General features: G+C 46.7%; 45 protein-coding genes and 1 pseudogene (2 of these 46 cut by a window edge). 39 read left to right on the forward strand and 7 right to left on the reverse strand.

Annotated features, from left to right (window positions below; genetic code table 11):
- From tssJ to SPK40_RS15690, 8 genes are all read left to right on the forward strand, one after another.
- On the forward strand, window positions 1-119 hold the 3' end of the coding sequence (gene tssJ, locus SPK40_RS15655; protein WP_248142721.1) for a type VI secretion system lipoprotein TssJ. Its footprint begins 385 nt before the window's first position; the window shows 119 of its 504 coding nt (coding positions 386-504); the start codon falls outside the window, past its left edge; the stop codon is at window positions 117-119.
- A gap of 10 nt (window positions 120-129) precedes the next feature.
- Window positions 130-1,455 carry a type VI secretion system baseplate subunit TssK gene (gene tssK / locus SPK40_RS15660; RefSeq protein WP_330961088.1) on the forward strand — a complete coding sequence of 442 codons (1,326 nt, stop codon included), beginning with the start codon at window positions 130-132 and terminating at the stop codon, window positions 1,453-1,455.
- Window positions 1,452-2,234, forward strand: a complete 783-nt coding sequence (gene icmH, locus SPK40_RS15665; RefSeq protein WP_248142719.1) for a type IVB secretion system protein IcmH/DotU — start codon at window positions 1,452-1,454, stop codon at window positions 2,232-2,234. Before tssK ends, icmH begins: the two co-directional genes overlap by 4 nt.
- A 151-nt stretch (window positions 2,235-2,385) precedes the next feature.
- Window positions 2,386-3,780 carry an SPFH domain-containing protein gene (locus tag SPK40_RS15670; protein ID WP_248142718.1) on the forward strand — a complete coding sequence of 465 codons (1,395 nt, stop codon included), beginning with the start codon at window positions 2,386-2,388 and terminating at the stop codon, window positions 3,778-3,780.
- 479 nt (window positions 3,781-4,259) lie between these two features.
- Window positions 4,260-12,035, forward strand: coding sequence for a hypothetical protein (locus SPK40_RS15675; RefSeq protein ID WP_330961089.1), 7,776 nt, complete (start codon window positions 4,260-4,262; stop codon window positions 12,033-12,035).
- Window positions 12,036-12,269: 234 nt separating this feature from the next.
- Window positions 12,270-12,425, forward strand: coding sequence for a hypothetical protein (locus tag SPK40_RS15680; protein ID WP_330961090.1), 156 nt, complete (start codon window positions 12,270-12,272; stop codon window positions 12,423-12,425).
- Window positions 12,426-12,701: 276 nt separating this feature from the next.
- Window positions 12,702-12,926: a hypothetical protein gene (locus tag SPK40_RS15685; RefSeq protein ID WP_330961091.1), complete on the forward strand. Its 225-nt coding sequence runs from the start codon at window positions 12,702-12,704 to the stop codon at window positions 12,924-12,926.
- A 175-nt stretch (window positions 12,927-13,101) separates the two neighbouring features.
- On the forward strand, window positions 13,102-13,737 hold the full coding sequence (locus SPK40_RS15690; RefSeq protein ID WP_330961092.1) for a lytic polysaccharide monooxygenase auxiliary activity family 9 protein: 636 nt from the start codon (window positions 13,102-13,104) through the stop codon (window positions 13,735-13,737).
- A 143-nt stretch (window positions 13,738-13,880) separates the two neighbouring features.
- Here the strand turns inward: SPK40_RS15690 and SPK40_RS15695 are convergent, their stop codons facing one another.
- Both SPK40_RS15695 and tssH read right to left on the reverse strand, forming a co-directional pair.
- Window positions 13,881-15,482 (reverse strand): sigma 54-interacting transcriptional regulator, encoded by a 1,602-nt coding sequence (locus SPK40_RS15695; RefSeq protein WP_330961093.1) that lies wholly within the window; start codon window positions 15,480-15,482, stop codon window positions 13,881-13,883.
- On the reverse strand, window positions 15,469-18,132 hold the full coding sequence (gene tssH, locus SPK40_RS15700) for a type VI secretion system ATPase TssH (protein WP_330961094.1): 2,664 nt from the start codon (window positions 18,130-18,132) through the stop codon (window positions 15,469-15,471). Before tssH ends, SPK40_RS15695 begins: the two co-directional genes overlap by 14 nt.
- Before the next feature lie 528 nt (window positions 18,133-18,660).
- On the opposite strand from tssH, the gene SPK40_RS15705 reads away from it, so the two are divergent.
- From SPK40_RS15705 to SPK40_RS15720, 4 genes are all read left to right on the forward strand, one after another.
- Window positions 18,661-19,179: an Hcp family type VI secretion system effector gene (locus tag SPK40_RS15705; protein ID WP_036753264.1), complete on the forward strand. Its 519-nt coding sequence runs from the start codon at window positions 18,661-18,663 to the stop codon at window positions 19,177-19,179.
- Between the two features lie 77 nt (window positions 19,180-19,256).
- Window positions 19,257-21,539: a type VI secretion system Vgr family protein gene (locus SPK40_RS15710; RefSeq protein ID WP_330961095.1), complete on the forward strand. Its 2,283-nt coding sequence runs from the start codon at window positions 19,257-19,259 to the stop codon at window positions 21,537-21,539.
- Complete coding sequence (locus SPK40_RS15715) at window positions 21,521-22,117, forward strand: DUF4123 domain-containing protein (RefSeq protein WP_330961096.1); 597 nt, start codon at window positions 21,521-21,523, stop codon at window positions 22,115-22,117. Before SPK40_RS15710 ends, SPK40_RS15715 begins: the two co-directional genes overlap by 19 nt.
- Window positions 22,117-24,582: a LysM peptidoglycan-binding domain-containing protein gene (locus SPK40_RS15720; RefSeq protein WP_330961097.1), complete on the forward strand. Its 2,466-nt coding sequence runs from the start codon at window positions 22,117-22,119 to the stop codon at window positions 24,580-24,582. The genes SPK40_RS15715 and SPK40_RS15720 overlap by 1 nt, the downstream gene beginning before the upstream one ends.
- A 64-nt stretch (window positions 24,583-24,646) precedes the next feature.
- Here the strand turns inward: SPK40_RS15720 and SPK40_RS15725 are convergent, their stop codons facing one another.
- On the reverse strand, window positions 24,647-25,684 hold the full coding sequence (locus SPK40_RS15725; RefSeq protein WP_330961098.1) for a formylglycine-generating enzyme family protein: 1,038 nt from the start codon (window positions 25,682-25,684) through the stop codon (window positions 24,647-24,649).
- Window positions 25,685-26,227: 543 nt separating this feature from the next.
- Here SPK40_RS15725 and SPK40_RS15730 point away from each other — a divergent pair.
- The 19 genes and pseudogenes from SPK40_RS15730 to leuE all read left to right on the forward strand — a co-directional run bounded on the left by SPK40_RS15730 (window position 26,228) and on the right by leuE (window position 48,419).
- On the forward strand, window positions 26,228-27,298 hold the full coding sequence (locus tag SPK40_RS15730) for an HET-C-related protein (RefSeq protein WP_330961191.1): 1,071 nt from the start codon (window positions 26,228-26,230) through the stop codon (window positions 27,296-27,298).
- Window positions 27,295-28,032, forward strand: coding sequence for a hypothetical protein (locus SPK40_RS15735; RefSeq protein ID WP_330961099.1), 738 nt, complete (start codon window positions 27,295-27,297; stop codon window positions 28,030-28,032). Before SPK40_RS15730 ends, SPK40_RS15735 begins: the two co-directional genes overlap by 4 nt.
- 31 nt (window positions 28,033-28,063) lie before the next feature.
- Window positions 28,064-28,816, forward strand: a complete 753-nt coding sequence (locus SPK40_RS15740; protein WP_330961100.1) for a DUF7738 domain-containing protein — start codon at window positions 28,064-28,066, stop codon at window positions 28,814-28,816.
- A gap of 31 nt (window positions 28,817-28,847) precedes the next feature.
- Window positions 28,848-29,603 (forward strand): DUF7738 domain-containing protein, encoded by a 756-nt coding sequence (locus SPK40_RS15745; RefSeq protein ID WP_330961101.1) that lies wholly within the window; start codon window positions 28,848-28,850, stop codon window positions 29,601-29,603.
- 555 nt (window positions 29,604-30,158) lie between these two features.
- Window positions 30,159-30,677: an Hcp family type VI secretion system effector gene (locus SPK40_RS15750; protein WP_248142708.1), complete on the forward strand. Its 519-nt coding sequence runs from the start codon at window positions 30,159-30,161 to the stop codon at window positions 30,675-30,677.
- Window positions 30,678-30,741: 64 nt separating this feature from the next.
- The gene (locus SPK40_RS15755) at window positions 30,742-32,844 is read left to right on the forward strand and encodes a type VI secretion system Vgr family protein (protein ID WP_330961102.1); all 2,103 of its coding nucleotides are present in this window, start codon (window positions 30,742-30,744) and stop codon (window positions 32,842-32,844) included.
- On the forward strand, window positions 32,844-33,326 hold the full coding sequence (locus SPK40_RS15760) for a hypothetical protein (RefSeq protein ID WP_330961103.1): 483 nt from the start codon (window positions 32,844-32,846) through the stop codon (window positions 33,324-33,326). Before SPK40_RS15755 ends, SPK40_RS15760 begins: the two co-directional genes overlap by 1 nt.
- Window positions 33,327-33,338: 12 nt before the next feature.
- Window positions 33,339-34,679, forward strand: coding sequence for a hypothetical protein (locus SPK40_RS15765; protein ID WP_330961104.1), 1,341 nt, complete (start codon window positions 33,339-33,341; stop codon window positions 34,677-34,679).
- Window positions 34,660-35,649, forward strand: a complete 990-nt coding sequence (locus SPK40_RS15770) for a DUF2169 family type VI secretion system accessory protein (RefSeq protein ID WP_330961105.1) — start codon at window positions 34,660-34,662, stop codon at window positions 35,647-35,649. Before SPK40_RS15765 ends, SPK40_RS15770 begins: the two co-directional genes overlap by 20 nt.
- Window positions 35,646-36,620 carry a hypothetical protein gene (locus SPK40_RS15775; protein ID WP_330961106.1) on the forward strand — a complete coding sequence of 325 codons (975 nt, stop codon included), beginning with the start codon at window positions 35,646-35,648 and terminating at the stop codon, window positions 36,618-36,620. The genes SPK40_RS15770 and SPK40_RS15775 overlap by 4 nt, the downstream gene beginning before the upstream one ends.
- Before the next feature lie 485 nt (window positions 36,621-37,105).
- Window positions 37,106-38,524 carry a hypothetical protein gene (locus SPK40_RS15780; protein ID WP_330961107.1) on the forward strand — a complete coding sequence of 473 codons (1,419 nt, stop codon included), beginning with the start codon at window positions 37,106-37,108 and terminating at the stop codon, window positions 38,522-38,524.
- Window positions 38,525-38,550: 26 nt separating this feature from the next.
- Complete coding sequence (locus tag SPK40_RS15785; protein WP_330961108.1) at window positions 38,551-39,699, forward strand: Tricorn protease domain-containing protein; 1,149 nt, start codon at window positions 38,551-38,553, stop codon at window positions 39,697-39,699.
- Window positions 39,689-44,413, forward strand: coding sequence for an OmpA family protein (locus SPK40_RS15790; protein WP_330961109.1), 4,725 nt, complete (start codon window positions 39,689-39,691; stop codon window positions 44,411-44,413). Before SPK40_RS15785 ends, SPK40_RS15790 begins: the two co-directional genes overlap by 11 nt.
- 158 nt (window positions 44,414-44,571) lie before the next feature.
- Window positions 44,572-44,990: pseudogene (locus tag SPK40_RS15795) on the forward strand (transposase); the annotation flags it as partial.
- Between the two features lie 104 nt (window positions 44,991-45,094).
- On the forward strand, window positions 45,095-45,589 hold the full coding sequence (locus tag SPK40_RS15800; protein ID WP_248142697.1) for a GNAT family N-acetyltransferase: 495 nt from the start codon (window positions 45,095-45,097) through the stop codon (window positions 45,587-45,589).
- Window positions 45,590-45,679: 90 nt separating this feature from the next.
- Complete coding sequence (locus SPK40_RS15805; RefSeq protein WP_248142696.1) at window positions 45,680-46,027, forward strand: GFA family protein; 348 nt, start codon at window positions 45,680-45,682, stop codon at window positions 46,025-46,027.
- Between the two features lie 109 nt (window positions 46,028-46,136).
- Complete coding sequence (locus SPK40_RS15810) at window positions 46,137-46,958, forward strand: AraC family transcriptional regulator (protein ID WP_248142695.1); 822 nt, start codon at window positions 46,137-46,139, stop codon at window positions 46,956-46,958.
- A gap of 81 nt (window positions 46,959-47,039) precedes the next feature.
- Entirely contained in the window at window positions 47,040-47,669 is a 630-nt protein-coding gene (locus SPK40_RS15815) for a LysE family translocator (RefSeq protein ID WP_248142694.1), read from the forward strand.
- Window positions 47,670-47,780: 111 nt separating this feature from the next.
- Window positions 47,781-48,419, forward strand: a complete 639-nt coding sequence (leuE, locus tag SPK40_RS15820; RefSeq protein ID WP_330961110.1) for a leucine efflux protein LeuE — start codon at window positions 47,781-47,783, stop codon at window positions 48,417-48,419.
- 89 nt (window positions 48,420-48,508) lie between these two features.
- On the opposite strand, the gene SPK40_RS15825 is transcribed toward leuE, so the two are convergent.
- Window positions 48,509-49,474: a DMT family transporter gene (locus tag SPK40_RS15825; protein WP_330961111.1), complete on the reverse strand. Its 966-nt coding sequence runs from the start codon at window positions 49,472-49,474 to the stop codon at window positions 48,509-48,511.
- 107 nt (window positions 49,475-49,581) lie between these two features.
- Here SPK40_RS15825 and SPK40_RS15830 point away from each other — a divergent pair, with 107 nt between their 5' ends.
- The 7 genes from SPK40_RS15830 (at window position 49,582) to SPK40_RS15860 (ending at window position 54,716) form a co-directional block, all read left to right on the forward strand.
- Window positions 49,582-50,367, forward strand: a complete 786-nt coding sequence (locus tag SPK40_RS15830) for an AraC family transcriptional regulator (protein WP_330961112.1) — start codon at window positions 49,582-49,584, stop codon at window positions 50,365-50,367.
- Window positions 50,368-50,508: 141 nt separating this feature from the next.
- Window positions 50,509-51,276: a DeoR/GlpR family DNA-binding transcription regulator gene (locus SPK40_RS15835; RefSeq protein ID WP_330961113.1), complete on the forward strand. Its 768-nt coding sequence runs from the start codon at window positions 50,509-50,511 to the stop codon at window positions 51,274-51,276.
- 1 nt (window position 51,277) lies between these two features.
- On the forward strand, window positions 51,278-52,318 hold the full coding sequence (locus SPK40_RS15840; protein ID WP_330961114.1) for an oxidoreductase: 1,041 nt from the start codon (window positions 51,278-51,280) through the stop codon (window positions 52,316-52,318).
- Window positions 52,315-52,785, forward strand: coding sequence for a heme-degrading domain-containing protein (locus tag SPK40_RS15845; RefSeq protein WP_330961115.1), 471 nt, complete (start codon window positions 52,315-52,317; stop codon window positions 52,783-52,785). Before SPK40_RS15840 ends, SPK40_RS15845 begins: the two co-directional genes overlap by 4 nt.
- 163 nt (window positions 52,786-52,948) lie before the next feature.
- Window positions 52,949-53,320 (forward strand): zf-TFIIB domain-containing protein, encoded by a 372-nt coding sequence (locus SPK40_RS15850; RefSeq protein WP_330961116.1) that lies wholly within the window; start codon window positions 52,949-52,951, stop codon window positions 53,318-53,320.
- A gap of 65 nt (window positions 53,321-53,385) precedes the next feature.
- The gene (locus SPK40_RS15855; RefSeq protein WP_330961117.1) at window positions 53,386-54,204 is read left to right on the forward strand and encodes a PhzF family phenazine biosynthesis protein; all 819 of its coding nucleotides are present in this window, start codon (window positions 53,386-53,388) and stop codon (window positions 54,202-54,204) included.
- A 50-nt stretch (window positions 54,205-54,254) separates the two neighbouring features.
- Window positions 54,255-54,716: a methyltransferase family protein gene (locus SPK40_RS15860; RefSeq protein WP_248142685.1), complete on the forward strand. Its 462-nt coding sequence runs from the start codon at window positions 54,255-54,257 to the stop codon at window positions 54,714-54,716.
- A gap of 75 nt (window positions 54,717-54,791) precedes the next feature.
- On the opposite strand, the gene SPK40_RS15865 is transcribed toward SPK40_RS15860, so the two are convergent.
- Entirely contained in the window at window positions 54,792-55,109 is a 318-nt protein-coding gene (locus SPK40_RS15865) for a hypothetical protein (protein WP_330961118.1), read from the reverse strand.
- Window positions 55,110-55,447: 338 nt separating this feature from the next.
- Here SPK40_RS15865 and SPK40_RS15870 point away from each other — a divergent pair, with 338 nt between their 5' ends.
- The gene (locus SPK40_RS15870; RefSeq protein ID WP_330961119.1) at window positions 55,448-56,575 is read left to right on the forward strand and encodes a M23 family metallopeptidase; all 1,128 of its coding nucleotides are present in this window, start codon (window positions 55,448-55,450) and stop codon (window positions 56,573-56,575) included.
- 419 nt (window positions 56,576-56,994) lie between these two features.
- On the opposite strand, the gene SPK40_RS15875 is transcribed toward SPK40_RS15870, so the two are convergent.
- On the reverse strand, window positions 56,995-57,120 hold the full coding sequence (locus tag SPK40_RS15875; RefSeq protein WP_330961120.1) for a hypothetical protein: 126 nt from the start codon (window positions 57,118-57,120) through the stop codon (window positions 56,995-56,997).
- 190 nt (window positions 57,121-57,310) lie between these two features.
- On the reverse strand, window positions 57,311-57,671 hold the 3' end of the coding sequence (locus SPK40_RS15880; protein ID WP_330961121.1) for a DEAD/DEAH box helicase. Its footprint extends 932 nt past the window's final position; 361 of the gene's 1,293 nt are visible here — the last part of the coding sequence; the start codon falls outside the window, past its right edge — the gene reads right to left on this strand; it ends in the stop codon at window positions 57,311-57,313.

A 57,671-nucleotide genomic window follows, 5' to 3' on the forward strand; every position in this document is an offset into this window, starting at 1 on the left:
CCAGCTGGCGCACCATTCACACGATAGAAGAGCGTAAAAGCTATTTTCTGGACGTGAATCTGGTGAATAACGTGTTGTCGGTAGAACGCACGAAAGGTGTAGAACAGATTTATTTCTAAGGAAGTTATTATGTCATTGTATAACCCTGTGGTCTGGCAAGACGGCATGTTTATGAAACCGCAGCACTTCCAGCAACTGGACCGGTTTCATTCCCAGCAGATGAGTTTGTGTACGGCGTTGAGTTCACCGCTGAGCTGGGGCATCAGCCGGCTGGAGATCAACCACGAATTGCTGAAAATGGGCAAAATTGGTGTAACGGTTGCAGAGGGGATTCTGCAGGACCGTACGCCGTTTGCGTTACCGGCGGAAGCGCCTGCTCCGTCAATGCTTGAAGTGGACTCGTCGACTGTCGATAAAGTTGTGTATCTGTGCTGCCCGCTGCCTTCTGAACAGGGCGAACTCTATACCAATGCCGGGGATGGTGCACGTTATTGCCTTCAGGAACAGCAGGTCGTGGACTGCCTGTATGACAGTGAAGACACCACTACGATTCACGTCGGCAGTCTGAATTTCCGTCTGATGCTGGAGAGCGACGATCGCTCGGCATACACGTCAATTGCAATCCTGAAAATCTCTGAAGTGAAAAGTGACGGGACAGTCGTTCTGGATGATAAGTTTATCCCGACTTGTCTGGATATCCGCGCCTCAGCAGTACTGACTAAATTTGTGACTGAATTTGCATCACTGCTGAAGCACCGGGCTGAATCCATTGTGGCACGCCTGGGTGTGGTTGATCAGCAGGGCGTTTCTTCTGTTGCTGACTTTATGTTGCTGCAGGCGGTGAATAAATTAGAGCCGCTGTTCTGGCATATCGGCAGTCTGGAAGGTGTTCATCCTGAAGCGCTGTATCGTGTATTGCTGCAGGCAGAAGGTGATCTGGCAACACTGTGCTCATCCTCACGTCGTCCTGAAGCCTATCTGCCTTATAACCACGGTGATCTGAGCGAATGTATGTGGTCGCTGATCAGCCGGAACCGCAGCAGCCTGACCGTCATGTCTGAGCAGCGTGCCATTCCGCTGGTGCTGAAAGAGCAGGGCTATGGCGTTCGGGTGGCCAATATCGCCGATCGCGACATCATTGAAACCACCACCTTCATTCTGGCCGTGAAGGCAGACGTCACGCTGGATGTCCTGCATACACGCTTTGTTTCTCAGGTGAAAGTGGGCAGCCTGGAAAATATCCGTGATCTGGTGAACTTCCAGTTGCCGGGCATTGCAATTAAGCCAATGCCGGTTGTGCCGCGACAGTTGCCTTATCATGCCGGCTTTACTTACTTCGAACTGGACAAGGCATCTGAAGAATGGAAAGCGCTGTCTTCTTCTTCAGGTATTGCGATGCATGTTTCGGGAGATTTCCCGAACCTGGAACTGCAGTTGTGGGCGGTTAGATTATGAGTCCGGCAGACGATGATGTAACGGTCGTATTATTTCAGTCGGAGCCGGGCAAACCGATGGAGGTCATGCCCGCTCCGGAAGTTCCGCGAAATATTGCGGTGAAACAGCTGGAAATCAAGAAACTTGGTATTAACCAGCTGGTGGATGAATTCACTTGGGTGCTGGCTTGCCTGACCTGCATCCCATCGATTCCCTGGCTGGATGACCCGACAGCTTTGCGGGAGCAGATCAGCCGTGAAATTCAGGATGCGGAAAAACGCCTCCTGCTGGCAAATACGGATCGTGCTTCATTGCTGGTGATGCGCTACTGCGTATGCTCGGCTGTGGATGAGGCCGTATACAGCCAGGAGTGGGGCGAGAAAAGTAACTGGAGCACGCACAGCCTGCTGGCTGAATTTCATAATGAAACGTCGGGCGGCGATAAGTTTTACACCATCCTGGACAGACTGCGTCAGGATCCGAAACGTTACCGGCATCTGATAGAGTTTTTGTATTTTCTGCTGCAGGTTGGTTTTAAAGGCAAGTTTGGTCGTGTCGAACGAGGCAATGAAAAAATTGCTGATATTGCAGATACGGTATACCGGTTGATTAAAGAAGATCGACTGGTTGATCAGGAAAAGCTGCAGTTAGTGAATATGAAGGCGGCCTCCATCAGCCGACCGCTACGGCGAGTGATTCCCCCAAAACTGATTGTCGGGCTGACCGTCACTTTACTGGCAGCGATGTATGCCGCAACGTACTGGGTGATTGACTTTAAGTTTAATCAAATCCTGAGTTAAACCGATTCATTGATGTTCAGAAGATTGCTTGCTGAAGCGCGACTTGTTCGCGCTTTTTTATAAATAATTGATTTTGTTGATTTTATTTGAGTTTTGGTCGCATCTAACCATGGTCTGATCTTCTAAAGAATCTTGAAACATGGAAAGCAAAATGATCGAACATGTACACACGAAAAAGTCCGTCGCCAAAATCGTTGGGGGTGTTCTCTGTCTGGCTGTCATTGCGGGCATGGTTAATAGTTCCATTTTAATGACGGACGCGGGCTATACCTATGTTCATCAGAACAACCTGACGGGTGAGCTGGATGTTTTTACCACCCCGGGTATTCATTTCAGAACGCCGTTTCTTTCTAAAATCACCATGTATGATCAGGTCATTACGGTCTCATATGGTAATAATCTAGGTGAAGATTCCCGGCAGAGCTTACCTCCGGTACGTGCAAGTTTTGCGGACACCTATGTCGGAATGATTCCTGTGACATTCAGGTTCAAACTGTCGCAGAATCCGGAAGCGATCAAGAAAATGCACCGTGAATTCAGAAACAACACCAATCTGATTGATGCACTGCTGGTCAAAAACGCAAGAAATGTGACCGTGATTACGGCGACACAGTACACGGGCGAGGAATTTTTTCAGGGCGGTCTGAACCAGTTTAAAACGCAACTGGATGATCAGCTCAGAAACGGCATTTATATGACGGAACGACGTAAAGTCGAAGTTGAAGAGACTGATCTGGCACCGGTAGGTGCGAGTCAGAGTAATGCAAATCAGCTTCAGCGCACAAAACAACTGGTCTGGAAAACGATCCCGGTTCTGGATGAGAAAGGCGTTCCGCGTCGTCAGGAAAACCCGCTGCAGCAATATGGGATTGCGGTTACGCAAATCACGATTGGAGATCCGAAACCGGAAGAGCAGTTAGAGAAACTTCTGGCGGATAAAAAGCGTCTGGTGGCGGAGCGCATTCGTGCCATTCAGGAGCAGGAAACCTCCAAAGCGCTGTCTGATACAGAGCAGCTGAAAAAAGAGATTCAGCGGACACGCGCAGTTCAGGATGCAGTGCGTAACAAAGAGTTAGTGACAATTTCTCAGCAGAAAGAACTGGAAATTGCGAAGGGGGCCGCTGACCGGAAAATTCTGGATGTTCAGAAGAAAAAGGAATTAGCCGAAGTCGAAAAACAGAAAGAACTGGCGATCGCGAAAGCGAACCTGGAAATTCAAAAAGCCAATGCTCTTGCTGCAGAGTATGAAGCGAAAGCAATCCTTGCGAAAGGCCGTGCGGAAGCTGAAGTCTTGCAAGCGAAGTATGATGCACTGGGCGCCAATAAAGCTGTTTATCTGGCGGAATTGAACAGGGACGTATCGACCGCTCTGTATCAAAACCTGAAGAACTATAAAATTGAAATGCCAAAAAACTACTTTGGCGGAAATGACAGCGGTAAGCTGACGACCAATCTGGATATCATCACCGGACTGGGTGCGCTGGGTATTTTAGATAAATCTGAACAATATGCGGACGGTGAAAGGAAAGAGAAGAAAAAACCTTGATGGTTTGAATCACAACTTTAACTTTCGCTAAAATTCAGGGCACGACGAACAGGGTTCATTTCTGTTTAGTCGTGCTTTTTTATTTTCAGCCAAAGAACCATCCTTGTTTTTGTGAATCAATATCACACATGCATATCTGGCCGGAATGAAATCAGGCAAACTCAAACAGATTGATTTCGCTTAATGGACATTGCACTTTGCGTTGTAGTTTTACCTAAATTAGGGAGTATTACTGTCGCTTGGTTGCATGTCACAAAAATTAGATTTATACGTTACTTTTTCGTGAAATCCATTTGAGGAAAAGCGTCATTTTAGCCTTTTCAGGTTCAGGTCTGGCTGTTTTTATGAATGAAACACCTGTCATTGTGACGGTTGATCCAGTGAAAGTGAAAGTATAAATTGTTGTTTTTACTGGATTGTCTTGTTTTCTGGAGTGAATATAATGTCAGGTTATTGACCTATAATTCAGTGTGGCTATTGTGTTTAGACGAATCACTCTATTTCTGCTTATTGTATTTCTCTCTGCGTGTGGCGAAGAAAAAACCTATCCGGAATATCCGAAAGATCGCCAGCAGGGCATTATCAGTGGTGTGGTGTTTGATGCTGCGGTATCGAATGCCAAGGTGAGCGTCTATGAATTTAACAATGGCAAACTGGGCCGTTTATTAGCGGCCACGAATACCAATCCGGATGGTCGCTTTTCAATTGCTCTGACCTCCAGTTCAGCGCCTCTGTATATTGAAGCTGCAGGTGGCGGCTATTTAGATCCCCATTCAAAAAATGTGGTTGTTGTGAATGACCGGGGTCCGCTGAAATTTCGTGCGTATGTCAACTTTGTTGAAGGACAAAGCCGAAATGTCATGCTGACACCTTTAACGAACATTGCCGCAGGTCTGGCTGAATATAATATTCAGCGTTTAGGTCAGCAGACTGCAGCAGCAATTGATTCGGCAAACGCAGCGGTCAACAGCCAGTATGGATTTGATGTCTTTTCTGTGGAGCCTCTGGACATCTCGATGGGGAATTGGAGTGCGACGGCCACGCAAGGGCATCAGTATGGTGCTTTTTTGCTGGCTTACTCTTCTCTGGCTTATGAGATGCTGCAGAAATCGGGCGGCAGTGACAGTGAAAAGGTCATTTATACCTCCTTTAATCTGGCAGATTTACAGTATCGCGACATCAGAGCAACCGGTCAGTTGGATGGCTGGTCTTTAGATGAGATTTCTGCACTGCCGACGGCGCTGTCTTTCGGTCTGCAGCGACTGACCGTCGATTACTATACCAACACTTTGGCACAGCACTTACTCCGTGTTGTGAACAATACGGACCTGAACGTCTCGGGTACCCCTTCCAGTGATTACAGCCTGCTAGTCAACCGCCTGAACAATGCTTCGGGTGGTATTTATGCGCCGCGTGCGCCTGTCTCTATTGATGATGATGCACCGGAAGTGGCTCGCTTTGGCAATGAAGTGCTGTCCGGCGCTGGTCTGGTTTCTGTGAAGGTGACTGATTTCATCGGGATTGAGTATGCAGAAGTCTTCTTACAGACCAAAACGGCAGAAAACGGCTGGGGAGAGCCTGAGAATTGTAAGACGGGTGTGTCTGCATTGTGCAGTGTGGAATCGGAAGCGATCGAGAGCGGTGTTCGTGAAACGCTGGTAGTGACAAAAGTCAACACGCGGGAAATCGATAAATTGTCGGCGGAACCGGTTGAAGCCCGTCTGGTCCTGAAAGTGGCGGATGTTCTGGGAAATGCCGATGATGCACAGTACGTGCCATTCAAATGGGACAATATTGCTCCGGTGATTCATGTAACTTCACCGGCGACGTTTAACCCGGTCAACAAGGCATTCTATACCCTGACCGGAACCATCAAAGATGCAGGTTCAGTGATTTCAAGCGCGACGATCGCTGTGAATGCCGGAGCGCCGGAAGTGTTGAACTGCACGATGCAAAAAGATCCGGACACTCAGGAAGATGTTTGTGCATTTACGCAAAACTTCGATCGGGGGTTGTTCATTGGCGGACAGACCACTTTCTTCCTCACCGCAACGGATGGGAATGGGAATAAAAGTCAGGAACAGCACCTGATTTTGTCGGATACAACAGCACCCACGCAAAGCGTCGCGTTTCCTGAAGTCGCAATGAAGTTCTTCGACGCAGATACCGGCGAGTATCAGGACAACCTGACGCAAGAATATTTCCAGGATCTGTACGGAAAACAGTACCTGAACTTGAATTATGCTTATGCCCAGCAAGGGCTGAAAGGCGTCCATCCGGAAGTCGATTTTGCAGACTTTACGACGCTGGTCCTGGACCAGAATCAGATTCCCTATCTGACGCTGAGTGTTTCTGACGCAACGGGCAACTCAGAAGTGACCAGTTCTTCGGCTGAAGAACTGAATGTCATCGTGACTTATGAAGCCGGTAAGATTGGCGAATCGGCGAAAATCACCCGAACGGTGAAAAGTAGCCTGAACCAGATTCCGCATGAAGTTTACCCGGCACCAGACGCTGACGGGCGTATCAGTGAAGCTCACTATTTTATTCCGTTCGTCAAAGAAATTTTTGGGGCAGATTTTGCCCGGGTTGATGAAGGCTATGCGCAAACCATCACCATTGTGACAGAAGACGGGTCTGGCAATACCTCAGTCCCTTATAAATTCCAGTTTAAATCAACCTTCAATCTGCCTACGATCAAGGTGACGTCACCGTATATTAACGCAAATGCGGTCGTCGAACGTTTAAATGGTTCCGGTCAGTGGGCGTCCGTTGCGTCGTGCACCATGCTGGCTGAACCCGCGAAATCAGGCGGCGGTACACTGAAAGATACGGCCAGCTGCCAGATGCACTCACAGTTTTCAGGTGAAATTCACCGGGTCACGGTGACAGGCAAAGCTGATTTCTACAAATGGAACAAGAAGTCGCTGACTCAATTGGATCTGACAGTTGATCATGGTTTGCGCAGTTATGGCATTGTTGGCGGCGAGTCTGGTGACCGTGAATTTATCGTCACGGAGCTGTCGGTCTTTCAGTCCGGATTCTTTGATTACCTGTTTGATAAATCAAATAAAACACAAGGGACTGCTCAGGGTATTCTCTCGGATGTGAATGCCATGTTTGGTGAGCAGACCAGTCAGTTCTTTGGCTTCAACCCAACAACAACCTATTACGCGAATAATGATGAGTTGCTGACGATTCCAAACCCGCCGTCCAATAAATATCTGTACCGTTTCCTGCTGGAAGCCATGGGCGATATTGCCAACGCGAGTGCGGTTCAGAACAGCACGGATCTGGCAAAACTGTATTACACCGATATCGTCGGAGACGGGAAACCGGATGGGAAGAATGCTGCCGGTCAGCAGCTGTATTTTGCCAATGACCCATTGGGCGAAAGTTATTACCGCGAGAAACTGGGCGAGCATTTCTACGACTTTGTGAAAACAAACTTTACCGGCAAAGTCGATGATAAAGTGGCGATGTACTACGCCAACCGCTTCGCGAAAGCAGACCCGACGCTGCAAAGCCAGAAGGTCTTTAACTCGCCTGTGGAAGCGGTCGATCAGGAACCACCAGCGGTCAGTCTGGATCCGCTGGCCAGTAATGCCATTCAGTTATTCAATAAGTGGTATGTGAGTGGGGATCTGAGCGCGATTGTGAATGTGACCGATCCTTCCGGCCTGGATAAAAGTGCACAACCCACCAAGCTGGAATTGTTTTGGGGTTTGGACACGGAGACGAATGCGACCACGCCAACCGGGATCACGGTCAATAAAATTGATAACGATGCTTACACAGAGAAGCATCAGTTTGGTTTAGACACGGCCAACGATTATCCGGGCATTGCCCGTTTGGATCTGCTGCTGAGTGCGACCGACCGTGAAGGCAACAGCCATGGCTATAATGGCCAGGCGAAAAAAGCGACCATCTTTATCATCGATAACGATCCGCCGAAATATACCTTCATTCCGCCGTTTAAAGCCGACAATCTGCCGGACAACACCTATATCAACACCAACTTTAAACAGACACTCAAGTTTGAGGTGGATGAAAGAGTGGGTGAGGATCCGACCAAGCGTCGTTTCATTTTCCGTAACGGGACGAAAGAGCGTGTGGTGACGCAGGAAGAATCAAAATCTGAGAGTAACACCGTCACCATGTACCTGTGTCTGGATACGCAGTGTGCCGATGATCTGGAAATTCCGAAGCCGGTACATCTGGATGCTGGTTCGTGGACGCTGATCACCGAAGGTGCGGATAAACTGGGCAATTTCATTCCTGCCACCGATCCGAATGTCGGACGTTTCCGGGTGAATGTCGATTATCAGGCACCGGAAGTGCTGGATTCTGATGTGGAACTGCTGGGCGGTAACAGCGAGTGGTCGCCACTCGCAGTGCTGAATAATGGTATCGGTAATGTCAGTGCATTGGGGGATATTGAACTCAAACTGCATACCGGTGCGGGACTGATTGATCTGGCGCCTTGTGGCACGGATTGCTCAACGGTGCCGGCCTATTTGCTGGGTGAGAAAGCCAACACCAAAATGCAGCTGGTCGCAAAAAATCTCGAGCATGGTAAAACCTACACGCTGTATATCACAGCGAGAGATACTGCTTACCCGCCGAATCAGGGTGAGGGCACTTTTGCATTCAAGATTGACAAAATGGGGCCAGCGATCGCGACGCCTACGCTGAAAGACGGTACAGCACCTGAGTTGTCCGGCAATATCATGGGCACGAATTTCATCGCCAATATTGCCAGCATTACCGATGATTCCAGTGTGGAAAATATCAGCTTCTGGCAGGAACTGAGCGCTAGTGACGTCAAACTGGTGGAGCCGTTCAAGCCGGAAGGGCTGACCAATATTAATATTGATCTGCAAAAGGCGAATACGTCGCTGATCAATATCAGCGAAGGTCATCAGATCAAAGTCTTTGTCAAAGCAACGGATAAATATGGCTTCGAGAGCCGCTCAAATGCGGTCTCAACTTACTTCGATAATGAAGGCCCGGCAATCACACTGAACAATTTTGATGAAGTGAATGATTATGTTGAGCCAGGCTATGTGTTCGGTATTTCCGTTCAGGACGAGGGCACAGATCCGATCAAACCGGGTTCAGTCGTTTACTGGACTTACACCGGTACAACGCCACCGCCGGGTGTGGCTGGCACGCAGCCAACCAATCCAAATGAGATTGAAACCAATATGCAGCAGGATTTCACCCTGAAAATCAATGCTGAGGATATTCGTGGCAATCTGCAGGATAAAACAACCTTTGCCATTCAGGTTGATACCACACCGCCTGATGCTTCGCTGACCGCGCGCTATCAGAGCGATAATAAAGAAATTTCTCCGGCGCAGACCATTACTGAAGCCGGGACGATTGATCTGTACCTGGATGCGATCGATCCGGAAAGTGGCATTGATAAAGTAGAAGCAACGCTGTTCCGCGTGGGGACTGAACAGGGCGAAACGATTGTCTTCAGTCCGGTCGCAGGCAACGAAACACAGCGTAAAGCCAGCCTGAATACCCAGATTGCCAATGACGGTAAATATAATCTGGTGGTGGATGTGTACAACAAAACGAAGGTGAACAAAGGCAGACCACGTCAGAAAAGAACCGTAGTACGACCACTGACCGTTCAGCGTGAAGGTTACAGCCTGACTGTTCTGAAACCAGCGAACTTCGGTACGTCTACGTTTGGTCAGAGCCTGAAAGCTGAATTTGGCATTCAGAATGCAGAAGGTGCTGTCCTGAATAAATTGGAGTGCTGGCTGCGTGAAAATTACACCAGCGACAAAGCTCCGGAGAACGATACATCGGGTTACTACAAGGTATACACCAATACCGCTACGCCAGTGTGTCAGTTCGACAACATTGATCGCAATATGTCGAATAATCCGGTATTGATTACGCTCACCACAGCGAGTAATAACGCCAAAGTTGATCAAATCTTCTCGTTCAACATGGTGGATATTGATGCGCCAGTGATCGCGAATAAAGACAACTTTATGCTGAAGAAAGAAGCTGTGGATACGGTTGATGGTGTGAAAATGCTTTCTTTGAGTATTACGGTCACTGATACCTTATCTGGTATGGATGACACCGCATCTGTGAAGCTTTTGAAAGGCCTGAAAGAGTACGAGCCGACGGCTATTCAGCGGAGTAACGGTAATAAGACGATTACATACACATTTACCGGTAAATATGATGATTTAGTTCGTCAAGGGGATGAGGGCCACTTCGTGAAAGTGATGGGGCTGAAAGATCTGGCAGGTAATACAGTGCTGGATGTAGATTCAACCGTTCAGTTACATGTGCCGAATACGAAACCGACGATAGAAATCACAGATAAGAAATCAGGAGATTTCATTAACAGTAAAACGGTTGATCTTGCACTGAAAGTGAGCATTGGTAATGAAGCCAGCATGGATAATATTGTGGTTGATTTGGGTGATGGTAGCGAGAAGTTAGGCTTTTATACACACAAAGGCAATTTCATTGGTGGATACGTAGAGTGTCCAAATGATCCAGCTTATCGATGCACAACATTCATGGCGCAGATAGCTGCTGACTATATTGGTAAAGAGATCACTCCAACCATTGAGGTTATTGATAACTGGGGTAATCGGACTTTTGTGAGTGTGGAATTAGGTATCGATCAAGCGCCTCCTGTTATTTCAGATGTGTATAACATTGGCTCGGACGGAAATGGCAATGTACTGATGAAGTTCGATATCTCTGATGAAGCGAGTGGAATGAATCAAGTTGAATATCATGTGAAGGATTTGGGTGATACATTTATCATTAAGAAGACTTCCGATGATGACAACATCAAACAACTGACATTTGATTCGGCACTCTTGGGGAATGAAAGTAGTTTCCGAGTACTTGTGAAGGCGGAAGACAAAGTCGGGCAAGATATTCAGAAAGAATTCACCGTCAATATTGTTAAGCCGCAAGCGACGCTGGAACTGCTGGGTGCGCAGAAGAAAGATTCGAATATAGTGCTGGCGAACAATACGCAGACATTCAACATCAGCACAGTGACAGATCCAAATTCACGTGCAGAAGTGAAAGGCTACGTGGTGACACTGGATCCACAGGCTGCGGGCCTGAGCCCAATTACGCTGACCGGCACATTCAATGGTCTGACAACGGCGACTGAGATTGCGACCCTGACAGAAAGTATGCAGGGGCCGTATCACCTGAAACTGTCGATACTGGATAATCTGGGCCGTTCACTGCCGAGCTATACCCTGAAAGGGGAAAGTACGCCAGTAACCATGTCACCACTGATTATTGATATGGCGAGTCCGAATATTTTGAATGTTCAGGCAGTGCAAGCTGCTGTTATGCCGACTGTGGATGGTAAATATACCATTCGCTTAACGGCTAATATTCAGGATGCGAACCTGAACAGCACCAAGGTGGTGGCAACATTGGACGGTGGTACGAGCCCGTCCGATTACACCAAGCCGGCAGAAGCGAGTGGCGTGTACACCTTCGACTTTAAGGCAGCCGTGGGTACACATGATCTGATGATTAAGGCCACTGACTATGCAGGAAATGAATTCAGCTATCCGGTTCCAGATGTTGTTGTCGAGCCTTGGACAGTACCTGAAGTCAATATCTATCTTGATAATAGTAGTCAAAGCGAAGTGGGTGGAGATAAAGTAGTTTGGTTTTATCTTGATTTTACTGAGCCTGTGGAAGGACTAACGAAGGAAGATTTGATGATCACCTCCTCGGCTGGAGGAGACGTAGGATATATTGAGCAATTTAATCGAAAAAATAGCACGCATTGGGAAGTGAAATATATTTCGCCAACAGGTGTTAATGCAGATATCAACTTTAGCTTATCAGAAGGGAGCTACATTGCAGCGGATGATAAAATGGTTGGTAAATCTGGCAGTCTTGGAATAAAAGTTGTTGGCTCTCCATTGGTTGCACAAATTTCTTTCCCGGATGGTAGTTCTACGGTTACTAAAGGGCAGAAATTAAGAGTTAAATTTACTTTTAATCGTTCGATTCCGGGGAGTATTACGCCAACACCGAAAAATGGGAGCCTGCCGTGGGATCCAACATATTGGAGTAATTTAAACTTAAATCCAGAACGGACTGAGTTTGTTTACGAATTAGATTCAGACAAATTAAATCAAGGAGCTCAGAGCATCGGTGTTCAGGCTGGATATGAAGATAAATACGAGAATTACGGCCAAGGAAAAACAGCCAATATATACGTTAAGTAAGCACTAAAAATCACCGCCATCCGGCGGTGATTTTTTATCTCCCCCATCAACAGCACCCGAATCTCCCTTCACTTAACCCGTAAACTCACTGGACATTTTTTCGCCGGTCCCGTGCCTCATCAGCGATCTTCAGCCAATGAAAACAAAAGTTGCGTCTTGGTGTATTGAGTTCGTGTGACTATAATTATATGCGCCGTTACTCATATGGGTTTGACATATTCGAAGAGATCAAAAATGAATCAAAAAACGCTGCTTGCTTCACTCATCATTGCATTCTCTGGTCATGCATATGTGGATAATCATTATTATGAAGCGCCGATTGCATCCGGCAAAGGTAGTACGGCCTGGGGAATATTTGCCAAAGCGACCGGTGACTATTTGACAGCCTGAGGTTTTGAAGCGGCTGGCTTAAACAGAAGAAGCGCTATTGCGTCCGGCAATGGTTCAACCGCCTGGGGATTTGCTCAAGCTTCCGGAACCTTTGCCACAGCCTGAGGGTTTGGTGCACAGGCGAAAGGGGATCATGCAACTGCTTGGGGGGATGGCGCGCATGCCATCTGAATCAACTCAACGGCAATAGGTACTAATATGGTCGTCACCGGAGAGAACTCGGTCGGTATCAGTGTGGGTGATCCTGCTCGAGGCCATGATATTCATGGAGAATAAGTGGCGGAGAATAATACCTTTGCTGTTGTGGGGGGCAAAGTGAAGCTATGCAATGGTGCCGTTGTATTTCCGGATACATGTATTGATAATGTGCAACAGATGATGGTCGATAATGAAGATGCCGGTAAATATAATCGAAAATTGATCAATCAGCAGGCGGAGGAAATTAAACTCTTAAAAGCTCAGCTCCAAACCCTGACGCAACAAGTCCTGGCCCTGAAATAAAAAACTGCCGTCTTTGGTTTTGATGTGCAAAGACGGATAAGCGTAGGGTGAGTGTCGAGTTCTGAAGCGCTGCGAGTCACTTCACCCTTCCTCAAGAAATGTATGCACTTGTGTGCTTATTTTGTTCTGGCGTTCTATACCTATAGAGAAATCCACAAACAACGTCAGGTGACTTATGAATCAGCCCGTTTCGAATATTAATCAATTAAAACCGAAACATGGATATGTCATTAACCCGCCGTCTCGCGGTGCTTATGCGGTTGAGCAAGGCTGGTGGAATTTAGGGGAGTGGCATGTTGTTGAACTGGAAGGCGGTAAAAACTTTCCTGCGCAAGAAGGTGGTGCCGCATTTTATGAATCGACCGATGTCAATAGCTTTCAGCCTCCGGTTGATGGTCTGATTTTGAGTGGTGGTCATGAAGATGTTCGCCAGAAACTGAACTATACAGATCAGCAATTGCTCGCTGAAGGCAAAACGCCCTGGCCGCGCTTGACGGTTCCGGCTTCGAAAGTGATTGATATTGAGTGGCGTTATACCATGGCGCATAAAACCCGTGGCTATGTTGCTTTTATTACCAGAGACGGCTGGGATTCAGATCAGGTGATTACCCGCAACCAACTGGAGTCAAAGCCATTTTTTGAAGATATCTACCCTGAAGCACCTTATTGGGAGCATGATTTACCTGCGAAAATTCATCATCAACTGGTGTTACCTGATCATAAACAAGGTCACCATGTGGTGGTTCTGCTTTGGCTGGTTGCTGATACAGGCAATGCCTTTTACCAGACATTTGACTTTGATTTTGGCTGAGTCTGGAACCAGCTAAAGTCAACTATATTCAGGATGGTTTTATCCTGAAAAATCGAGGAGATGAATGTTCATCTCCTTTTTTTGTCAGTCTGGTATGAAGCAGAATCCCGGACTCTGCGGGACCACTCCCTTTCGGGAGCAGACTAAGGCATGATTTCATACTTTTTAATCTTATGGCTCAGGGTGCTGAGCGGCACCGCCAGAGATTCTGCAGCTTTACGGGTTTGCCAGTTGAAGCGTTCCAGCGTTTTCATGATCACCGTGCGCTCATACTGAGTGACGGAATCTTTCAGGGAAGCCATATCCACTTCAGGAAGCGTACTGTTGAACACACTGTCATCCGGGATGTCTGCCTGAACGTCCGGAATAAAAGTGTCTCCTTCACCGAGCTCAATGGCATCGACGGTTTCGAAATCAGATAACAGCACAGCCCGTTCAATGATATTTCTCAGTTCACGGACATTGCCCGGGAAAGGATAATCCATCAGGCTCTGTCGGGCTTTTTTGCTGATGACCGGTTCGCTGTCCAGTCCCAGTTTCTGGCTGGTGAGAGTAATAAAGTGTTCAGCCAGCGGCAGAATGTCAGCCGGACGCTCCCGCAGTGGTGGCAGAGTGATCGGAAAAACATTCAGACGATAAAACAGGTCAGCGCGGAACTCGTTCTTCTGAATTTTCTCCTTCAGATTACAGTGAGTTGCTGCCACAACACGAACATCGATGCTGCGTTCTTCACTGCTGCCGATAGGGCGAATTTTACGCTCCTGCAATACACGCAACAGTTTTGCCTGCAATAACAATGGCATATCACCAATTTCATCCAGAAACAGCGTGCCACCGTCGGCAGCTTCAAACAGACCTTTTTTGTCTTTATCAGCGCCAGTGAATGCTCCTTTTTTGTGACCGAAGAGTTCTGATTCCAGCAGCTGTTCCGGGATTGCCGCGCAGTTCTGCGCGATAAAAGGCTTCCCGGCCCGGTCCGAATTTTCGTGGATATAGCGGGCAATCACTTCTTTCCCCGCACCGGTTTCACCCCGCAGCAGGACATCAACCGGCAGGGCCAGAATACGCTGTAAACGTTCAAGCACCTGACGCATGGGATCGCTTTCGGCAATCGGACCATTGTAGTCGGCTTTCTTCCGGGCTTTCAGCTGCTTGTTTTCACGGTTCAGGGCTGCATTGTCTGCTTCCAGACTCCGCAGACTGGTGTGATAAGTATCCAGCAGCATCGCCTGACGAATACTGGTGCCGGCGAGTTTGGTAAAGACAGACAACGACTGTTCATCTTCAATCAGACACAAATCGAACAGTACCAGCAGACCGACCGTCAGATTCTGGTGATCTTTCAGTGGCCAGGCCAGGAGATTGGCGCTATGCAAATCCATTGCTGTTTCGTTCTGATAGATCGCATCGCAATTGTAGCCGGAGTAGGCATACAGATCGTTGATCAGAACAATTTCGCCTGTGGTGATGGCATAGCCAAACGGATCATTTTCTTTCAGCAGATCCAGCTGCAACGGTACCCAGGGGTGTTCCTGCAGTGGCTGTTCGTGCTTGTGCACGCTGAGGGGAACCAGTGCCTGTCCGGTCTGGTCCAGCACGTACATGATGCCGTGCCGGGCCTGTGTCAGTTGACGCGCCGCTGCCAGGATGGCGTCCATGGTGGACGCCAGCTGGGTACGATCGGCCAGAGTCTGACTGATGGCCAGTAACAGGTTACTGAGTTCTCCAGAATTAACTGAAGGCATACTCGATCATTCCTTGTTCATCGACGGAAATCGTCAGTGTGGTATGGGTGCTTTCCTCACCCTGATGCGACAGCAGCTCGGTCGACAGCTGAGGCAGTAACTGACGGTTAATGACCGCATCAATGTTACGGGCACCCGTTTCGCTCAGGCGGCAGTGGCCCAGTACGAAATCGACCAGATCCTGTTCAAAGGCCAGTGTGAGATCATGGTGTGTTTTCAGGCGCTCGCCCAGTTTGCCCAGTTTATGCTTGATGATGTCGGTCATCGCATCATCAGCCAGTGGCAGATAAGGGATCACATTCATTCGGGCCAGCAGAGCTGGTTTGAAGTAGCGATTCAGTGTCGGACGAATCGCTTCACCAATTTGCGACGCCGTGATGTCGTCACTCTGCTGAGACAGTGCTTCAATCTCCTGTGTCGCCAGGTTACTGGTCATCAGAATCAGGGTGTTCTTGAAGTCAATCGCACGGCCTTCACCGTCGTTCAGCACCCCTTTGTCAAAGACCTGATAGAACAGGTTCATGACTTCAGGATCGGCTTTTTCGACTTCGTCGAGCAGGACAACGGAGTAAGGTCGCTGGCGAACGGCTTCCGTCAGCATGCCACCTTCACCATAACCGACATAGCCCGGAGGTGAGCCGATCAGCCGGGAAACGGTATGTTTCTCCTGGAATTCCGACATATTGATGGTGGTCATAAAGCGCTCACCACCGAATAACTGATCGGCAACCACGCGTGCGGTTTCGGTTTTACCCACACCACTCGGGCCGACCAGCAGGAATACACCCATCGGTGCATCCGGGTTCATCAAGCCGGCTTTCGCTGCACGAATCCCTTCACTCAGGGAATCAATGGCGAAAGGCTGCCCTTTGATGGCGCCAGACAGAGAATCGCTCAGATTCAGTACAGAAGCGGATTCATCTTTCAGCACTTTCCCGACCGGGACGCCTGTCCAGTCTGCGATGACCTGACTGATTTCAGCCGGACCAACTTCAAAGTGAACCAGTGCTTCATCACCGCGGCATTCGTCGAGTGCCCGCTGACAGCGCAGAATGGCTTCGCGGATCGACGCTTCGTCCATGTCCACGGTTTCCTCTGCGGCTTCGGTTGCTTCAGAATCAGCGTCAGCCTCCGATTCACCGGTCGCGATATGCAGCTTTTCGCGCAGACTGATCATTTCGTCAATCAGCGCTTTTTCTTCTGCCCATTGTGCGGTCAGTTCGGCCAGTTCTTCTGTCAGTTCGACGATCTGGCTTTCGATGTGCGGGATCAGTGTGGCATTTTTCTTATCACCGGTTTGCTGAATTTCGTCACGTTTCAGACCGTCCAGCTCACGTTGCAGTGAGGCAATCTGTTGTTGCAGACTTTCAACCGGGGCAGGAGTTGAACGCAGGCTGATGTTGACGCGGGCACAGGCCGTATCCAGAACATCAATTGCTTTATCCGGGAGCTGACGACCTGAAATATATCGGGAAGACATTTCTGCCGCACAGGCAATTGCATCATCACGGACATAAATATTGTGCGCTTTTTCGTAAGCCGGACGCAGACCACGGATGATCAGTGCGGCTTCTTTCGGAGAGGGCTCATCCAGTTTGACCAGCTGGAAACGGCGGGCCAGAGCCGGGTCTTTCTCGAAATACTTCTTGTATTCCGACCAGGTCGTGGCAGCAATAGTTTTCACTTCGCCGCGGGCTAGTGCTGGTTTGAGCAGGTTGGCTGCGTCACTGCCGCCGGCCTGGTTTCCGCCGCCGACCAGCGTGTGTGCTTCATCAATAAACAGAATGATTGGCGTGGGTGAGTTCTTCACTTCTTCCAGCACACCGTTCAGGCGTTTTTCAAATTCACCTTTCACGCTCGCGCCAGCCTGCAGTAAACCCATATCCAGGCCAAACAGCTCGACGCCTTTCAGAATATCCGGTACATCGCCTTCAACAATCTTCAGGGCCAGACCTTCAACCACGGCAGTTTTACCAACGCCGGGCTCACCGACGGCAATCGGATTGTTTTTGCGGCGACGGGCCAGAATATCGATGATCTGGCGGATCTCACGGTCACGGCAGAACACAGGATCAATTTTGCCTTCGCGTGCTTTACCTGTGAAATCAATGGTGAACTTGCTCAGTGCCGAACCTTCCTGACGCGGCTCACTGCTTTCTGTGCTGGCAACCTGAGCCTCAATCGACTCCGCGGTAAACTGGTTGAAGTTGCGTTTCAGGGTTTCACTGTTAATCGGTTCGAACAGTTCCTGAATGTCATGCTGGCCGTAGCGGACCGGGTTTTTCACTAGTGTCAGCAGCAGAGCGCCGGTACGGATTTGCTGATGGCCCAGATCGATGGAAGACATCAGCCAGGTTTCCTGCAGCCATTCAATCAGCAGGGCAGAAAACACCGGTTTGCCGCCTGCGGCTTTTGCACTGCGCTGTAAAGAAGCATTCAGTGACTGGCGAATTAAATTTTCAGAGCAGTCAAAACTAGCCAGAATACAATCAAAGTCACTGTTCGGGCGTTCAAGCAGGCTCAATAAATAATGTTCAATCGATACTTCTGTTGAACGTTCAGACACAGCAAGTGCGGCTGCATCTTCCAGAGCAACTTTTGCAATGGGATGCAGACGCTGAATCAGAGAAGCTAAATTTACGTTAATCATAGGTCCATCAAATTCGAGTCGTGGAAAGCCTTGATTATAATCAGATTCAAAAATTGCTGACGGCGGAGACAAGGGCTCTAAGTGGCTGTATTAGTGACTATTTCATGGCTGAATGACATTCCGCATAGGGACATTCCAATCAGGCGTTTCGAAGTGAGCTTTCTTGTAGGAGAAATGAAAGTTTGTCCTGTGAAATTCACGGATATTCAAAAGTGTGGCAGGGGTTTCAGAATTTACTAAATAAGCGTGTTCTGTCGGGAATTTTTAAAAATGGATAGTAATAAAAAGAGAGGAAGAGTAAAGCAGAATATGATGTTCATATTTAAAAATGAATTTCTGAAAAATGAGAAAATATTCTAATAAGTTAGACGGATTTCTTGGGATTATCGTAATGATTAATCGTAAGTTGTTGATTTAAAATAACTAAAATAGTTGGCACAGTGCTTGCTTTGATATTAGCATCGCAATGATTAGCGATATGTTCAAACTAATCAAAACAATTGAATTTGAAACTGAAAGGAAAGCGATATGCCAACTCCAGCTTATATGTCGATTCACGGTGAAACTCAGGGCCACATTACAAAAGATGCGTACACTGCAGACTCTGTTGGTAATACCTGGCAGGAAGCTCACGTCAATGAATTCCTGGTACAGGAGCTGGATCATGTACTGACTGTACCACGTGACCCGCAAAGCGGTCAGCCAACGGGCCAGCGTGTTCACCGTCCGATTATCGTGACGAAGCAACAAGACCGTACTTCACCACTGCTGTTCAACGCACTGGTCAGCGGCGAGAAACTGCCAGAAGCTTACATTAACTTCTACCGTACTTCGACTCAGGGCAAACAAGAGCATTACTACACCATCAAACTGATTGATGCGCTGCTGGTTGACATGCAAACCCGCATGGCACATTGCCAGGATGCTGCGACTTCTGACCGTGTGGTTGAAGAAGTGCTGAAACTCACTTACCGCGCAATCGAAGTAACGCACGAAGTGTGTGGTACTGCGGGTAACGACGACTGGCGTACGCCGCGCGAAGCTTAATCACGCAGATTGGAACAGGGGCCTTGTCGGCCCCTTTTGTTTTAGGTTAACCGCCCAAGTTGCATCAGGTAAAAGTAATGAGTAATCAGGTTCAATTTTCGTTTTCAATCGAAGCTGCAGAACACGAATTCCGCGTAGAAAGTTTTGAAATTAAAGAGCGTCTGTTTCAACCTTTTGAAATGAAGGTCTCATTACTTTCACGTGATGCAGATATTTCACTCGATGATCTGGTCCGTAAAGCCGGCGTACTGAAACTTTTTGGGCAGGGACGCGATGTTTCCCGTTTGTTCCACGGAATTGTCAAAGAAGTGCGGTTTCTCGGAACCGGCCGCCAGTTCAGTCGTTACGAGCTGATTCTGGTGCCAGAATTGTGGTTCCTGACCCAGCGTCAAGATTGCAGGATCTTCCAGGACCAGACAATTAACGAGATCATCGAATCTGTGCTGACGGATGCGGGTGTGACGGCATTCCGGATGCTGGCTGATGTCGGTGAGAAGCAGGAATATATTCTGCAATACCGCGAGACCGATCTGGCATTTATTCATCGCCTGATGTCTCAGCATGGCCTGTGGTATTTCTTTGATCATACGGAAACCGGTCATGAGCTGGTGATCGTCGATAAAAATGAACTCCTGAGTGAGCTCCCCAGCACAGCAGACAATGCAACACTGGTTCCTGATGCCGGGGAACATACCATTCTGTTTCATGGCGACTCTGGCGGTGTGCCGGATCGCGAGCATATTTTTGATGCGGATTTTGGCAAACGTGTCCACACTGGCTCGGTGTCGCAGTCAGATTATAACTACCTGACGCCGAGAACGAATCTGATGACCAGTGTGGCACAACTGGATGAATCACAAACGTATACGGATCTGGCCATTTACAATTACCCGGGCCGGTACGATCAGCAACCACTCGGTAAATCGCAGTCGGATTATCGTTTGTCTGCCCATAAAATCTCCGGGACTGAACTGAAAGCCGCGGGCTGTGTGATGCGTTTTCTGCCCGGTTACAGTTTCCTGCTGGAAGGTCACCCGCGTCAGTCGCTGAACCGTGATTTCATCCTGCTCGAAGTGGAGCACATCGGCCATGATCCCCAGGTTCATGCCGAAGAAAACAGTGGCGAACCTACCACGTATTACAACCAAATCATCGCATTCCCGGCAGAAATGACATACCGGGCGCCTGTGCTGTCACCCCCTGTTGTGGATGGCCCGCAAACGGCTGTCGTTGTGGGTCCGGCGAACGAAGAAATTTACACCGATAATCTGGGACGGGTGAAAGTGCAGTTTCACTGGGATCGTCATGGTGTTTTGGATGAACATTCAACCTGTTGGGTTCGCGTCAGTCAGACCCTGGCGGGCCCTGACTGGGGCGCCGTGGTATTGCCGCGAATCGGCCATGAGGTCGTGGTGACATTTTTGGATGGTGATCCTGACCGACCGCTTGTCACCGGCACTGTATACAATGCGCTGCACCTGCCGCCGTACCCGTTGCCTGAACATAAAACAAAAACCGTTCTTCGTACACAGACTCATAAAGGCACCGGATTTAACGAAATCTCGTTTGAAGATGAAGCCAATCAAGAGGAAATGTTCTTTCATGCGCAGAAGAACATGCGTACCCAAGTGCTCAACGATCGGTTTGGCGAAATCGGGCAAGATGAAGAATTGATTGTTGGCCATCAACAAACCAATGAAATTCTGGGGAACCAGAAGGAAACTATCGGCGGGAATAAAACTTCGTTGATTGAGCAGACGTTTGTCGAGCAGGTCGAACAAGATGTGACGGTGAATTATCAAGCTAATGAAGTAGTCAGTGTTGCCGGCAACCAGCACTGCCAGTTAGATGAGCACCGTCGCGTTCAGATTGGTCAAAATGACACACTGGAAATCGACGCGGATCTGACCATGGTCATCCTCGCGTCCCTTGCCACCTCAGTCGGGGCGAACGATCAACTGACGGTCGGGGGCGGCTTCCATATAGAAACTAGGGGCGATACCTCAATTCGTGCGGAAGGGAAAACTGCGATTGTTTCTGCTGATGAAATCAGAGTGGAGGTCGGGGCTGCCGGACTGGTGCTTAAAAGCAGCGGAGTTATCGAATTCTATGGTACCGCTATTACGCTCGACGGCATGAGTGACGTGGCAGTGAAAGGCGGAAAGGTCAACATTAATCCCGGCGCCGCCGCAGGAAGTAATAAAGGTGTCAATTCTCTCAGCCCTATCGGATTATCGATAACACGATTGGAGCCACCCGTTATTTCTTCTGCGGTGTATCAGGGCATGATCGAGGAAGGAGTACTGATGATGGAACTTTGTCAATGCGGGAGAGGGAAAACATGTCAACTGCACAGTTAAATCAGGAATGGCAGATTCAGCAAGCCAACCCCACTTTGCCTGCTTCAGATCAAAACGCCTATTTGCTGTTTGAGCCGTTGTTATGGCCGGACTGGAAAACGTTGTTATCTGAAGACGAAGCTGTATCACTATTTTCCAATACGCGTTTTTCGCATTTAGATAATGGACCTCTATTGGTTCCTTTGACACAAAACCTGCAATTATGGCAGAGACTTATGGTTCAACTCGAGTCGACGCCTTGCGGTTGTTTGCTGGCGACGCCAGACACAGTTTCTTTTTCAGAACTGACGGAGTCATTGCGTGAAAGGTTGATAGTTTCACGTGGTCAGGCTGATGCGGTCATTCGGTTTTATGAGCCCCGCAAGTTGTTGATGTTGGTTGGTTCAATGTCTTCTGAACAACGAAAACAGTTTTTCCCCAAACTCCATCGAATTCACTGGTTTGATAAATATTGGCTTTTGGCAGATTGGCACAGCCATGCGGTGGATACTGCCTCAGGTGAGGTATGGCTTATGTCAGATGATCAAATAAACATCATGATGTCTATCGCGGAACAATGGCAAGGAGAAACAGCCTGATGAGTCGAAGTTACACCGTCAAACCGAATGACACCCTGCTGCAGATCGCCATTGATCACCAGGTTGAATATAGCACTCTGCTTGAGTTGAACCCTCAGTATCAGAGTAAACCGGATTTTATTCGGGTCGGCGAACAAGTTCGGTTACCTGACTATAACCAGATTGAGCCAGTTGAGCCTACATATTCTGTGGCACCAGTGTCTGACTTGCGCCCGGTAGAGGCGTCGGGTCCACTGATTTCTCCGCCTTTGTGCCAGCCAAGTGAGGTGCATGATGTGGTGTTTGTGACCGGAGATGGTCCGCTGGAATATTGGATTCTGGATGAAACTGCTTCGAAGTTGCTGGAAGAAGAAACCAAAATTACAGATCGCTTATTACAGGATTACAAAGCTTTAATTGAGCGCGCACCACAAGGTGAAGGTGTGACGCGTGAGCAGTTGGAACAGCATGCCCAGGCCAGAGAAGCTTGGCTGGAAGATGCGAGATACGCCGGAATATTTGCAACTGAGAACAAAGTGCCCAATCGTGCTACACGCAGAGCGGCACAGGTGAAGGCCCGTCGTCCGCTGCCCAATCCAAATCAGGAGCGGGTGAAGGCGATGCTGAAATCACTCGAAAATCGTCGCCGTTTTGTAGCGCAATATCGGGATGATTGGTTTGGTGAAAGCTCGATTGAAACACTCAGAGCGGAAATTCTGAGCCAGATTCAAACTGAGATCGATTATTACAAAACGCTCGAGATGAAAGCCGTCACACCTCAGTCGACCACAAAGTCGGGGGTGGAGATGGATAAAATGAATAAGACAAAGAAAAAATACACGACTCAGCATATTCGTGAACATATCGTGGAAGTTTATTCCATTAATCAAACACGTCATGTGTATATTCGTTCTCGGTTTCATGAGCGTGAAGTCAGGCGCTGGAAACGTGTGGCCCGAAATAGTCATGCGATGAATGCCTTGCACCAAAGAGATTACAGGGGCTTCGGCAGTGCGATTCGAGACGATATTAAGGCTGAACAAAAGAATTTAAAAGTTGAAGGTAAGCTTGCTGAGTGGAAAGCGGATGGCGATAAATTTAAAGAATGGAAAGCGACTCAGCCTTACCTGGATGAAGATGGAGATACGTTTTTTGCGGTCAGCGCTGAAGCTCAGTTGTTTCGTTGGGGAGCACAAGCCAGTGTTTCTACAACATTTGAACCCACGAAAGGAAAAATTGATTTAGGGATTGGTGGGGAAGCCAGCTTTTCACTGGCCGAAGCCAAAACAGAAGCGAGTTTATTCTTCCCTTCTGAAACTGGATTTCCAGTGAAGCTGCACTATAGGGACAGTAATGGGCGCGATGCCACCTATTCATTTGGTTGCTTCCGCTTTCAGGGGAAAGTTACATTAGGTTGCTTTGTTGGTGTGATGCTTGATGGCAGAGTTCAGATTGGACGGCCGGAAGAGAATGGCGCAAATGTCGGGGTGATGTTTACTCCCAGAGTTAATTTAGACAGGGCCCCGAAGGGGGATGTTGGCTTTAAAGCACAAGGGTTCGCTGGTGCACAGGCGAGTGGCCAAATCTCGGGTGGATTGGAGTGGCAACCCCCGAAAGATGAAAATACCTTCAATTTTCAGGTGCTCGCTGAAGTGAAACTCGAGGGCAATATTGCTGCTGGCGCGGGATTCAACGCCGATTTCCAGCTTGCTCTGATCGGGGGACGATTCTACCTCAAATGTTCCGGGCAATTGGTCTGGGGTATCGGTGGCGGTGGTGGTTTTGGCGCCATGATTAATATGGAGCAGTTGTGGGAGCTGGCGAAAATTATCTGGCAGGGTCTACAGTATGTAGATTATCGAGTATTGGCCAATATCGATAAAGCTACTTATGAATATCTGTTAAATTCCACAATTATTGCTTTTGCCAGTGATTTTATTGAAGATCCAAGGGATGCTTTGTTGGAAGCAACGAAAAGTGGATTTGAAAAAATTGACAACTGGTATACTACTTTTAAACAGAGTGGAAATCGTCAAAAAAAATCAGAATTACTCGCCAAACGAATTTTAAACAAAGACACGAGGTCTGGCATCCCATTTAACCAACTGCTCCCTGAAGCCATAGGAATTATGCTGGATCTATTAGTTGAAGAATTTTATTTGAGTTTTAATGAAGAGCAGGAATGGGCAATTCATAAGCTGCTGAAAGAAAGTACATATAGTTGGCATAAGTTTGAAGAAATATTGCAGCGTATGAATCCTGAGGGTCAAAAAATGAGCGGGGATCAAATTATGTTTGATAACCTTGCACGAATTAATGCCATTCTGGATGGTAGTCAACAATCTGCTTTTAATCTTTGGGTGGGGAAATTGGCTGAGCAAGAGAAAACCGACCAGGTTACCTTTGAGCCCTATACACCGTTGAGAGGTCAAGCATTGGCCAGGAAAAAGAATGAAGTCGATTCACAGTTAGTCAAACTTAATTAGAAAAAGAACGCTCGTACAGCATAAATAAAGCCCCTGCAGGGGCTTTATTTGTTGCTGGGACTGATTACTGAAGTGCACAACGGAAACTTGTGCTGTAAAAATATGCACTCTTGACTGGCACAGAATGAATCCTTGAAAAAGTCATAGTTGTTCCTCCCGCATCCCGAAGTACTTTTTCCGTCCCTTCCTTTGGTCCTTTTGGGTTTAGCTCAGGGGAGTATTCGTAGTAGTCAGGGGAGTACCAGTCCTCCACCCATTCACTGACTGGATTGGACATACCATAAATCCCCAAAGGATTCGGGGGATAGCGATCTACTTCTTTGGTATTTGTTGATGTATTTGCATCACTTTCAGTGTATTCGATGTAACGATCAGTCTCGGGATCGAAATAGGCATCTTCCAAAACCTGATTGTAACCATTATTGGTCGCATAATAGTATTTCTGGCCTCGACTTCGGGCAGCATATTCCCACTGTGCCTCGGTGGGTAAGTCGAAGGGCATTGCACTGACCTGACCTAACCATTGACAATAATCTTTCGCTTCCTGCCACGCTTTAGCACTGGCTGGATAATCCTTCATATCAGTTATCAGCCATTGATATGTTTCCGAATCACGTTGGATAATCGACTGATCTTTTGCATCATCTTTGGCCACAGGCAACCCGTTGATCTGACGCATCCACTCCATATCAATAAAGCGCGTTTCAAATTTAGCGATTGAGTAGGAATCGAGTGTGACTGTATGCAAATGATCGGCCCCAGTCATCTGACTCCCCGGTGAACTCAAACATTCAGCATCTGGAGACCAATCCATCCGGTTGACCGTACCGCTGGGAACTTCACAAGGTGCACCAAAATCCCCCATCTTAAAGCTGCCGCCTTCAACAAACACCAGATTCTCAATGGCACGTACCACCACTTCAGCGGCGTTTTGTTTTTGTTCCTGGGTCGCCTCGGGGTAACGCTTTTCGATATTGGCAACGATGGTATCAAGCTGCTGTTGAGAGACAGTTTCGCTGGTGATATTGATGGGGGAGTTGTTGGCATTGCAGGCCGCGAATAATGGCAGCGTACATGCAAGTCCTAGCCTGTAAATATTCATGCTGAAGTCCTTTGTTTTTAGTGCCTTAGTGTAACGAAATGTCTAAAACAAAAACACTGAAAAGCATGTTCAATCATAAATACAACCTGTATTTCTTGAACCAAGCGCACAGGATTTGAGTGCATAAAGCGGTAAATCGAATAGGATGAAAAATTATCTTAGCTGGCCTCCAGCAATCGGCGTTTAATAATGGGGTGATGACGTTGATTGAAACCAATACGGTCGCAGCGATGGACAAAGAGCCTTTCATCCATCAGTAAGGCCAGCCTTTTCACCAGAAGCGCTCAGAGGTCGAGTAACAAGTGACCATGCTTGAGCAGCACAGCCAATCAACTCAGTATGCATAACAATCATGCTCCGAAAGGGTCATTTATTAACGAATAATCGTTGTAACTTACTGTAAAGAACAGTGAGAGCTATTTAAAGCAGAGTAGGTTTCTTGTTCTGGAAAGTTCTTTACTTCGCCCAAAAGTCATTACAGCGCCGGAAAATCCTGAGTATGCGAATATTTTCAGAGGGGATTATCAAGCGATCGAAGGCGAGATTGACTCTGGGAAGTGGTATAAAAACTACTTTAAACAGTCAATTGAATATGCCAAAAGTCAGCTTAGACTTGCTGTTTCATCGGGAAGAACACCGGAAGGTATGATTCATTTTGGTCAGGCGCTTCATGTGATGGAAGATATCTTCGCGCATTCTAACTTCGTGGAACTGGCACTCAACCGAATTTTGAAGGAACTTCCCGGTTTATCCGAAGATGAGCGGCGGCATGTGAATGATTGGGTTCAGGCTGTACCAGTCCAGAGTGCCGATCAGACGGCTCAGAACATTCGTCCTCTGACAACCGGTGTGTTTGGTGCCTCCGATACTTTAGTGAGTTTGCTGTCGGTGGTTGAAAAAACGAAGGATCACAGTCCGGAAGTGGAAGAGGCACATTTTCAAACTCAATTAAGTATTGCATTAATTTTAATGCAAGATTTTGCGCCAAATGCCGTTGAAATGATTTATGATGCCTTCGGCTTGGAATATTCAAGCGAGGATGAAAGAAAAACGGCTGAGCAAGCCCTTGAAAATGCCAAAAAGCTCGATGAGTTATCTTATGATTTCAGAGAAAGTTATCATGCGGTGATGGAGGCAATGTTCGGCTTTATCAATCGATTGACTGCTTTGCTGGCTCGTCAGGCGATGGAAGCGATGAAGAATGCACAGGATGATAGTTCCCCGACGGACCCGACTCACACACAATTGGCAAAAGATCCGGACGAACATCCATTGCATACGATTGCCGCTGAAGCAGCACGTGAAATGGTTAAAACATTTGGAATAACCATGAATGGCGTTTGGAGAAGTGAGGAAAGTTCGGATAAGCTACTGTCATTAGTAGATGATTTCTTCGCCCACCCTGAGCATATTTCGACAAATAGCCCAGTGCATATACAAAATGTATATCATGTGATTGCCAGATGGGCTGCATCAAGCCCCGTTCAGCTAAATCAGGCGAGAAGCTATCAGGGACATCTAGAGCATGAATATCTTAAATTGAAACAGCTTGCTGAATTAAATGATTATCAACTGAAATTTAAGACGGATCTGATGAAAAAGGTGAACCCATGATATCAACATATCCTTGTTCTTTTTTTGCAAAAATATTAGCGGCTGCGGCAGTTTTTTTCTCAGCAACAGCTTATTGCCAAACAGGGATCACGAACACCAGCGGTCAACCTGTTCGATTGGTGATTACTTCAGAAGCTATCATCTTTGATGGCCAGCCATTAAGCTTTGAGAATCCCCTGAAAGACTGGCTTTATGTGTTCGGGGACAATTACATTCAAGGGTATCATGGTTCAGTAGCTGGGTTTTATGCTGATCGGTTTATTTATCCAGAATTAGGGATCGATCTTGAAGTACAAAGAAATAATAAAGCACCTAAATCTGACTGGGTGAATGGACAAGTTGGAACTGTTCAGGATCCAATGAACCGATATCTTGTTGATGTGAGAATAACGCTTACACCCAATACGAAAACAGAGATATTATCGGTTGAGGAAAAATATAAGTCACATCCATATAATACGATGTTTGCAGATTACGCCATTAGTTTTTATGGAGCGGTTGTTGATGATTCAGTAAAGAAAGAGAATGTCATCCGATATGGTGAAGGTGTCGCCATGGACCGGCACTTCAACTCAGTCAATGCCAGTGAATCTGCAACACATAATGCGACGATCTCATTTTATGACTTTTGGGGAAGAAAACCCGAAGTCCCAGTGATGTTAGAGATTTATCCATCCTCGAAATTAAAAAATGAAAATGAAGTGAAGTACTTTGGCCAGATTGTTTCCCGGTAGTCTATTTGGCGGTATGGAGGAAAGGGTGATCATGATATCAGGCACAGGTTTTCATGTTCGCCTAAAAGTGTTCTCTCCCCAAATATTGTCTGTGGTGTGTATGTTGCTCTCTGCAATCTCTGTTTGCAAAGCAGAGAGCGTGAACACCAGCGATCAACCTGTTCGATTGGTGATTACTTCAGAAACTATCACTTTTGATGGTCAGTCATTTCGTTTTGAAAAGCCCCTGAAAGATTGGATTCAAGTACTTGGAGACAACTATATTCAAGGCGAGCGTGATTCGGTTGCTGCATTTAAATCTAAGAGGTTTATCTACCCTGAGTTGGGGATTGATCTTGAAGTGCAAAGAAATACAAAATCGCCTAGTTCTGACTGGGTAAATGGACGGATAGGCATATTGCAGGATCCAATGAGTCGGTACATCACTGATGTGAGAGTTTACCTTACCCCTGAAGTGAAGATGAACCCAGATGCTATTGAACTTAAATATAAAAATCATCCATTTAATACAATGTTTGCAAGTTATGCCATCAATTTTTATGGTGCGATTGTTGATCATTCAGTAAAAAAGGAAAATGTCATCCGATATGGTGAAGGTGTCGCCATGGATCGGCACTTCAATTCGGTTGATGCTAATGTATCTGCGACACATAATGCTACTCTTTTGTTTGATGATTTCTGGGGAAGAAAACCCGAAGTCCCAGTGATGTTAGAGATTTATCCATCCTCAAAATTAAAATACGAAAATGAAGTGAAGTACTTTGGCCAGATTGTTTCCCGGTAGTCTATTTGGCGGTATGGAGGAAAGGGTGATCATGATATCAGGCACAGGTTTTCATGTTCGCCTAAAAGTGTTCTCTCCCCAAATATTGTCTGTGGTGTGTATGTTGCTCTCTGCAATCTCTGTTTGCAAAGCAGAGAGCGTGAACACCAGCGATCAACCTGTTCGATTGGTGATTACTTCAGAAACTATCACTTTTGATGGTAAGTCACTTCGTTTTGAAAAGCCCCTGAAAGATTGGATCAACGTTCTAGGAGAGAACTATATTCAAGGCGAGCGTAATTCAGTTGGATCATTTGATGCTTGGCGTTTTATCTATCCTGATTTAGGGATCGACCTGGAAGTACAGGGAAATAATAAAGCACCCCAATCTGACTGGGTGAATGGACAAGTAGGTACGCTGAATGATCCCATGAGTCGATATATTGTTGATGTGAGGATCAGACTCAATCCAAAGAAACAAATTGATCCTCCTCGCATTAGTGAGGCGAAATATAAAAGCCATCCATACAATACGATGTTTGCAGATTATGCCATCAATTTTTATGGTGCAATTGTTGATCGAAATATTCAGAAAGAACAAGTGCTTCAGTATGGTGCAGGAACCCAAATGGATCAGCACTTTAATTTAGTGAGAGCCAGTGCTTCTGAGACACATGATGCATCTATCGCGTTTCACCATTTCTGGGGACAAAAGCCTGAATTAGCCGTTATGTTAACAGTTTTTCCATCCTCAAAATTAAAATACGAAAATGAAGTGAAGTACTTTGGTCAGGTTGTTTCCCGGTAGTGATTGGGTTTGTTCGGGTACAAAGAAGGAAACGTGATATCACAGTAATCAATGTAACGAGTCCAAATTAACCGGCCAGAGTTTTTTTGAAGCTCAGTCACTGCAATCATCACCAAGTTTGCAGTTATTGCAGAATTGCAGATGCGGGCAGTATGTCTATATTCCTCATTTCTACCCGTCCTTTCTCAAATGATGTCGTATGCTTTTCGGGTTTTAGAATATTTTGATTGGAGACCTGATCTCACTTTCTCTTCAACCTCTCTAACTAAGCGCCTTTTCTCTTTCTCAGCCCCATTTTCTTTGAACCGACACCCCATCACGAAGCACCGAACCTCACATTCAGTGATGATTCGGGTAAAACCACAGGTTTCCAAGAATTGAGAAATTTTTCTAAGAAATTGGATGCCAGGACGGCTTATTGAAATTGCTGTTATTATAAGTGATTGATTTTTATGTTAATAAAAGTTGGCATGCCTGTTGCAATAATAAAATCATCGCAACGTTTAGCGATATGCTCAAACTAATCAAAATAATTGAAATTGAAAGGAAAGCGATATGCCTACTCCAGCTTATATGTCGATTCACGGTGAAACTCAGGGCCACATTACAAAAGATGCGTACACTGCAGACTCTGTTGGTAATACCTGGCAGGAAGCTCACGTCAATGAATTCCTGGTACAGGAGCTGGATCATGTACTGACTGTACCACGTGACCCGCAAAGCGGTCAGCCAACGGGCCAGCGTGTTCACCGTCCGGTTATCGTCACTAAACAGCAAGACCGTACTTCTCCGCTGCTGTTTAACGCACTGGTCAGCGGTGAGAAGCTGCCAGAAGCTTACATTAACTTCTACCGTACCTCGACTCAGGGCAAACAAGAACATTACTACACAGTGAAGCTGATCGATGCGCTGCTGGTTGACATGCAAACCCGTATGGCTCACTGCCAGGACGCAGCAACTTCTGACCGTGTGGTTGAAGAAGTACTGAAGTTTACTTACCGCGCAATCGAAGTGACGCACGAAGTGTGTGGTACAGCAGGTAACGACGACTGGCGTACACCACGCGAAGCGTAATCACGCTGATTGGAAATGGGGCCGCGTTTGGCCCCTTTTGTCTTAGTTGCATCAGGTAAAAGTAATGAGTAATCAGGTTCAATTTTCGTTCTCAATCGAAGAAGCAGAACACGAATTCCGCGTTGAAAGTTTTGAAATCAAAGAGCGTCTGTTTCAACCATTCGAAATTAAGGTGTCATTGCTTTCACGTGATGCAGATATTTCACTCGATGATCTGGTCCGTAAAGCCGGTGTACTGAAACTTTATGGCCAGGGACGCGATGTTTCCCGTTTGTTTCACGGTATTGTCAATGAAGTTCGGTTTCTTGGTACTGGCCGGCAGTTCAGTCGTTATGAACTGATTCTGGTACCAGAACTGTGGTTTCTGACTCAGCGTGAAGACTGCCGGATTTTCCAGGGTCTGACGATTCATGAAATCATTGAGTCAGTGCTGGAAGGTGCAGGTGTGACGGCATTCCGGATGCTGGCCGATGCGGGTGAACAGCAGGAATACATTCTGCAATACCGCGAGACCGATCTGGCGTTTGTTCATCGCCTGATGTCTCAGCATGGTTTGTGGTACTTCTTTGATCATACGGAAACTGGCCACGAGCTGGTGATCGTGGATAAAAATGAACTCCTGAGTGAGCTTCCAAGTACTGCAGACAATGCGACGCTGGTGCCGGGTGCCAGCGAGCATGCCATTCTGTTCCAAGGTGATTCTGGCGGTGTGCCGGATCGGGAACATATCTTTGAGGCTGACTTTGGTCAACGGGCACACACAGGCGCGGTGTCGCAGACGGATTATAACTATCTGACGCCGAAAACCAGCCTGATGGCGAATGTGCCAGAGTCTGATGAGTCAGAAGCGTATACCGATCTGGCGATTTACAATTATCCTGGCCGTTACGGCCAGCAGCCCCACGGTAAGTTGCAGTCGGATTATCGCCTGTCGGCGCTGAAAATTTCCGGTACTGAACTGAAGGCAATGGGCTGTGTGATGCGTTTTCTGCCGGGTTACAGCTTTGTGATGGAAAGCCATCCGCGTCAGTCGCTGAACCGGGATTTTATCCTGTTGGAAGTGAAACATGTCGGTCGGGATCCTCAGGTTCATGCAGAAGAAAACAGCGGCGAACCGACCATTTACTACAACGAATTCAAGGCATTTCCTGCCGAAATGACCTACCGCGCGCCTGCATTGCCTGCGCCTGTGATCGAAGGCCCGCAGACAGCCGTCGTGGTAGGTCCCGAAAACGAAGAGATCTATACCGACAATCTTGGCCGGGTGAAGGTGCAGTTTCACTGGGACCGGCTGGGCAGCATGAATGAGCACTCGACCTGTTGGGTGCGTGTCAGTCAGACGCTGGCTGGACCCAACTGGGGTGCAGTATTCCTGCCGCGTATCGGCCATGAAGTGGTCGTGACCTTCCTCGAAGGCGACCCGGATCAGCCATTGGTGACCGGCTCCGTTTATAACGGGTTGCACCGCCCGCCTTATGATCTGCCGTTGAAGAAAACACGAACCACACTGCGATCTAAAACCCATAAGGGTGAGGGATACAACGAAATCAGCCTGGATGATGAAAACAATCAGGAAGAGTTGTATCTGCGGGCACAGAAAGACATGTCCGTAAAAGTGCTGAACGACCGTTTCGAACAGATTGGCAACGATGACATGCTGACAGTAGCCCGTCATAAAACCAATGAGATTGGTCAGAATCAGAAAGAAACCATTAAGGGCACAAAAACGACTGAAGTGAAGGGTACCTTCACGGAAACCGTCGATGGTGATGTCACGGTCACATACAACAGTAACGAATCTGTGACGGTTGTGAAGAACGCCAGCCTGAAGGTAAATCAGAACCGCACGACGGAAATCGGAAAGAACGATGAACTGACGGTGATGGAAAACCAGACGCTGACGGTGCATGGCTCACGTCAGACGCAGGTTGATAAAGACAACAACCTTAATGTTGACGGTAATTCGACGCTCACAGTCACTGGCAATATTACTTCTGAGTCAAAGAGTACGACCCAGATTATCAGTAAAGACAAAATCGTCCTGAAAGCCGGACAGTCGCAAATTGTGCTGAACAGTGATGGCACGATCCAGGTGACGGGCGCGTCCATCACGATTAATGGTTCAGATAAAGTTGTTGTTCAGGGCGGAAAAGTATCGGTGAACTAATGCAAAAACAGCAGACGCAACGAAGTCAGTTCTTTGAAACAGGTGCCGGGGAATCCCCGGCGTCTTTGCATCCCCGCTTCGGCCGGATTCTGGCGATTGAGGGGGACTGTGTCCGTGTGACTTTCGATGGCTGCGACATGCCATCGGGCATGGCTGCGCGACTCGGTCGGCAGTTCTCGGTTGCTGAGCTGGAACTGGCGAGGCAAAACGCGTTGTCCTGCCGGGTTGAGTTTGTCGGTCAGGATCCGAATTTACCGCTGATCACGGATATCTTTTTTTCGATTATAGAACAGCGGGATGAGCTGGTTCTGAAGGCAAAAAATATCCGGATTGAAGCGGAAAACGAGTTAGTCGTCGCCGGCGGTGAAGCGCAAACCCGTTATGAAGCCAGGCAGAAACGGGTCACGACGGAAGGCAAGTATATTCATAGCCAGGCCGAGAAATCCCAGAAGATTCAGGGTGCAATCATAGCGATTAACTGACGGATGCTGACCATGATGAACAGTCTGATTAAGCCGGAAACGCCGGGGTTTGCCAAGTTAAAGGATGAGAATATCCAACAGCTGGCCGCACGTATGAAACAGACGATTGAACAGGCCAATGCGACGTCGCCGGGGATTCTGCGTTTTGCCAGAGAAAAAGCAGAAACGGCTGCAACAGAAATTCGCTTTTTACTGATGCAGCAAAACCGTGCTTTCAATGCCGGGCTGCCGGATACACGCAGTCATTACTACCATTTGGTGAACCGGAAACTGAACCAGTATCTGGCGGTATTGATTGCTTTGTACCGGGTAGAGCCGGGCTATATCCTCTGGCTGGCTGACATCTACCCTCAGGTGTTGCTCTGGGTACTGACCTCAGCTGATCTCGAATCACTTGATGCGGAAGCTTGCGAACTGGCACTTTTGCTGACGGAGAAAATGCCGGCGAAACAGTGGCAGCAAGTGGTGACCCTGGCGACTGCTACAGGATTGCCGCTGATATTGCAGTCGGCTGCGATCAGCGAACTCAATCAGGCCGAGCCTGCCATGCAGGCATTGATCCGGCGGAGTGAACTTACTGAAACATTTGCCTCACTGTGTATTCGTGAAGGAACGGACAAAGTCAGTTTGCTCGCTCGGTATCATCTGGCCCGGATGGGGCAAGAGGCGGGGATCAATTGGATCAACGAGCACGGTCATCCGTCCAAATCACTTTTCACCCATCTGCTGGTCCGCAAAGACAAAGTCGCCTGGCTACGGGGTGAATTGCTGCCGCAGGCGGACTATCTGACCGACGTGCCAATATATGCCATTCTCAATCGCCTGCCGGAATCGTTTGAACAGCCTGATTTTCAGCAGGATGAACGGGCTTATCTGAAGGCTGCTCTGGCAGGGGATCCGGACACCGTCCAACTCATGATTGAAGCGATCCGGCAGGAAGATGATGACACGCGTCTTGAAAACTGGGTCCATGCGCTGACCCTGATCCTGGGGGAGCTGCTACCGGTGCGGGTGTCTGAGTTAGGTGTGAAATATGACGGCCAGCAAGCGGCAGACATTCTGGCGTACTGGTGGCAGCACAACCATGGCGGGTACACCTTGTCTCCGATGATGCGGATGGGCAGCGCACTGAGCTACACCAGCAGTATTGATGCATTGCGCAGCCAGTCGTTACCGGCTGAGTTCCGGACCTGGGTCTGGAAAGAACTCTGTCTGAACGGCGGTATTTATGTGGCTTACGATCCGATGAGCTGGCCGGAACGTCAGCGCCGCGCGATTTACACACTCTCCAATAACACGACTGCCGCAGAGCGGTATGACCTGAGGATACGCGATGCAGCTGTGGGACGTTGAATCTTCTTTGCCTTATGCCACGAAAGGGCAGTTCGTCCGGGATCATGACGGACAATCCGTGTGGGTCGTTTGCATGAAGACCGGCTGGCAGCTGGTGGGCGGACAATGGCAGCCGCTCAAATCTCAACCGGACATCTACTCCACACCGGTGTTTGCAGGAGAGCCCGGATTTTCTGCATTGCTGGCTGATCAGGATTTTGTGGTGACCAAGGCCAACACGGATGTGCTTGTCAGCGGCCATGCCAGAAGTTATGGCAAAACGCCCGTCACGAAAATGAATTGCCGCCTTTTAATCGAAGGGCACATTGATAAAACGCTGCTGGTGCTGGGGACACGTCAGTGGATCACTCAGGCCGGTCAGGTGGGCGTGACCGTGCCCGCTGCCTTTATCGAACAACCTGTGTCTTCTGCACAGACCATAGGCGGCGAAGATGAAAGGAACCGTGTTGGCTGTGGTGTCGCGCAGAAAACTCAGAACTTGCTGACGCAGCCGGTCCCGTCTGTCTTTTACCCCGGGCAGGACTGGCAACTGGAAGCGTCGAAAATCAAGCCTGCCAGTTTCGGCCCGATCGCCGTGTTCGATATGCCCCGGTCCAGACTGGCGGGTACCTTTGATGAAGCATGGGAAGAGGAGCGCCGTCCGCTTTATCCGGTGGATTTCAATCCGGCGTTTTATCAGTCTGCACCTGCTGATCAACAAACCAAGGGTTTGTTAGAAGGGGGAGAACGGCTGATTGTCTCCGGCTTCAGCCACGAAGAAACGCTGTATTTCACCGTGCCGAGACGCAGTTTTGAAGCGCAGGCCGCTTTTGGTGAAAACAAAGAAAAGCAGGCCATGGCATTACACACGTTATCGGTGGATGCCGATGCACTGATTGTTACGGCAACCTGGTCAGCCGCTTTCCCGTGTCAGGGACGGGAAGCGCAGCTCATCAATACTGTCATTTCTGAAGAGAAGGCCACTGTATGAGTGCGACATCAGCAAGATATGTGCTATGTGCAGACGCAGTAACGGCTGCCGGATTTAATCTGGATGTGTCGGTTGCTGTGGCGCAAGCCAATCTGGATATGTATGAAACCCGCATTTTGGGCGAGGGCGATGAAAAGGCAACGGTCGCTCCCGTCTGCTATCTGGATACAGAAGAGAGCGTGACCGACCGATTGCTGTCGCTGCTGACTTTGCTGGTGAATCAGCTGACGATTCAGCTCCCGGGCAGTCTTTCGTCGGTGCCCCTGTATGTCCGGATGCCGGATGCTGTCACGCAGCGCATGCTCGATGAGTGGCTGGCGCAATTGCAGCAGGATGAAGATTCCCAGAAAACAATTTCCCGTGTGGTACTCAGCCATGTCTCCGGCCATCAGCATTTTTCAGAGGTACAGAAGGCACTGAATGATGAGGAAGTTCTGATTGCAGTATCCGTCGATTCCCCGATTGCCAAACTGGATGAATTGTCAGAACAACAGTGGCTGCAAACGAATCGTCAGCCGTGGGGCGTCATTGCCAGTGAAGGTGCAGCCGGTGCAATACTGGCCAGCCGTAGCTTTGTCGAGGCCATGAAAATCAAACCGCTGGCTGTGCTGGACAGCTGGTGCCATGAGCCGGGTGAGGACTTCCGCCTGATGTCCCGGGTTTTACGCAGGCAATGTAAAACCGTGGACGACTTTGGTTTGCTGTTCAGCGACATGACTAACCTGAGACAACATCAGGAAGACTATGGTTTTGCGATTGGCGCCCGAGGCGAACGGCTTGTGAATCCGGAGCAGATCATACTCAGCCATTCTCTGTGGGGCTATCTCGGCGATGCTTCCTTGTTCGCCACGCTCGCACTGGCTGTGCATCACAATAGCCAGCATCTGATCCGAAGTTTGTTTCTGTTTGGTGCGGACAGCAGCCGGGCGATGCTCACCCTGTCTTTACCTGAAATACCGAAACCTGCCTGATAAGCAGGGAACTTATTGTGTGTGAAGAGAAAAACTGAATTTTTTGGCTCAATGCCACAAAGTCACGTAATGAATACGGGCAGAGTATTAAATCAGTTGATTAGGTCATTCAATCTGTTAGGGTTTTTCGCTGTACGTCTGGATGATGGTACACATTGTTCTTTCAAGAACGGACAAACCAAAAGTGAATCCTGGCTGGTGTAATTCTGAATCTGGCATTAGCACCCGCAGCCAGCAAGATTACATGCAAACAACGCTGCGGAGACTGTCATCTCGATGTGCTGTCTACAGAGACTGAATGACCAATCAGATTGCCGAAAACTCTTCTCACACCATATAACACGTAGCCTGATGTTCTGTGAACTGAATAACAGGCCTGTTTCCCTCATGCTGTCTGTCAGAATGTCTGTCGTTTTGTGCACAGTATCTTCCGGCAAACAATATGATTCCGCTTCGTCATTGCGATAAAAAACGAGAAGATTCATATGGAAAAAGTGAGATATGTAAAGGCGAATTACACGCCACTTGAAGATATCACCCCATTGCCGCGCAATGTTGTGACTCAAGCTATTGAACCCGTCCCGGATCATAAACTGGTGGTTGAACTGGCCGGGCAGTGGCAGAGGAATAGTGCTTATTTACGTCTTGCAAAGACAGAAACACAAAGTGAGAAAATTGAAAAGCCCCGGGCAGATGCGAAAAAGGATCACCGAAGTCTGGTTGAGTTTCAGGGATTGGAGAACGAAGCGAAGAATTTATACCTCGTCATTCCTTCACGGGTGACCCCGATGCCTATCATGCTTTCATTGGCAGACAATCTGATGCCAGTCGAAAAGCAGACTGAATTGGATGAGTGGGAAACTGTACTTGTTCCTGTCGTTCCGATGTACTTGCCGACTGAAGATAAAGATCCTGCAAAAGCTTCGCTTTATGAACCGGGTTATGTGTACATTCTTCGTGATGGCAAAGTATGGCGTGAAATTTATATCACTGAGCAAGGCTATTTCAGTGAGGTAAACCTGACGCTTGAGGTGAGTAACGATAAAAAGCAGACCCTTGCAGTTGAGAGACATGTTGATATTACTCTAGTCAGTGAAGAAACGGGTGCGCGATATTCCTATGAACCTTATGAAGTGAAGCAAGACGGCAAAACTGTGTTCACCTCCAGACTTGATGGTTCAGGTATGGGACGTGTATTTGGACTGACAGCAGAAGAAGTGGAAATTGTACTTACTGATTACACTCCGGTGAGAACATTTACTTTAGCGACGAAAGAAAGTCCTAAAAAAGGTGGGCGGGCTGTCTTGAGGGAACCGGAAGGGATGGCTATGCCACATTTATGGTTACCTTATAAGATTAATGGCGAAATTATTCAACTGCATGCAATCTACTGTACGCAGCAACAAACGAGTAGTCAGCTTTCAGAACTTGAACAAGGGTACGCAGAAAGAGCGACTGAAATCACTGGTATGGATACTTATACTCAGGGGAAAGGTTTCACTGATACAACTGCTGTGACTCAAAATCTGACAATACCTGAATCCGTCACATCAGCTTCGTCAAAATATAGTTTGTTGAAGAATCAGATAGATAAAAATATTGCTGCGATTTATTTAAATGCGCCTCAGCCTGAAATTCGCTTGACCTATTATGCGCATCCACAGATTGATCAGCCGGATGATTTTTTTGAATTGTCCGATTCTGAAAGTGAATGGACACAAAAGGTTTATCTGAGAAGCTGTGATTTTATTGACAAAAAACATCGAATGATCCGATTTTCTGGCTGGCCGAGTGAAGTAAAAAAAGTCACATTGAGCCGAACGAATAAAGGCAGTGAGGAGTTTGATGTGATTGAACCTGTAATTATTTACAAAGATATAGATATCAGCGAACTATTAAATTAACGTTGGCAAAGGAAAGAATGACTGTTATGAAAAAAAGTATGAAATCAGCACTGAAATTAAGCTTATTGAGTACCTTACTTCTTGTGGGGTGCGGCCAAAATGAGGCTAGCGTTGAAAGTAATCAACCGAAAGAAGATCTATCTATTGTAGAGCAAAAAAATGCTCAAGAATGGGAAGATGGTCGGATATACATTACAGAGCATAACTATATTAGTTATCAGAATAATAATGGCAAGCCCAAATACTATGTTTATAAAGCCAAAGAATGGCCGCGTGAAGACTTGAGTAATGAGAGTTCATATGACTTACCGCGTGTTGTTTTCCGCTGGGATAATGGTGGTAGGGATAGTTCACCAAAAGATGATTATTATGAACGAAAAGATAAAGTCTGGAGTATAAAAACGGATGGGACTGATCTAAGACTTGTTGCAGATGAGTTTGATGGTCAGATTCGATTGATGCGTATATCACCTAATAATCGCTATCTAGCTTTAGCATACACAAATGAACAAGGCATGTTTAAAGTCATTAAAGACTTGAAAACTGGAGAGTACATTGAACTTGGTAAATCTCGTGGTTATCCAGAGTTTTTATGGGCAGAAGATAGCAGCTATTTATATTTCACAGACCAATGGAAAGATTGGAAGTACACACTATCCTCGAATAAAGTTGAAAAAACTGATGCGGTTTATAATGAGAACTCAGTAATATATAATGGTCGAAGATATGTAACGTCTGAACTGGGAGTTGGTGTTTATAAAGAAGAAACAGGAGAAAAGTTGTATTCAATAGTTCCTGATGATAAAAGTGAAATTAATATACGAAAATTTCTTAAAAAATCTATAAGTCCAACAGGACGGTATGTATGGGCACAGACCTCCGAGCGGAGATACCTAATAGATACTTATAAAAAATCATTTCAATCTGAGGTTATCGATAAATCTGTTCCTGGTAATCTTGAAATGTTGCATATTCTTGGTTATGAGGCGAAATATGCACGTAGTGGAGGCGGTGCACAGATATTCCAATTTAAGATGGATGATGATAAGAAAATTGGAAGCGAAGACAAATGGTTGCAAATTGGATCAGGGCATAGCGCGACAGATGCATCTATTTATAACTCTTTCGCAAATGATGGTAACTTTTTTAGAATTGAGGTGAAAAATGGAAAATAAAAATATTGATAAGGTTTATTATTTATTTTCAGCAAAATTCAATCGTGAAGATAAAAATGAAAAGTTGAGTTATGTTAAGTGGCATGAAAAGAAAAATCTAACAGAAGAAACTGAACTTAAAAATATTCGACCTATTTCATTAATACCAGTCTTATCAAGAAATGATAAGGATGAAATTCAGATCTGGGCAACCGATATTGATTACCGTTTGTGCACATTGGGTCATGGTAATCAAGGAGCAGAAGGTGATCGAGATGTTAGTCGAAAGATTCTAGAACATTCTAGCCCAGTAAAGAATTTAACATGTGAAAAATATAAGCTTAATTTTCCACCTTTACCAGTTTTAGCTCGATTAGCTCAGGGTGAAACGAATTTTAAAGATCTTGGCGAAAAATTAATTGAATTATCAAATAAAGTTTCAAATCAAGACGTTGATTTTCATGTAACTGAAATTGGAATTAACCAATTAGCGGATGCTTATGAACTGGAAACTGATGGTTCGATCTCTGTTGAGAAAAAACGTTATAATGATTGGTTAGATAAAGTTAAAAAATTAGGTAAACCATTAAAAGGATTCTTACTGCCTGTTTTTTCAACGTGTGCAGTTACTTTTTCAAGTAAAGACTATTTGAATGCAACTGTTTCACTTCATTTGTATGATGAAGAAGGGAAGGATAAATTTAAGGGAAATGTTACTGCACAGGTAATTCAGTCAATTAATGATGTTGATCGAGGAAGTAACCCTTGTGCCATATTTCATCTTGATCCAGAGATATTTGTCGAAGGAATATATACAATTAAAGTTTCCTTTGATCCTATAAATGTTAAACCAATTCCTGATTCAATATCGCAGTCAAATATAAGAAAGGAAAAAAATGGAAGAAACGTTATATATTCGTATGAGCTACGAGAATATATTCGTTTCATGCCTGATTCACCATTAGGAAAAATTGCGATTGTTAATGGTGATATGATTTCACTTGAGGAAACCTTAATTTATCAATTTCCTCAATTTCTAAAAGGAATGAAAAAATATTTATCTGATGAAAAAGGTTCTGAAGGTACAGAAAGTCCAACATTAAATGGTTTGTCGACACTAAAATCTGTAAGAGACGCATCAGTTCAGTTAGGTGCAGGATATCTGACTGGTGGTTTGCAGGAGCAATATATTCAAGATGGGAAAATAGCAACTTTTAATTCTGTCAGTCAAATATTTTGGGATAGTCTCCAAAAAGATATGCCAGAAGCGATGCGTGCTACTGGTGAACTATACTTTGGATTGTTTAGCGTAAAAGAAGCTTGGAATCATTATAGAATTCTCTCAGATAAATCGGTTAGTGCTGCCGAAAAAGGGTTAGGAGTTAAATCTTTATTCGCGGCAAATGTTATCGATCCTGAAAAAATTAAAGAATATGTCCAAGGTTTTAAAGATGACTTAGAAAATAAGAATTATAAAGCGTTGTCTGGTCGTCTAGCTGAAAGTTGGTTTATGAGTCTTGCAGATGTAGGCATCAGTGCGCTTTCTACTGCTGAGTCTTTCATATCACTAAATGAACAATATAAACAATTGCTAAGAAGTCAGTCTGAAACCATATCAAGAAGAAAAGATTTATCAGACATAGCAGATGACTATTTGAATAAAATCCCTGTTATCCAAGAAAAAATATATCAAGATGCAGAGAAAATTAATAAAGCTATATCTGAAGCCAAGGAAAAGGTTATTGAAAACTCTTTAATTAATGATTATTCTGACATTAAAGATCAAGTGGAGCTGATCACAGATGAGAAAGGTACAGGGCTTAGAGTCCTTTTCCATTTTAACTCAAGACAGAAAGAGTTATTAGAAAATAAGTCTGTTATCGACATACTAGTTGAGGCTTTAAAAAGTGAATCTCACCTTCGAATAGAAATTGAAGGTCATGCTTGTCAAGTAAGCTCGGAAGCTATCAATATGAAAGTTTCCAGAGAGCGCGCAGAAAATACAAAGGCACTTTTCCCTGAGAGCATGCATAAGTTTATTTCAGTGAAAGCCTATGGTGAATCAGCACCAATATATGAGCCAGAAGATCCGAGTGAAATCAGAAAAGATAACCCAAAACTTGCTGTAAATAGAAGGGTGGTTGTTAGAATTTACCTTGCTTCATTAGATATTGTTTATAGTCCAAGTCGTTTTGGTTCTCAAGCTATGGAGCGATATCGTCTTTCAGCAATTAATGCAATGAAGAACGAAGATGATGCTGAAACAGCTTTAAAGTTAGCAATTTTAGATAGCTTTTTAAATATTGCACAGTTTATACCGCTTTTAGCTCCTATGGCACGAGGTGTCATGTTGATTAATGAAACAACTGGTGTGCTTAAATCGGCGATTACTCTGTTGGACGAGACATTATTAGATAATCATATTCAAGAGTATTTTAGCCAAACTAAAAAGATTGACAGTTTGATGAGTCTTTCTGAATTGAATATGGAGTTACTGAAGGAAATTAGATCAATAAATTTAAATTTAAATAAAAAGCATAATTCATTTGAAGAAGCTTTAGTTTTTTTAAAGGATGAGAAAACTAGGAAGGAATTATTAAAACGATTTAAGTTAAGAGCATATGCCATAAATGGTTTGATGTATATCATTGCAGCAATAAAGCTTAAAAGTGAAGTCCTAGATAAGGATGTTTTAGAAAAATATAAAGTTAAAGACTACATCAATAGATTCATTATTAACGATAGTTGGAGCATTCCTCCTTATGCAGGCAATATGGGTTATGGCTGGGTGAATCAACACGAAATCAACTCTAATCTTAATATGAAAAAATCAGTTGAATCTAAAGAGTCGGAAGCCTATGTAGCACCATTGCCAAAATCAAAAGGTGTGAATCTATACCCAAATAAAAATAGTATCTTTGGTGACTTTAATCGTGTTTTTCCAGTTCAAACTAAATTGTTTGAACATGGAGGAGAAGAGTTGTTTATTGAGTTTGCTAACAATTTTTCTATTGTTAAAGGCTATATTCGTGAGGAAGATATCGGTTTTTGTAGGTTATTGGTTGCGGAACCAAACAGTAACGAATGGAAAACTTATTATGATTGGAGTAATGAAAGTAAATCAAATCGTTTGTCTCCATATCATAAAGTTATGCTACAGTTAGTTTTAAATACTAAGTATGATAAAATTGCAGCAGTAAAGTTAGGCTACGATCGTGTAGATGGGGTTTTTAATTGCAACGGTCCATCATTCGATGCACTTATCTATCCAATGAAATTCTCTGATTTCACATGTGATCCAGATGGAGAGCTAGCAGAGTATTATAAATCAAGGAAAGATGAGGTTTTGTCAGCTATAGAGTTTACTCCTTTTTATTATTTTGGAGAATCTCAGATTTATGGATTCAAGCCTTTAACATCTGAAGGAAGGATTACTTTTAATAGTATCATTGATACTGCAACAAAAATGAAATCTGTACCATTTTACATTTCTCAAATTGTTGCACAGAAACTTGGTTGGTCAGAACAAGAAAAAGTAACAGATTTTGACCTCTATGTTAGTGAAGGTAATTTTAGAAATATGCAATATGGATTTTGGCTAGCAGATTGTGAAGGTGAAGGGAAATTATTTTTAGCCAAAAGATATAATTCTTTAAACTCTGATGTTGATGCATACAGTAAATTAAATAAAGATTTGAAGGTTGGTGTCCACGGTGAAGATAAAACTAAAGTTCTAGTATATAGAGACATTGGCGAAGATGCTCTAATTTTAAGAGAGAAAGATACTCTTAATGAGTTATTTACTATGACAACAGATGTTAAGAAGACTCAGCCATTACCAATAATTGAAGATATTGTCACTAATATCATTGGTATTAAATCTAAAGAAACAGGATTAAAATTATTTAATGAGTCTGGTGAGCTGAAGGATTTTTATCTTAGTCGGCAAACCTTAGCGGATAAACGGAGTTTTTCTGATTTTTCACCAATTGAAGAGAACCCAACATCAGTATTTGTTATGTTTGTTGCTGAGAATGATAATATTGATTACTACAAAAAGACTAATCTTGTATGGAATAAAATAGATATGTCAATACAATTAGTTTTTGATGGTGATGATCAAAAGCTCACTGGTCCGAACTTTTATGCACCATTATGCTTTCAAGGAAAGCTTTCTTTTAATCAGTATTATAAAAATATGAACAAATCATATGGAACTAGTTATGACGTTTGGCGATTGAAAGATGATTTATCTGATGGTGGAAAAGTTCATTATAGTGATGAATTGCAGTCATTTGTAAAAGAAGCAATGACTAGAGTTCGTTCCGATGTATCCGATTTAGATGAAGATAAAATATATACGATTTATGCAATGGAAGTTCCTTTAAGTTATATTTCTCCAACAGGTAGAAAAGTTAAAGGGTTGAGGCCGTTTGGAGATATCTTATGTAGCGGTACTGTTAAGTTGTCTGTCGATGTTAGTCAAATGAATACCGCAAATTCAGAGATATATTCTGGTATAAAAGAAATTGACATAGAAATTCCTTCGATAGGTCAAGGGATTCATTACGCCCCTTGGTTAAAAGAACCAAAACCAACAGAAGAAATGGATAAGGATGCATTTGAAAGATGGAAGTTACTTTCTAAATCAGAAAAAAAATCACTTGTTCAAGCTTGGATTAAGGAACAAAAAGATGTTATTGAAGCTCCCATAACACAAGTGAAATTATTTTAAAAAATAAATTGATTGTATTTTTGTTTTATTCCTATAAGGCAGTGTTGGATATTTATTATCCAGCACTGCTCATATATTCTAGTCTGAAGGGGTTTTGTTGGCTAAGCCGGCTTGAACTTTCTTACAGTCAGTGTAGAAAAAGACACAAAATTTTGAACACTACCGTCTCTGATGGCGAAGTCATGCCAACATTATTTAACCAAATTTATCGTAAGATAAAATCGATATCAGGTGACGGCTCCTATAATTCAAGGCTGTGCTACCAAGCGATTCAGCGGAAAAAGGCACGTCCACTTATTCCTCCCAGAACTGGAGCTGCTTACTGGAAGCAGGGACACCCCAGAAATGTTGCGGTTGCCAATTAGCGTATTCACGGCAATAATAAACGCTGGAAAAAGACCAGTGGTTCCATAGTCATTCAATCTCAGAAACGGCGATGTCGAGGTATAAGCGGCTGCTTGGCTCAGCGTTAAGCCTGTATGATTACAACGCTCAAGTCGTAGAAGCACTTGCAACCGTCCGTGCGTTGAATAAATTAACAGGGTTAGGTACGGTTGAAACTCATAAAGTGAGCTAATTCATGGCTTACATTGGGTAAATCTGCTGATTTTCAGATTTGATCAACAAAGCCTTTCACAAACTCACGATGAACTCTATATGACACAAATCATAAGAGGCACCATGACTCACATTCCCGCAATCACTGCCATTTTTAATCATTATATTGCGCAGACAAACGCAAGGTTTGAAACTGAGCCGATGACGTTAGGGAATCGCAATGACTGGTTTGCACAGTTTCAGCCAGATTCCCCGCATCAACTTTTTGTCGCGATCGAAAATCAAACCGTGACGGGATTTGCTTGCAGCCAGCCTTACCGGCCAAGTCCGGCTTTTTCGGAAACGGTTGAAGTGACCATTTATCTCCATCCGGATGCAAAAGGAAAAGGCACAGGCAGTGCACTCATGGCTGCTTTACTGGAAACGCTGGCAAGCCAGCCGGTGCGTTGTGTACTGTCGGGGATTGCTCTGCCGAATGATGCCTCTGTGGCTTTACATCAGAAGTTCGGATTTAAAGAGGTCGGTATTTTTCAAAATTACGCCCAAAAAAATGGTGAGTCTATCAGTTCGCTTTGGATGCAAAAAACTGTTTTGAAATCGACGCATTGTGAATGCTGAGTTGTAGTTTCGTTGCCAAGCTATACTCAATCCGATTGCATCAAGCAGTCGCCGTCCGACTTCAGAATGAACCTGACGAGGGGAAAGAGCATGAAATATACAGGTAGCTGCCACTGCGGAAATATTGCGTTTGAGGCCGAAGGCGAGATTGAGGAAGCTTTGGCATGTAACTGTTCTATCTGTCGGCGCAAAGGATCGTTATTGTGGTTTGTCCCTCGCAGTCAGTTTCGTTTACTCACGCCCGAGAGCGCAGCAAGCACTTACACCTTTAACAAACATGTGATTCAACATCGGTTCTGTCCGACCTGCGGAATTCATCCCTATGGTGAAGGCAAAGACCAGCAGGGAAATGCTATTGTCGCAGTGAATATCCGATGCCTGGATGAGATCGATTTAGACGTCATTCCAGTGAAGTATTTCGACGGTCGGACATTGTAATCCATATTGGCGGATGTGATGATGTGTCCCATTGCACAAGGAAGATGGGGCAAATGATGAAAGCAATTGAGTCCATTTCCCGTTGGTTTGAGGCGGTGAGGTAACCGCGATGCGGGAAAAACCACAGAAAAAGGAATTTTCAAAACTCTGGCGTCCTGCACGAATACCAGAGGTTGAGCTATTGTCGGCTTCGTTTCAGCAGTTTGAATTTTCACGGCATTGGCATGATGAATTAGCGATTGGCGTGATTGAATCGGGTGCTGAAGGTCTTTTTTATCGGGGTAACAATATTGTTGTCCCTCAGCACCACGTGGTCGCAATTAACCCTTCCGAGGTTCATACGGGGTTCGCCGGATGCGAGCAGGGATGGCGTTACCGGATGTTCTATTTCCCGCCTGAATTTATCTCGGGCTATTTTGATGCCAGCGAGAAGCACGCAGAGCCTGTGATAAATACCTCTTTAATCGATAATCCTGCTTTATTCGGGCGGCTTTTGCAGTGTCATATTGCACTGGAAGTTCCCAGTCTGAATTTAACGCAGTCGTCGTTGCTGACACTCGCTCTCGAGCATTTGTTCACTCAATACGGCACGGCGAAGCCCGCACATGAACTTGCGGGTCAAGCGCAGAACCGGACAAAACAGGTCAGAGATTATCTTCATGACCACTGGCAGGAGAATGTTTCTTTAGAAGCGCTTGAAGCCGTCAGTGGCCTGACAAAATATCAACTGATCCGCTATTTTAAAGCGCATTACGGGCTGACACCGCATCAGTTTTTGCTGCTGCTGAAAGTGCAGAAAGCTAAAGGGTTGCTGATGAGCGGGCACAGTTGTGTCGATACGGCACTCAGCTGCGGCTTCTTTGACCAGAGCCATTTCACCCGCAATTTCAAGCGTGCTTTCGGGGTACCGCCGAAGCATTATCTCGTCTGACGCCTGGCCTGCAATTTTGTACAAGAAGGAATGACCGGCACGCAATACCATGCATTCACTGTTGAATCTGGAGGTGAATGAATGAGTTTTTTATTGCTTTGGTTAGGGGTGATGTTTCCTTTGGTCTTTAGTCCGGGGCCGGCCAATATTGTGTTTGCGGCATCGGGGGCCAGTGTCGGTGTCCGGCGTTCCATACCTTTGTTACTGGGAATTGATACTGTTTTCCTGATGAAGTCGCTGTTGATCGGTCTGGGATTAGGCGCACTGATTCACGAAAATCCGCTGGTTTTGCAACTGTTACAGGTTGTCGGGGCCTGTTACATCATGTATCTGGCAAAGGGATTTTTAAAAACTAGTTTGCACACGGCGAATGGACAAGTGAAACATCTGGGATTTACCGATGGGGTGCTTATCCAGTTGCTAAACAGTAAAGGCTGGTTGCTGGTGTTGCTCATGTTCTCCCTGTTTTCGGAGAAAGCGCAGCAGGAGTTCGGCGAGCATGCGATTTGGGTGCTGGTTGCATGGCTTGCTGTGCTGAATATATTGATGCATCTGGTCTGGATTTGGGCGGGCGGTTTGCTGGCGAAACTTTCCGGGAACCGGAAAAACCAGAAAATTCAGGGACTCATCTATTTTGCTTTGATGATGGTTGTAGCGTTCTGGCTGCTGGTGGATAACCCGCTTTGGCAGCAGCTGATCCCAGTGGGCTGAGCGTACTGATAGTTCATTTCATCGCAATCGGATACGCCAATTGCATCCGTGCTCAAACCGTTTATAGTGCTGTGAAACAGTAAGAACTCAGTCGGTTGAAGGGGAAGGGCTATGTTTGCTGATTACGGCGTATTGAATTTTTGGGCTTATGTGGTCGGGGCCATGTTTATCGTCCTTTTGCCTGGCCCTAATTCATTGTTTGTACTGAAAACCGGAATGACCCAAGGAATCCGCCCGGGATATATGGCGGCCTTGGGTGTTTTCATCGGAGATGCGGTGTTGATTTTCTGCGCCTATGCCGGCGTCGCGACCCTGATTCAGACCACGCCAATCCTCTTTACACTGGTACGGTATCTGGGGGCGATCTATCTGTTGTTTCTTGGCGGCAAGATTGTCTACAGCGCTTTTCAACCCGGTGAATCTGAGGAGGTCTTACCCGCGACAGTCGGAAAACGGGTTTTTCGAAAAGCCCTGATCCTCAGTCTGACCAATCCGAAAGCCATTTTGTTTTACGTGTCTTTCTTTGTGCAGTTTATCGATATGACGTACGACAGCCCCGCAATTCCATTTATGATTCTGGCGGCGGTGCTGGAGGTATTCAGCCTGATTTTCCTCAGTGTCCTGATTTTTGCCGGCTCGTATGTGACCCGGTTGGTGAAAGCCAGCAAGCGGGCCCGACAACTCGGCAATACGCTCATGGGGACACTGTTTATCGGTTTTGCTGCAAGGCTGGCATTATCGAACGCGTGAGTATGTGAACGTTTGAACGTTGAATTCAAGGCTCAGGTGCAATCCCCCTGAGCCTTTTTTATTTGTTCTGTTTTGCGATAAGCAGGCGCTTATCTTTCTGAGGACTTGTCGGCCTGGATATCGTTTTGACGCTGTTTGCCAAAGAACAGCTGTTTGAGCCAACTGTGACCGCTGACCAGCACAATTCCGGTGATGACCATGGTTGCGCCGTACACAAATCCGGGCTCGATAGCTTCGTCCAGCAGCCAGGCCCCCAGTACAACCCCATACAGTGGTGTCATGAATGACAGCACCCCTAAACGGGAAGCGATGTAAGTATTGAGCATCCAGAACCACAGCAGTAATCCGGCAAAGGAAATGATGAACGTCTGAAATGCGACGCTCGCGATTGCCAGCGGCGTTGGGTTGATCTGAGTCTGTCCCATGATGAATGCGGCGCCAACCAGAAGCACAAAGGCCATGGTCAGCTGATACAGCAGAGTCTGTTCTGAGGAGATCCGGGCCAGTTTAGTACTGCGGATCAGAACTGTCGTCGCGCCCCATGCCAGCCCGCCAAGCAAGGCAAGAAAATCGCCCCAGAGCTGGTCTGGCTGTGAGACAGCCACACGCGCTTCCGAATGCAGAAGAAACGCAACGGCAATACCGCCAAAGGCCAGCAGAATCCCTGCCCATTGTGCTGGTGACAGGCGCTCTGAATCGATCAGGAAATGGAGCATCAGCGCACTGAATACAGGCGATGTGTACAGAAACACCACCGCGTGAGCGGCTGAGGTGTAGCGCAGCGCTTCTCCGAGGAACAGGTATTCCAGTGCAAACAAGGTGCCGACCAGAAGACCTGGTTTCCAGTTGCCATCGGCGAAAAACAGGCGCTTGCGCCGTAGTACGACATAAAGACAAACCAGAACGGCGGCAATGCCAGATCGGATGCCAATCTGGAGGATCGGTGCAATGTCGTCGCCGGTAGCTTTCAGGAAAATTTGCTGCAATCCCATGACAAAACAAAACACCACCATAATACTCACTGCGGTGGTGTCGACTGGCTTCCGCTCGTTCATGCAATCCTCTACTGCTTCTTAACATCCTGTTCACAGTATGCGTTGTCGTGATTCAGGGATATAGCTAGAATGCGACAACTGATAACGATGAAATGACAGAATGACTGATGAGCATTCCCGGAAAGCAATTTCACATCCCGCCATTCAGCACAGATTTACCCGCGCCGGTGGTGTTCCGGACGGCCTGCATGCCGGCTGATGCCGCGTATCCGGTTCATCGCCACCCGTGGGGAGAATTCGTGTATTCCTTCAGCGGCATCATGGAAGTGAAGATCGGGAATCGTCAGTATCTGACGCCGTCTCAGTACGGTCTCTGGCTGCCGCCTGACGTTGAACATCAGGGACTGAATCGCTACGAAGTGACGCATTGTTCTCTTTATATCGATGCCAGCCTGTGCGGGCGCATGCCGGAAACGACCTGTGCGCTTGAAATCAGTCCACTCATTACAGCGATGCTGGAACATCTTCGCCAGACCCAAACCACTTTGCCTTATTCCGAGGCACAAACCCGGTTATTAACTGTACTGGTGGATCAGCTCGGTGACGCCACGCCGCTGGGCAGTTATCTGCCAACCTCCACGGATACGGCGCTGAGTAAAGTACTGAGCTGGCTGGAAGCCGATCCCGGCAGCAATGCCTCACTGACAGAATTCGCCCGGCAGGCGCACACGACGGAACGTACCCTGATGCGGCGTGCGCAAAGAGATCTCGGAATGCCGCTGTCGGAATGGCGGCAGCGATTACGCGTGGTCAAAGCCATGCCCATGCTGGAGGCTGGCGGGAAAGTTGAAAACATTGCCCACGATCTCGGCTATGCCAGCGCCTCAGCCTTTATCGCAATGTTCCGTCGTCTGATGGGTGTGACCCCGGACGAGTACCGGCGAAACTTGTGAGTGGAGGACGTGGGGGACTTTGCTGGTTCTTCTTTGATCACATAGCTTTCGCGATCACTTTCACCTTGCTCTCGCTTTTGTTTGGCAATTGTCAGGATTTCATTCATAATCACTTAAAATTACTTAAGTGGTTATGGGTTAATGACGCAGGAAGAACGTCTGATTCACTTAACTTCGCTGGTCGAACAGCGAGGCAAAGTGACTTTGAATGATATTTGTGAACAGTTTTTAGTGTCGCGCGATTCCGCACGCCGTGATTTGGTGAAGCTGACGCAGCAGCCGGGCATTCAGCGGATTCGTGGCGGTGCAGTCCGGGCTGCGGTCAGTGCTCATCTTGAACCCTATGCCGGAAAAGTGATCAGTGAAGCGAAGCAGCGGCTCGCGCGATATGCGGCGACACTGGTGGAAGCGAATGACACTTTACTGCTGGATACCGGTACGACACACACTTTACTGGCAAGCCATCTCAGCCAGCCATCGACTGTCGTCACGAACTCCGTCGATATTCTCCAGCAGCTCGCCGGGACTCCGGACGTCAGTGTCCATCTGCTGGGCGGGCAATTTGATACCTTCCACCGTGCCATTTTGGGGGCACAGGCAGAAAAACAGCTTGCGGAATACAGAGTGAATAAAGCCTTTATCGGCGTCTGCGCATTGTCTGAACACGGTCTGTCGACCAACAATGAACAGGAAGCTTCGCTGAAGAAAGCCATGATGGCTCAGGCCCAGCAGGTCATTCTGGTCTGTGAACAGCACAAAATCGGGCAGGACAACTTTCACCATATCTGTGCACTGGATGCGATTGACGTACTGATTACAGATCAACCCCTGACCACCGCTTATGCCGAACTTTTTGATCACCATGAGATTCAGGTGATTGTGGCAGACACAACACAAGGACAACGCTAATATGTTTGATGCTCCCGTAAAAACGGCCGTTGTTGGCTACGGATTTTCTGCAAAAACCTTCCATTTGCCTTTTATTCAGGCGCTGCCGGCGCTGGAACTGACCGCAATCAGCAGCAGTCAGCAGGCGGCAGTCCAAACCGATTTACCGGGTATCACCTGTTACGGAGATGCCGACACGATGCTGGTGGAAAGTGATGCGGAGCTGGTGATCATTACCGCGCCGAATGACGTTCACTTTCGCCTGGCAAAACTGGCGCTTGAAAACGGCAAACATGTGATTATTGAAAAGCCTTTTGTCACGAGAGTGGAAGATGGGGAAACGCTGATCCGACTGGCGGAAGAAAAAGGGCTGGTGCTGAGTGTGTTTCATAATCGCCGCTGGGACGGTGATTTCCTGACGGTGAAAAAGCTGATCGATGAAGGCAAGCTGGGGGATGTGAAATATTTCGAATCTCATTTCGATCGTTTCCGGCCGGTTGTTCGCCAGCGCTGGCGAGAGCAGGCGCAAGACGGCGGTGGGATATTGTTCGATCTGGCGCCGCACCTGCTGGATCAGGCGCTGGCCTTATTTGGTGCACCGCAGGCATTGACCGCACAGTGTGAAATCATGCGCCCGGGTGCAAAAACCATCGATTTTTTCAATCTGGTGTTGCATTACCCTGAGCATTTTGTGCATTTGCATGCCAACCTGTACAGCCCGGAACCAAATCTGCGATATAAGGTGCTGGGTACGCATGGGAAATATGAAAAATACGGATTGGATCCGCAGGAAGAGTACTTGAAAGCTGGCGTGAAACCTGAGTTGCCAGCCTGGGCTGAGGAACCCTCTTCACACTATGGTCAGTTCCATCAGGAAACGGGCTCACAGGTGATTCCAACCGAGCTGGGCGGCTATCAGCATTTCTTTGCCGGTGTGGCGAATGCTATCCGGCTGGGCGCTGCGAATCCGGTACCTGCGGAGGAAGCTTTGCTGAATATCAGACTGATTCAACTGGCGCTGCAAAGCAGCAAGCTGGGTCAAACCATGAAGGTGGACGTATGAGCCTGACACTGGAAGTTCTGGTGGAACAAGAAGTCAGTTTACAGCTGGATTATTTCAGCCATGAAACAGCCTGGGCGTTAGGCTGTTTGCTGAAAAGCAGTGCGGAAGCGAAACAGGCTGCTGTGGCCATCGAAGTCTATGGTTTCGGGCAGGTGTTGTTTTCGTATGCGATGCCGGAGACCAGCGGCGATCATCAGGACTGGATTCGCCGGAAACGGAACAGTGTGCTGCGGTTTGCCAAAAGCTCTTACTATCTCGGGCGTTATAATGCTCAGAAACAGCGTGAGTTTGAAAGTCAGCCGCACATTGATGCGAGTGAATACTGTGCCCACGGCGGCTCCTTTCCGATCCGTGTGAAAAACGGCGGACTCCTTGGGGCTGTGACGGTTTCCGGTCTGCCCCAGGAAGACGATCACCAACTGGTGACGGAAGCCCTGCGATCGATTCAATTGCAACAGCAACCTTGATCATCATGCCGCTCAACCGGGCGGCTTTTCACTGTCAGACAATTCTGCTTTCTTGTTCCTGCATCACAGAATCATGACTTATGAGTCAATTTGCCTATCGGTATCAGTTCGGGTGAATGTAATATGTATCTGAAATCAATGAGAATAATGAAAGGAGTTTCGAATGCAGTGTCCGAAGTGTCATTCGAATTTTGAACATGTAACAACCCCGCTGGGCGATATTGAGCGTTGTACCGCTTGTAAAGGTTTGTGGCTGGATGCCTATGAAATTGAAAAAATGAAACCTCTGGCGGATACCGTGGACATCGGTGATGCGAATATTGGAAAGTCATTCAATAAAATTGATCAGATTGAATGTCCGGTCTGTCCCAACAATCAGTTGCTGAGGTTAGTTGACCCGAAGCAGCCGCATATCTGGTTTGAAAGCTGCCCGACGTGTAAAGGACGTTTCTATGATGCGGGTGAATTTAAAGATCTGGCAAAAATTGATTTGTCGGATTTCTTCAAGAAACTGTTCACAGAAGAACGCCGTTAATGCAAATATTGTAACGATTATCAGCAAAGCCAATGGCTTTGCTGATTTTGATCCGGAGGCCGGGAATGGACATTCATCAGGAAACAGCGCTGACATCTCATATCATTCATGCTTTTACCGGCCGTGCTTTCCGTGGGAAATACGCGAAAGGGAACCCCGCGGCTGTTGTGATGCTCAAGAACTGGCCTGCTGCGCAAGCTTTGCTCCGGATCAGCCAGATTTTAGCGCAGCCTGTGACCGCGTTTCTTGTGGAACGTGCTGAGGGATATGACATTCGGTGGTTCAGCCCGGATGCGGAAATTAATTTGTGCGGTCATGGCAGTCTGACTGCTGCTGCGTGTATTTTAGAGACTGCAGAGGAGGACACCGTGTCCTTGTTCAGTCCGCATGGCAATGTGGTGATTGATCGTGCAGACGATGATATGCGGAACAGTTACCGTATGAAAATGCCAGCCTGGCAAGGGACACGCAATCAGCAAAACTGGCAGGATGCTCAGAGGCTGGGGCTGACGCCTGCAGATGTGTTCTCGACCCGCGATTTAGTCATCGTGCTGGACAGTGAACAACAGGTCCGGGATTATCAGCCAGACTTCACTCTGATAAAAAACCTGAAAAACCATCATGCTGTGATACTCACGGCATCTCAGGGCAAAAGTGGGTATGTGCTGCGAAACTTTGCCCCTAAGATTGGCATCAATGAAGACACAGCCACAGGCTCGGCACAATGTTCGCTGGCCCCTTATTGGCTGGAAAAACTGGGACAGGAAAATTTGGAAGTTCATCAGCTCTCATCCGATGGCGGGTATTTTCGGGTCTCGCCAGCACAGGAGGGCCTCCTGTTCACGGTACAGGCTGAGAAGAAAGCGACGGTGAGTCTTGCTTAGCGATATCAGATGCCCGCCTATTGATTTCGGAAGACGCGACAGGAGGTTGAATGCAAACGCTGGAAAACAAAATCCCCCCGCTTTTGGTGATGGGGATAATCGCGATCATCATGGGTTTGCTCGCACCATATCTGCCATCAATGGCGCTGGGCACCGTCCCATCGACGAGCATTGCTTTGCTGATTGCAATCTTTGGCTGCTGGTTCGCCGTTTCTGGTGTCAAAGAATTCAGAAAAAGTCAGACGACAATGGATCCACGACAGCCGGAAAAAGCCTCCGAGCTGGTTGTTTCTGGGGTTTACCAGCGTTCCCGGAATCCGATGTATGTTGGATTTGCAAGCCTGCTGGTGGCACAAGCCGTTTTCCTTCAGTCACCTTTTCTGATTTTCGGGGTGATCGCTTTTATTCTTTATATGAATCGTTTTCAGATCCTGCCCGAAGAGCGTGCGATGATTCAGTGCTTTGGAGAAAAGTATTTACGATATCAGATGACGGTCAGACGATGGCTGTAAGGGGAGTGCATGATGACTGGAAAGATGCTCTCTGGAGATAGGGCTGTATTTCAGCAGCCCTGAATATCAGTGCGTTCAGTTTTGAACGCTCAGAATTGTGATTGGTTTAAATCCGGAATTTCCACACCAGGTTTCAATGGGTTCTTTGGGGAAAATATTTGCTGTTTTCTTTCCGGTCGACATCATGTACATCGATAAAGAGAGAAAGTGGTCAAACTTCTTTTCTCCCACAACGCTTTTTTGAACCAGATACCAGTCGCCCCCGCTCATTTTTAATGCAAAGTCTTCAGCACAATAATAGATTTGTTCGATGGTCTGATTCGCCCCGGTATTTGCAAAAGTAAGTGGGGAAAGAAGGCTTAAAGCCATCACAAACGTCATTTTTTTAAACATAGATACCTTGATTTTCCTTTGTCTGTAAATATTGATTTGAGGATATTTCATGAGTCAGCTTGTCTGAAAAAATTTGAATGATAAACGACTATTTTGATTTCATGAATGGAGGTTCGTCATACCATGATCAATGATTTAATATTCTTGAAAATGAGGGAGGAGAGTTACAGTTTATTTCTGGCTGTCGTTTTTATTACATGACCACTTTTAATATTCTCAATTACAGGTGCATACAATCTAATTTAAATCGACTCGCAATTTTTCAGACATCTCTCCGGTTTGTTTCTTGCCCTGCCAGACTCCTTAGTGCATATCTTGCAACTGGAGAAAAAATAATCATGAAAAAGTTAATCACGTTAGTGGCTTTATCTTATCTCACAAGTCAGGCTGCATTCGCACACGACTTGTATCCGGCGGTTGCGGGCTCATCCGTACCGCAACAAATCAAACAACAGGGTATTCAGGTTCAGACAGTGGTATCTGATGCCGATTTTGTGTTCAGACCTTATCAGCATCCGTTTGACGCCAGCACTTTCTTTGAGACTTATGCGCCGAACTGGTTGTCGCTGGAAGAAACGTTAATGCATTGGAGTAGTGCAACGGGTGTTGATCCGCGAGTCATTCTGGTGACCCTGCAGTTATCGGAACAGTGGGAGCCGGAGTCTGAAATCACTGACGCTGAAGTGACGCATATCAAAGCCGCAATCAAACGGATCGCGAATCACCTTTCACAGTATTTTTATCGCTATGACGCAGACACGAAGCTACCCGCGAATGCTTCGACACTCGCGATTCTCAGCACTCTGAACGACAGTCAGCTGGCGCCGGCATGGTCAAAACAATATATCGCATGGTTTGGTGAACCAGCACAAGCGCTTGAGAGTCAGGCCAGCCATGCTGAAGCAAGGACGCTGAATGCGGTTGCGCCTCCTTATGGTTTCATGCAAATGCCCTGGCGCCAAGGGTATAACTGGGTGCCGAATGGCCCGCATGCGCACAGCGGTTCTGGCTTCCCGCTATCTTCGATTGATGTGTCCTACGACTGGCCATCCTGGGGTGGGGCAACCTACAGTGTGACAGCCGCGCATGATGGATACGTCACTGTGCTGTCCCGTTGTCAGGTCCGTGTAACCAATTCCAATGGCTGGGGAACCAACTATTACCACATGGACGGGATTCAGGTCTCGAACGGACAGTGGGTGAACAAGAACACCAAACTTGGTGTCTATGCCAGCCAGAAATCGGTTGCGCTGTGCGAAGGCGGTTCATCAACCGGACCGCACCTGCATTTCTCACTGCTTTATCAGGGACGTTTCCAGTCCATGCAAGGCAGCAGTTTCGGGCCGTATCAGGTGCAAACCGGACGTTACAGCTACGACGATAACTGTAACTACAGTTGGCTGGTGGATAAGCGCAGCAACCAGAAAGTTTGCTTCTGGAATCGGATTGATAACCCGGTGATGTGACAGATTGTTTCAGCTATCGCGGCAACAAGACGGGCATCGGAATATCATGAAGGTGCCTGTACGTCAGATAGACGGGGCGGAAGTCGTGCCCCGTTTAAGTCTTTTGCTACAGACAGGTGATGTACTCTCTCGAAGAGAGAATCAGAGACAGAGATTTAGATAAGAGAAAATGGCGTATCGTCGATTGTTCTGACCGGGAAACCAGCTTCAGCCATCCATATTTTTATCTTCGACCCATACCCCTGCTTTTGCGGATTTCACCAGCTGTGACACAGGTAATGGCTTAAGGTGATTTAGTTTTCGTCGAAAAATCCAATGCATCAGAAAATGAAAAGTGAAGGGGGAATCCCCTCGGGACCCAAATAGGTTTCGTTAACCGGGCTCAGACCTACGTTAAATCGTAAGGAATATGCATTGAGTCATTCAGCGCCTTCGTTTCCATCGACGCCTAAATCAAAGTTAATAAAAGTGCAGGGAGAGATTTTTTCTGCATCGACCGAAGTAAACTCAGCAGTGAAATGGATAATCTCAGACTCTGTATTCATGCCATATCTCCCTGCTGCCAGACCGGAAAAGTGTAGTTCAGTTTACCGATGGCGATAAAGAATATGAAGTCGGCAGGTGGGCTGTTTCAGTCTGATCACAAGAGGTGATAACGGTGATTGAAAATCAGTCTGGCGGTTTGACAGATGACGCTGAAATAAAATCCCCCGGCATTGCCAGGGGATGTATTGCTTATTTTTTCAGCGTTTTCGGTGCGCTGGTCCGGTTACGGATGGCACGTTGTAAACGCATCCGGCGCTCAGCAGCAGACTGATCCGGGTTGTTGGTACGGCTTTTACGATCCCGGTATGCCGCTTTGGTGCTCAGTTTTTCGATCAGAGCATCGCGTTTCGCCGGCTCGTAGCCTTCCAGAAGCACCCGGTGGATACGTTGCTTGATAATCTTTTCTACCTGCAACAGAGTCAGTTCTTCTTCGCGGCTGACGAAGGAAACCGCATGGCCCTGCTGTCCTGCACGTCCGGTCCGGCCGATCCGGTGGACATAGTCTTCCGCCAGGAATGGCATGTCATAGTTCACGACATGCGGCAGACCC

This window comes from Photobacterium sp. 53610 (assembly GCF_036409375.1).
Taxonomy (GTDB): domain Bacteria; phylum Pseudomonadota; class Gammaproteobacteria; order Enterobacterales; family Vibrionaceae; genus Photobacterium.

Excerpts from the sequence above, each read along its gene's own strand:
- tssK (WP_330961088.1), top strand. The coding sequence starts at position 130 with ATGTCATTGTATAACCCTGTGGTCTGGCAAGACGGCATGTTTATGAAA.
- icmH (WP_248142719.1), top strand. The coding sequence starts at position 1,452 with ATGAGTCCGGCAGACGATGATGTAACGGTCGTATTATTTCAGTCGGAG.
- SPK40_RS15670 (WP_248142718.1), top strand. The coding sequence starts at position 2,386 with ATGATCGAACATGTACACACGAAAAAGTCCGTCGCCAAAATCGTTGGG.
- SPK40_RS15680 (WP_330961090.1), top strand. The coding sequence starts at position 12,270 with ATGAATCAAAAAACGCTGCTTGCTTCACTCATCATTGCATTCTCTGGT.
- SPK40_RS15690 (WP_330961092.1), top strand. The coding sequence starts at position 13,102 with ATGAATCAGCCCGTTTCGAATATTAATCAATTAAAACCGAAACATGGA.
- SPK40_RS15695 (WP_330961093.1), bottom strand. The coding sequence starts at position 15,482 with ATGCCTTCAGTTAATTCTGGAGAACTCAGTAACCTGTTACTGGCCATC.
- tssH (WP_330961094.1), bottom strand. The coding sequence starts at position 18,132 with ATGATTAACGTAAATTTAGCTTCTCTGATTCAGCGTCTGCATCCCATT.
- SPK40_RS15705 (WP_036753264.1), top strand. The coding sequence starts at position 18,661 with ATGCCAACTCCAGCTTATATGTCGATTCACGGTGAAACTCAGGGCCAC.
- SPK40_RS15710 (WP_330961095.1), top strand. The coding sequence starts at position 19,257 with ATGAGTAATCAGGTTCAATTTTCGTTTTCAATCGAAGCTGCAGAACAC.
- SPK40_RS15715 (WP_330961096.1), top strand. The coding sequence starts at position 21,521 with ATGTCAACTGCACAGTTAAATCAGGAATGGCAGATTCAGCAAGCCAAC.
- SPK40_RS15720 (WP_330961097.1), top strand. The coding sequence starts at position 22,117 with ATGAGTCGAAGTTACACCGTCAAACCGAATGACACCCTGCTGCAGATC.
- SPK40_RS15725 (WP_330961098.1), bottom strand. The coding sequence starts at position 25,684 with ATGAATATTTACAGGCTAGGACTTGCATGTACGCTGCCATTATTCGCG.
- SPK40_RS15735 (WP_330961099.1), top strand. The coding sequence starts at position 27,295 with ATGATATCAACATATCCTTGTTCTTTTTTTGCAAAAATATTAGCGGCT.
- SPK40_RS15740 (WP_330961100.1), top strand. The coding sequence starts at position 28,064 with ATGATATCAGGCACAGGTTTTCATGTTCGCCTAAAAGTGTTCTCTCCC.
- SPK40_RS15745 (WP_330961101.1), top strand. The coding sequence starts at position 28,848 with ATGATATCAGGCACAGGTTTTCATGTTCGCCTAAAAGTGTTCTCTCCC.
- SPK40_RS15750 (WP_248142708.1), top strand. The coding sequence starts at position 30,159 with ATGCCTACTCCAGCTTATATGTCGATTCACGGTGAAACTCAGGGCCAC.
- SPK40_RS15755 (WP_330961102.1), top strand. The coding sequence starts at position 30,742 with ATGAGTAATCAGGTTCAATTTTCGTTCTCAATCGAAGAAGCAGAACAC.
- SPK40_RS15760 (WP_330961103.1), top strand. The coding sequence starts at position 32,844 with ATGCAAAAACAGCAGACGCAACGAAGTCAGTTCTTTGAAACAGGTGCC.
- SPK40_RS15765 (WP_330961104.1), top strand. The coding sequence starts at position 33,339 with ATGATGAACAGTCTGATTAAGCCGGAAACGCCGGGGTTTGCCAAGTTA.
- SPK40_RS15770 (WP_330961105.1), top strand. The coding sequence starts at position 34,660 with ATGCAGCTGTGGGACGTTGAATCTTCTTTGCCTTATGCCACGAAAGGG.
- SPK40_RS15775 (WP_330961106.1), top strand. The coding sequence starts at position 35,646 with ATGAGTGCGACATCAGCAAGATATGTGCTATGTGCAGACGCAGTAACG.
- SPK40_RS15780 (WP_330961107.1), top strand. The coding sequence starts at position 37,106 with ATGGAAAAAGTGAGATATGTAAAGGCGAATTACACGCCACTTGAAGAT.
- SPK40_RS15785 (WP_330961108.1), top strand. The coding sequence starts at position 38,551 with ATGAAAAAAAGTATGAAATCAGCACTGAAATTAAGCTTATTGAGTACC.
- SPK40_RS15790 (WP_330961109.1), top strand. The coding sequence starts at position 39,689 with ATGGAAAATAAAAATATTGATAAGGTTTATTATTTATTTTCAGCAAAA.
- SPK40_RS15800 (WP_248142697.1), top strand. The coding sequence starts at position 45,095 with ATGACTCACATTCCCGCAATCACTGCCATTTTTAATCATTATATTGCG.
- SPK40_RS15805 (WP_248142696.1), top strand. The coding sequence starts at position 45,680 with ATGAAATATACAGGTAGCTGCCACTGCGGAAATATTGCGTTTGAGGCC.
- SPK40_RS15810 (WP_248142695.1), top strand. The coding sequence starts at position 46,137 with ATGCGGGAAAAACCACAGAAAAAGGAATTTTCAAAACTCTGGCGTCCT.
- SPK40_RS15815 (WP_248142694.1), top strand. The coding sequence starts at position 47,040 with ATGAGTTTTTTATTGCTTTGGTTAGGGGTGATGTTTCCTTTGGTCTTT.
- leuE (WP_330961110.1), top strand. The coding sequence starts at position 47,781 with ATGTTTGCTGATTACGGCGTATTGAATTTTTGGGCTTATGTGGTCGGG.
- SPK40_RS15825 (WP_330961111.1), bottom strand. The coding sequence starts at position 49,474 with ATGAACGAGCGGAAGCCAGTCGACACCACCGCAGTGAGTATTATGGTG.
- SPK40_RS15830 (WP_330961112.1), top strand. The coding sequence starts at position 49,582 with ATGAGCATTCCCGGAAAGCAATTTCACATCCCGCCATTCAGCACAGAT.
- SPK40_RS15835 (WP_330961113.1), top strand. The coding sequence starts at position 50,509 with ATGACGCAGGAAGAACGTCTGATTCACTTAACTTCGCTGGTCGAACAG.
- SPK40_RS15840 (WP_330961114.1), top strand. The coding sequence starts at position 51,278 with ATGTTTGATGCTCCCGTAAAAACGGCCGTTGTTGGCTACGGATTTTCT.
- SPK40_RS15845 (WP_330961115.1), top strand. The coding sequence starts at position 52,315 with ATGAGCCTGACACTGGAAGTTCTGGTGGAACAAGAAGTCAGTTTACAG.
- SPK40_RS15850 (WP_330961116.1), top strand. The coding sequence starts at position 52,949 with ATGCAGTGTCCGAAGTGTCATTCGAATTTTGAACATGTAACAACCCCG.
- SPK40_RS15855 (WP_330961117.1), top strand. The coding sequence starts at position 53,386 with ATGGACATTCATCAGGAAACAGCGCTGACATCTCATATCATTCATGCT.
- SPK40_RS15860 (WP_248142685.1), top strand. The coding sequence starts at position 54,255 with ATGCAAACGCTGGAAAACAAAATCCCCCCGCTTTTGGTGATGGGGATA.
- SPK40_RS15865 (WP_330961118.1), bottom strand. The coding sequence starts at position 55,109 with ATGTTTAAAAAAATGACGTTTGTGATGGCTTTAAGCCTTCTTTCCCCA.
- SPK40_RS15870 (WP_330961119.1), top strand. The coding sequence starts at position 55,448 with ATGAAAAAGTTAATCACGTTAGTGGCTTTATCTTATCTCACAAGTCAG.
- SPK40_RS15875 (WP_330961120.1), bottom strand. The coding sequence starts at position 57,120 with ATGAATACAGAGTCTGAGATTATCCATTTCACTGCTGAGTTTACTTCG.